The sequence below is a fragment of the Dyadobacter tibetensis Y620-1 genome (assembly GCF_000566685.1).
Lineage (GTDB): Bacteria > Bacteroidota > Bacteroidia > Cytophagales > Spirosomataceae > Dyadobacter > Dyadobacter tibetensis.
In genome coordinates this window covers 634385-692055 of the sequence record NZ_AZQN01000003.1, presented here as the reverse complement: position 1 = coordinate 692055, position 57671 = coordinate 634385, and the positions used below count along the sequence as shown (strand labels likewise).

Sequence of the window (57671 nt, the reverse complement as noted above, 5' to 3'; positions counted from 1 at the left end):
ATGGGTATTCACGCTGAAAACCATAGCATCGCGACGCTGGTCATAATAGCTACCCACGCTATCGATGGGAGGCGTATTGACTGCCTTTACATATTCAGACTGATAATGCTTGCCCGCGAGGGTATAAATATCCAGGCGGTACCTATCGTTAAGATTAAAATTAGTCGCTGGCAGTTGGTATACCCCAAAACTGGGCTCGGTAAAAACATAATTCTCACCTTGCTCACTGCTCACTACAATCTGAGCTCCAGTTTCGAAGGAAGGCTGATTGGGGCTATTAACATTCTGCGAATGCCGCAGAATAATCTGGCTGGGCGAATTGCTCAGGTTAAGAAACCCATCCATGACCAGATAGCCCTGATCGGAATTGACTTCAGGAGGGGAAAACGGTTCAATACACGCCTGAATGCCGGCCATGCCTAGCAAGAGGGTAAACAGGCCGAGTATGGACTTTCTGTTGAAGGTCATATTATTATTAAATATTCTGTACCACATCATATTATCTCGGGCAAGGAGCCCGCCGTTTAAAATCTGAAATTATAGGTAACTGTAGGAATGGGCTGTCCAAAAATAGATAGCTGGTAACCATTCACCCTTCCCTGATTAGTCTGAAAATAGACTGAAGTTGGATTTTTTCGTCCCAGCACATTATAAACCGAGAAGGACCAGGAGCTATGGGCCAGTTTACGAACCTTATGATTCCCTTCAATATTCATGGAAATATCGGCCCGATAATAGTCGGGAATACGAAATTCGTTACGATTAGCATAATAGACCCGTTGTGATCCATCGACAATATATTTGCCCACTGGAGGGGTGTAGGGTCTACCGGTACTATAGGTGAAGTTAAGTGAGAGACTAAATCTATGCGAGAATCTGTAGTTGGTAATAGCGGTAAAATCGTGAGGTTTATCGTAATTGCTAGGATAATAATTTCCTTCATTAGGCGCATCTGGCGATTCCCTATCGATCGCCCGCAGGAGCGTACGTGAATAGGTATAGCTTAACCAACCGTTAAATTTGCCTGATGGTTTTTTGATTAAAAACTCCACTCCATAAGCTTTGGCTCTTGTGTTGATGACGGCCGCTTCAATATTATGATTCATGATTAGGGAATCTCCCCCTTTATAGTCCAGGAAGTTATTTATGTTCTTATAATATCCTTCCAGAGATACCTCTATTTTATTGCCACTTAAATTGCGATACAGACCTACCGATAACTGATCGCCAATCTGGGGTTTGATATATGTATCACTTAATTTCCAAATGTCAGTAGGCGACACGGTCATGGTATTGGTAAGTAAATGGATATACTGCCTTAAGGTATTATAGCTAACTTTCAGGGAAAGATTATCCAGCAGGCTATACCGGGCTGATAGCCGTATTTCCGGCCCTGAATAGGTCTTTATATTTTTACCTTTAGCATAGTCAATAACCCCATCCTGATAGAGGTAATCGATGGGAAGCCCAGGCACATAGGTATTAACCGACCTGGGGCCCAGATAATTAAACATGGAAAAGCGCAGACCCGCCGTAATGGCTAGCTTGGGACTAACCTCAAATTTGTCTTCTATATAAAGTGCACTTTCCAGGGCTTGTTCGGCCTGAAGTTCGTCGGGAATAATAAGCGATTCAGTCCCTACCGGTTGAAATGAGCCGGGATGTAACTGGTAATAAATGCTGGAAACTCCCGCATCGATGGTATGCTTGGGAGATAATTGGTAGCTAAAATCTGCTTTAAAATTGGATTGGTTGATGTCAAACTTAAGATTGAAGGAATTCAAAGGGAGTCCTGCAGCCCTCATTTGGTACTGATATTTGCTATGAGAGGCTGTGAATTCGCTGTATAGCTTTGGACTGAAGGTATGCTTCCATTTTAATGCGGCGAGTTGATTTTGATAAGAATATGTGGTGTCGCCATATAGCCGGAAACGATCACTACTCTGGTAAGCTGTTAAGATAAGGGCATTTTTCTCGTTAACCTCATGTGTAACCTGAAGGTTCACGTCATAAAAATTGGCGGAACTCTGGTTGTAAGCTGGGTTATCCAGAGCCCTGATGACCCAATTAGAATACGTAGACCGCCCCCCCAGGATAAATGAGGTCTTTTCCTTTATAATGGGCCCTTCAAGTGTGAGGCGCCCCGTCACTAGTCCGATTCCCCCAGATGCAACGAATTTCTTTTTGTTACCATCTCGCCCGTTGACATCCAATACCGAGGATAACCGCCCGCCAAACTTGGAAGGTATCGTACTTTTAAACAGTTCTACATCCCGGACTACATCAGGATTAAAGGCAGAAAAAAAGCCGAAAAGGTGGGAAGGATTGTATATAACAGCTTCGTTAAATTGAATTAGATTTTGGTCGGTGGAGCCTCCCCTCACGTTGAGTCCTGTGCTATTTTCTCCAACGGACTTGATTCCGGGAAGAGTCAAAACAGACCGTAATAAGTCCGACTCTCCGAAAACCGTCGGGATTTGCTTCAGGTCTTTGATCGTCAGCTTTACCTGCCCCATCTGCGTCCCCACGACGTTTTTGTCCACCCCAGCCTTCACTTTCACCTCTTTGAGGGCTATTACACTCTCACGCATTTCAATATCGAGCTTCCCATCGGTATACAGCATAACCTGACGCTGCGTTTCGCGCATTCCAAAGCTTTTGACCTTCAACACATGTCTTCCCCGAGGAATGGTAAGGTTGTAGAAACCCAGAGCATCGGTACTTACTCCAATTGAAGGCTTCTCTATAAATACTGCTGCCCCAATGACGGGCTCTCCATTAACGGCATTGCGCACATAACCTGAAATACTGGACTGGCCTGGCGTAATCTTATATTTCTTCACCCCAATTTCATGCAGCTTACTCTCGGCTGTTGATAGCAATTTTTCCTTAGCATCTTGCTCCGGAGATTCATAAACCTCCATATTCTGACGAGAAGTAAGGCTGGGATCAAATATCCCCGTTTGTAATTGAGTAATAATTCTAGTGCCTTGCGTAATAAATATACGTTTCTGACTGTCAATAGCGTAAGAAAACTCCGAGCCTTTGAACACTTGTTCCATTACTTCCGGAACGGTAACATCCTTGATATGCAAATCTATGGTAAGCCCATCAAAGGCCTGCTCATCATAATAAATAATATAGTCGGACTGCGCTTCAACCAGCTTTACAAACGCGCTAAAGCGGACGGAATCGAGCTCCATAGTAACGCTCCTTTCACCAGTCTGCTGGCTCCAAGCGGGAAGAAAGGCGCCAATTAACAATAAGGTCAAGAGTAGATGTTTTTTGCTCATAGTGCCACTTGCTCGGAATGTTGAACCATCAATAATATAGCAGCCTCCCGATTTTGGCGGAAGGGAATTTGTGCTTCTCTCAAAGCCTTCCTCAGAATTCTTTCCTGTCCGGGAAAAAGGGAACGCACCGATTTCTTGGAACGTACCTCTCTATAAATCCCATCTATTAGGAGGTAATATCTATCTTTCACAGGATAAAAGCTAACCACCTTCTTGTCTACAATTTTCTCCTGCCGATCCTTCTTTCTCAGGACTAAAAATGAAGTTTTCCCTATAAAAACCTGGTCATAGAAGCTGGAGATCATTCCGGCCGGAAGGCCACCCTCCTTGGTTAAATACTGGAAGCGATGGTCGTCAATAGAAAACCAACTAATCTTGGGTGTCTGGAGAATCATATGATCTCCATTTAAATGCCGGATCAATAACTGGTCCTTAAATACATCATATTTAAGTGGTATACTGTCATGTTGCTGCCCATCATAAAAAACTTGCCCCATATGCCACTCCGAATCTTTATAGAACTGGTGCTCTTCGGACCGGTAATCATACCAGTAATAGATACGTCCGTTGTATAAATTTTGAGAGAAGGCGGTAGCCGCTTTATACGACTTAACCGGCGAGGATAAGGCACCAGACCCCGACACAGGGTTCTGCACTATTTGACCAAATCCGGAAAATTCAGCCCAAAATGCAAATAAAAAAACGAGGGTAGTAATCCGCATGAAATAGAATTTTATTTCAAATACTAGGTAAAGTGATTTATTGTGGCAAGTAACGAAATAAACCTGTAAATATAAGTTACTTAAGAGGCAATTTTTCCGGTAAGTTACCAGCTTATTGCGTAATAACTCCCCCGGAGATAGTGGCTTCTAGGTGATTAGAATTCAACAACTTCCAGCCATTCTAATCAAATATCGGCCAGACCAGGCTGGCTCAGCTTCAGGGTTACCACTTACAGCAGATGAACATCTTGCAAATCGGCTATTTGAATGCTGTCAACTTATGAGGTGACACTGTTTACGCCTCTTTAGTTGGAGGAGGTAGTCATAAAGTTTTCAGGCTCTGTTCTACGGGTTTAATGGCGGAGTGATACGGGATACCCTTCCATCATTTTTTGCAGGTGGGCAAGCTGCCCAAGAATTTTATGTCTGAATATAAACCGGCTATAAATATAAGACCTTAACTTTGTTAGTGCATTTTGCATTAAACACAGAAAGAGCCGAACATGAAAATTTTAATTACAGGAGGGGCGGGTTTTGTAGGATCCGCATTAGCCATCTCATTGAAGCATAATTATCCCCATTACGAGGTTTTCGCATTGGATAACCTTAAGAGAAGAGGATCCGAATTAAACTTAAGTCGTTTGAAGGCTGCCGGAGTGGTGTTTGTTCACGGAGACATCCGCAACAAAGAAGACTTTGATGCCTTCCCAGCCGTAGATGCCGTTATCGAAGCCTCTGCAGAACCCTCCGTTCTGGCCGGTCTGGATGGAACTCCCGACTACCTGATCAACACCAATCTGGTAGGCACAGTCAATTGCCTTAACTATGCCCTAAAGCATAAAGCAGATTTTATCTTTCTCTCTACCAGTAGAGTGTATCCCATTAAAACGATTGAGGGGCTGAATTTCACAGAAGAGGAAACAAGATTTGGATTAAGTGATGAGCAGCCTGTTCCTGGTGTTTCTTCTAAAGGAATTGCAGAAGATTTTCCATTAAATGGAGCGCGCAGCCTGTACGGAACCACCAAGTTAGCCTCGGAACTTATCATTCAAGAATATAATGAGTTTTATAATCTTCGCACGGTGATCAACCGTTGCGGTGTTATTACCGGCCCCTGGCAAATGGGCAAGGTAGATCAGGGCGTCATGGTGCTCTGGATTGCCAAGCATTATTTCCAGCAACAACTAGGCTATTTCGGCTATGGAGGTACGGGCAAACAATTGCGTGACATGTTACACGTAGCTGATTTATACCGTCTCATCGATTGGCAGCTACATAACCTGGATAAGGTAAATGGAGAAATTCTTAATGCTGGAGGTGGAATGGAAAGTAGCGCCTCCCTTCAGGAGCTTACCAAAATTTGCCAGGAAGTTACCGGCAAGACCATTCCGATTAAAATAGTACCTGAAAATCGGACCGCCGACATACGTTTGTACATAACCGATAACAGTAAGGTTACTGCTCTTACGGGCTGGAAGCCCCAGATAGGAATCCGACAGATCGTCGAGGAAATAACGGCTTGGCTGGCTGAAAATGAAGAAGACCTTGCCCCAATTTTAAAATAATAAACACTCGAAATGGTGTTATCCAGGCCGTCGTAAGGGCGGCCTGGATAAATAACGGCAGATTCCAATAAATAAAGTATTCCATGGTGCATCATTTATCCGGGAGCTCGCTGCCATTTTTTCACCAGAATTGACTTATCTTAATTCCATACAACATGGGACTTCACCCGAGAATCAGCCTGTTAATTGGCATCCTGTGCATTAGCATTTTCCCCGTTTTGGTGAAGTGGACTCCCGTTTCTGGCGTAAGCGCAGCCTATTATAGGATGTTGATCGGATTGCTCGGTCTGCTGCCCTATGCCCTGTGGAGCAGACAGCTTAGCCTTCCACCTAAACACCTCTGGCTCCCCATCGCTATTTGTGGTATCCTTTTCGCCACCGATATTTCCATATGGAATCTCTCTATTCAATATTCCAATGCAACGCAAGCGACCTTGCTAACCAACCTTTCTCCGATTTGGGTGGGTGTAGGTGCATTTTTATTTATGCCCAATAAACCTAAAATATATTTCTGGATCGGAACGGCCGTGGCTCTTCTGGGCATGGTCGTGCTGATCGGATTGGATACTTTTACAGAAATGCGCTTTGACCGGGGTTTTAGCCTTGCCATACTCTCCGGCATACTCTATGCGGCTTATATGCTAGTTAGCAAAAGGGTATTAAATCATATTTCTATTGTGCCTTTTATGACTTATTGCATGGCCGTTTCAAGCCTTTATCTACTGCTGACTTGTCTTTATTTTGACTTGCCTATCAGTGGATTTAGCAGTTCCATATGGACCGCATTTACTATTCAGGGATTGATTTGCCAGTTACTGGGCTGGCTCACCATCAATTTTGCCATTCAACGAATGGATGCGCAGCGTGTCTCTCTGGCCTTGTTAAGTCAGTCGATCTTTACCGCCCTTATCGCCTACTCCTTTATCAATGAGCCCATCACCTGGTCCATGGCTCTTGGGGGATTTATTATTCTGATCGGAATTGGCATCACTTTCCGGAATGCGCGCAACAAAGTCTGAATAAGCTTCAAAAAGAATCCGAATGGTCTTCTCCGCCCACCGGCCGGCATGATAAGATTCCCCCTCTCTCTCTCTTAAACGCCCAGTATAAACCGATACAGTTTACGATCAGTAACTGTTTTTGAAATATTTCCTGTCAGAAGTGCTACCGAGTAAGATATTTATTAGGCAAGAATGCTCAATCTTCCTTAAATTTGAAAGTAACCGGATAGAAACTGCATGACGCTCACCATTGAAAATATCGTATTAATAGGCTCCATTTTGTTATTTATTAGCATTCTGGCAGGTAAAACTTCCTATCGATTCGGGGTTCCTACTCTTATCTTATTTTTATTAATAGGGATATTGGCAGGTTCGGAAGGAATCGGCCGAATCCGCTTCGATGACCCAGAGCTAGCCCAGTTTATTGGCATCATAGCCTTGAATTTCATCCTTTTCTCGGGAGGGCTGGACACCAGCTGGCCTGCAGTACGCCCCATTCTCACAGAAGGAATCACTCTATCTACGGCAGGGGTACTTCTAACAGCCTTATTCTTAGGAACATTCGCTTGGTATATAACCGATTTCACCATTTATGAAGGGCTACTACTCGGCGCCATCGTATCATCGACAGATGCCGCCGCCGTGTTTTCCATACTTAGAGCCAAGAGCCTGGCCCTCAAATCCAACCTTCGTCCCACTTTGGAGCTTGAAAGTGGAAGTAACGACCCCATGGCCTATGTGCTCACCATCGCTTTTCTGTCGTTGGTAGTTAACCAAGACCTAGGATTGGCATCGATGATTCCCTTGTTCTTTAAGCAAATGCTTATGGGTGGTTTAGGTGGTTTCTTCTTCGGAAAAATCAGCAAATTTGTAATTAATAAAATACGTTTAGATTTTGAGGGGCTATATCCCGTATTGGTGATCGCCCTGATGTTTATTACTTTCTCTGCTACCGATTTAGTTGGAGGGAATGGATTTCTGGCCATTTATATTTGCGCCGTATACCTGGGCAATCAAGATCTGATTCATAAAAAAACCATCTTGAAAATGTTTGATGGGCTGGCCTGGCTGATGCAGATCATTCTATTTCTTACGCTGGGCTTACTCGTTTTCCCGAGCCGTATCGTCCCAGTAATCAGTATCGGACTCGTAATTTCATTGTTTTTAATTTTTGTAGCGCGGCCCCTCAGCGTTTTTATTAGCCTGATGGCCTTCAAAATGCAAAATAGAAGGAAATTATATATTTCCTGGGTAGGGCTCCGAGGTGCCGTCCCCATCGTTTTTGCTACCTATCCCCTGTTGGCCGGAATAGAAAAGGCAGATATGATCTTCAATATCGTCTTTTTTATTTCCATTACTTCCGTATTAATTCAAGGAACAACTTTATCCCTGGTAGCACGTTGGCTCAAAGTGGCCCTTCCTGAAACAGCCAAACCTATTGACCCTACTGATGCCTTCCTTGCCGAACATCCTAAAACAGCCATGAAAGAAATTTATATTGGCCAACATGACTTTCCGGTAGACAAAAAAATAGTAGACCTCGGCTTCCCTAAAACAGCGATTATTGCCATGATTAAAAGAGACAATCAGTATATTACCCCGAATGGATCCTCTATCATCGCTGCAAATGACACCTTGATCGTTCTCTCCGATTCTCAGGAAGGAATTAATAATGTATATCGTGCCCTACATTTAAAAAAGGAGTCTTCTGACTCATAACACATACCCAAACTACAGTAAAAAGCAACTTAAACTAGAATTAGCTTTTAAATTACTTTAGAAAAAGTTTTATAACTATTTGATTTTCCATTGAAATCAGTTGAGGAATCTATAACTTAGCCTACAATTGCCTCTTTGGTAATTATAAAAATCAGTAGGAACTACAATACATTTTGTTTCTAATATAAAAAAGCTGCCACGTTTAACATGGGAAGGAATGGATCGCGATAGCTTCTGGGAGTCGACAGTAGAGTTTTTACCCTCCAGCCTATTTTCAAATATAGAGTACCTTTTATCGAATAACTTTCAGGGATTACCCGTACAGATCGCTCTTCATAAGGGTGGATCTAATTTTCGATTTTTCACCTCTCACTGGCCTGAGATGGCGGCAGTTTTGTTCCAACAAATAAAGCAAGCCCCGAAGAAGCAGCACTTCCCGCATAAGACCGACCAGGAGCCAGTGGCCAGGTGCTCAGAAAAAGGCTTTGCGTATTGGGGACTTTTTGACGAGGATGATTATTTACTCGGGTTGATTTACGTCAAGCTTCCTGATGATAATTCATTTACTGATGCTCAAACACAAAATATCCTTCCGTTGCTTCGCTTAACTTCTCAGTTGCTTCAGCAGCAAAAAAGTTTGCATATCGGGCAAATAGAGGGCAGGCAAGCACAGCAACGGTCTATTCAGCTATTCAACATCATAGAAGCCTCCAATATGGGAACTTGGGAGTGGAATGTTGTTACAGGAGAGCTTGTCATAAACGAGCAATGGGCCAATATGCTGGGTTATTCAGCCGAAGAATTAAAACCTTTCACCTTAGACACCTGGTATAACGTATTACACCCTGAGGACCGTGCGTACTCGGACGAGAAACTCTTTGCCTGCGCTCACGACGAAATTGATTTTTACGATATAGAATGCCGGATGATTCATAAGGATGGATCAATTATATGGATTAATGACCGGGGGAGTGTGGTCAGCCGAAGCACTGAGGGTGCTCCTGTATGGCTCGCAGGCACACATACCGACATCACCGAGAAACATGAGGCCAACCTTCGGGAACGGGCTTTGATCAATGAGCTAGCCGATCGGAATGAAATGATTGAAAGAATTCTAAACCAATTGCCGATTGGAATAGCGGTTTACGATAATTGCCAATTTCGAAGTAGCATGGTGAATGATCGATACAGTCAGTACTTCGGCTGGCCCAGAGAGGAGATTAATGATATGGCCACGTTTTTAGAAAAACTATATCCCGATCCCAGTTATCGTCAAAAGGTATTGGACATGGTTCGTAAATCTATTGACAGTGGCGATCCAGGTCAGATGCACTGGGAGAACCTAGAGATCACTACCCGCTCGGGAGCTCGACGTTTCATCAACACCAGCAATATCCCCTTACCCGGTTCTAATCTTACGATCAATACGGTTCTGGACGTCACTCAACAATATTTGCAGGAAATAGAAATCCGAAGGGTGAAATCTAACCAGGAGGCTTTGATCAACGCCTCGGATGATTTGATATGGTCGTTAGACCTGACGGGGAGAATTCAGGCTTGTAATAAAGCCTTTACCAGGACCATTGAGTCCTTAACTAATTTAAAAATTTTGGAGGGTGATTCCGTTTACATGCCCGGAATAGCTCCTGAGATTTTTCATAAATGGAGAGAATATTACCGTCGTTGTGCGAGTGGACAATCATTTAAGGTGGTGGAGCAAACCTTAGACCCAATAAGGAATTTAACACTTTATTACAGTGTTTCCTTCCAACCCATTTTCGAGGTTAGCGGAAAAGTGCGCGCCATGGCCTGCTATGCCAAGGACATTACCAGTGAGCGCAAGCATCAAGAGCAGATCATCAGAACCAGAGATGAGCTGGATAAGATCATGCACATGTCCTTAGACATCATTTGCACCATTGATATCCGGGGACATTTCACCAAAGTGAGTGCCGCTAGCGAAAAAACCTGGGGTTACCATCCCTCCGAACTGGTAGGACGTAGATATCTGGATTTTATATTGGAAGCGGATGTGGAAAAGACAGTGGCTATAGAAAAAATTCTGCTCAGGGGAGAGCCTATAACTTACTTTGAAAACCGGTTTAAGAAAAAAGATGGACGTATCTGTCTGTTGGCATGGTCGGTGGTATGGAACGCTCAGGACGAACTTAATTATTGTGTAGCCCGTGACATCACCGAAAGGAAATACGCAGAGGATAAACTAAAACATAGTGAGCAGTACTTTAAAGCCCTGGTACAAGACGGCAGCGACCTTATAGCCATTCTGGAACCTAATGCTGATTATCGCTATGTGAGTCCGAGTGCTATTCGTGTCTTAGGAATCGAGCCGGAATTCTTTATCAATAAAAATGCTTTGGAGTTCATCCATCCCGAAGACCAGGCTATAGTAAGTCAAAGCCTTGCACAGGTAGCCACCTCCCGGACTGTTTCCATTGCAGCCTTCCGATTCAAAACTTTTCCTAATGAATGGAGGTGGATAGAAACAGTTCTCACCAATTTGCTGGATGACCCAGCCGTAGAAGGACTTGTGGCCAACTCAAGGGATGTTACCGAACGGATTGAGGCAGAAAAGGCCCTCCAAGAAAGCATTGAGCGCTTCGAGAAAGTAGCACAGGCAACCAATGACGCAATCTGGGATTGGGATATCGAGCATGATTCCATGTATTGGGGAGGCGGGTTTAAGCATCTGTTTGGCTATGATGGTCAGCAACACCCTAAAACTATTGAAGGTTGCCACCGGCAGATCCATTCCGAAGACAAAAAAGGAATGACACAGGCCTTCTACACGGCCATTCAGGATAAGAAACAAAATAAATTCCAATACGAGTACCGGTTTCAGAAATCGGATGGTAGTTACGCTTTGGTTATTGACCGTGGGGTCATCATCAGGGATGAGAATAGGCAGGCAAAACGAATGGTAGGTGCCATTACAGATATTAGCTACCGAAAAGAATTCGAAGAAGCCCTGCAGCGCCTCAATTCTAATCTCAGACAGTATACCAAAGAACTGGAACGGTCGAATGCCGAGCTGGAACAATTTGCCTATGTTGCATCACACGACTTGCAGGAGCCCTTACGTATGGTCACAAGCTTTCTTTCACTTTTGCAAAAAAAATATGAGGGTAAGCTCGATGAAAGAGCTCAGCAGTATATACATTTCGCTGTAGATGGGGCCACGCGCATGCGACAAATTATTTTAGACCTTCTGGAATACTCCCGCGCAGGAAGAAAAGATACAGAGCCGGAATGGGTGGATTTGAACGAAATTCTCGAAGATTACCGTATGCTAAGAGGCAAAAGCTTAAGGGAAAAATCGGGTACTGTCTGTTCGGATGACCTCCCCCGAATCATGACCTTCAAAGGGCCCCTCAAACAAATTCTTTATAATTTGATTGATAATGGATTGAAATATAGTAAAATAGACCAGCCTCCCATCGTAAATGTCACCTTTCATGAAGATGATACGTTTTGGAAATTCTCGGTCAATGATAATGGAATTGGCATTCCTGAAGAGTACTTTAGTAGAATATTCGAGCTATTTCAAAGGCTCCATCCCAATAGCGAATACAATGGCACGGGGATAGGACTTGCCATAGTTAAGAAAATTATTGATAACTTAAATGGTAAAATTTGGATAGAATCTCTGGTAAATCACGGAAGTACCTTTTATTTTACCATCCCAAAGTCTTGATGCCTCTTATGAAAAACTTTAAACTATTACTGGTGGAGGATAATGAAGGAGATATCATGCTCATTTCAGAAGCCCTCCACGATCATGACTTGGTCGACGATCTGACCATTTTACGAAATGGCCAGGAGGCTTTGGAATTCGTTTACCAAAAAGGGGCTTACCAACAGGCCTCCCGTCCCGACCTGATTCTTCTGGATATTAATTTACCTAAGCTGAACGGGCATCAGGTCCTTAAAACCATCAAAGAGGATAAGGATCTCAAAGCCATCCCTGTGATACTACTATCGACATCATCAGCAGAAAGGGATATCAGTCAAGCCTACCAGAATGGTGCAAATTGCTTCATTACTAAACCCATGGAAATGGATCTTTTCAAAAGTGCATTTGAAAGTGTGGCCGAACTATGGTCCAACGTTGTAAAACTCCCCCAAAAAGAGATCTGATGAGATTGGACAAAACCAAATACCGCATTTTGGTCATAGAGGACAATCCTGGCGACTATTTACTTATAGATGAGTACCTGCATGAGTACATTTCAGAACCCGAACTACGGCATGTCCAAACCTATAGCCAGGCGGAAACCCTCCTGGGGCAAACCCAGGACTTATTTGACCTTATCCTCCTTGATCTCTCACTTCCCGATATAGGAAAAGATCAACTGTTACATGTCGCTCAACAAGTAAGCCAAACGGTGCCCGTCATCATATTGACCGGCTATCCAGATATGGATTTTGCATCCAACTCTCTGTCTATGGGTGTTTCCGATTATCTGGTCAAGGATAAAATCACTGCGCTGATTCTCTATAAGAGTATCATTTATGCCCTTCAAAGAGATAAATTTTTACATTCGTTACGGGCCTCTCAGAAAAGATATATGGAGCTCTTTCACTTGAGCCCCGCTCCGATGTGGGTTTATAATTTGGAAACCCTCGACTTTCTGGACGTCAATGATGCTGCCATCCACCATTACGGATATTCGGAAGCTGAATTTTTAAGTATGAGCTTACGAAATATACGGCCTGCAGAAGATATGGTTTTTCTGGAGCAGGCCATGACCAAAATGAAAGAAACTTCAAATCAACGATATAAAAACATCTACAGGCATATCAAAAAGGATGGTTCCATTATTAAAGTAGAAATCATCGGCAATAAAATTGATTTTAATGGTGTTCCGGCAGAAATTGTCATGGCTACTGATATTACAGAAAAGCTGGTGCAGCTACAAGCCATAGAGAACCAAAACAAAAATTTGAAAGAAATAGCTTGGATGCAGTCTCATGTGCTCAGAGCCCCTGTAGCCAGAATTATGGGGATCATACAACTTATGCAGGATGACGAAATGGATCACCTGGAAAAGGAATCACTCCTGAAAGAAGTATACCAATCGGCCACAGAAATAGACTCGGTCATAAAAAATATTGTAGATAAATCTCAAGCCATACGTTGCTAAATAATATTAATATGTTGAAACTTCCTGTACTAGTCGTAGAAGACGACACAATTTTTACCATGCTGCTAAAAAAGCTCATACACAAAAGTCAACTAGCAGAAAACACTTCGACTTTTACAGATCCTGTTGAAGCGCGCAACCATGTTTGTCAAGGAATTGACCAGCAGATTCCGGTTGTCATATTCCTGGATATTAATATGCCCATTCTGAGTGGATGGCAATTCTTGGAGGAGATTAAAGCTTACCGAAATCCTTCTAATACCTGGGTTTATATCACCTCTTCTTCCATCGATCATAGCGACCAGAGCCAGGCGTCCAATAACCCCTTCGTAATCGACTATTTGGAAAAACCCATCAGCTTAGAGTCTATTCTTACTTTAAAAATTAACCTCCAAAAAAAGCTCAAAGAGCTGAGTAGCTAAGAAATAATAACATTTTACACTATCACTTAGTTGATGCAAATCAGGGGCATCAAACAGAGTATTAATTATTGACCATAATATCAGCATATATTTCGTCAGTCCATTGTTATGAATGCTACACTCCGCCCCTTACGGGATCTGCTTGCCACAGCAATACCGGAATTATCCCCCCAAGCCTGGGAGGATTTTCAGGAAATCTGGGCTCCTGTTTCAGTAAGAAGGAAGACCGTGCTTAGCAGCCCAGGATACCAGGAAAAATTCCTGTACTTTGTTTTAGAGGGAGTTCAAAGGGTATACTTTTTTGATCAGAATAGTAGGGAAGCAACTTTGGTATTCACCTACCCTTACAGCTTTGCCGGGGTTTTGGACGCATTTTTACTTCAATGTCCCTCCAAATACTATTTTGAGACTATTTCAGATTCACAGCTTTTGCGAACCCGATACGATCAGTTTCACAGGATTCAACAGCAGCATCCCTGTTTAAGGGAATTTGTAGATAAAACCCTTCATACAGTAATTGCTGGTTTATTACAGCGGATGGTAGAGCTCCAATGTTTTACTTCTGAAGAGAAATTCACGCAGCTGCTCAAACGCAGTCCGCACTTACTCCAGGTGGTACCTCAGAAATACTTGGCAAATTACATAGGTGTGGATCCTACAAACTTCAGCAAGCTTATCAATAAGGTCCGAATGTAATGTTGGTATTTACCAATATTTCAAATTACGCTCGAGCCTATTTTTGCCATGAACTTAAAACAACATGATTCATGACAACAAATAACTTATGGAAGAGGTTACATATGCTATACTTCTTCGTTTCCATTTTAGGACTGGCCTCTGTCAGTATCATTTCTATTCTGGACCCACAGCAGACCATGGATTTGGTTCAGGTAAAATTAGAAAATACAGATGCAATAAGTTCAATTCGGGGAATATATGGAGGGGTAGGATGTACCATTATTGTCGGGCTCATTTACCTCCAACGCCAGCTACCATTCCTTGCCCTGGCATTCTTAACGATGTTCTGGTCGTCTTACGCCTTGAGTCGTTATCTAACCATGGCCATCGATGGCCCTCTTCAGGATTTCGGAAATCAATGGGTATTAATAGAAACCATTCTAGCAGTATTAGGGCTGGGGTTGGTTATGGCCCAATCGAAAAATCGGCTGACGACCTCAGCCAGAAATTGACGAGGAGGCAGAATATCCTTTTTGCATGGAGGACTTTAGTTCAGCAATAATTCGCAAATAAGGATCCATACCACTGGTCGCTATCAGCGCTTTTGTTTATATTGCTGATACCATGCAGGAGACATGCTGCATGGAAGGTACGAGCTAAATAAAGCAGCTATGAAAATAATAGAATGTCCTAGAGATGCCTGGCAAGGACACGGCCCTTTTATCCCTACAAGCGATAAAATTGCCTATCTAAACCAGCTATTACAGGTAGGCTTTGACACCATCGATTTCGGCAGTTTTGTTTCCCCCAAGGCAATGCCCCAGGTAAGTGATACGGCAGAGGTGATTGCTGGCTTGGATTTATCACAATCCAATACCCAATTATTAGCTATCGTTGCCAATGCCGGTGGTGCTCAACAGGCCTGTAGTTTCTCCCAGATTACATATGTAGGGTACCCTTTTTCTATTTCTGAAACCTTCCAAAAAAGAAATACGAATGCTGGGATGGAAGAATCGTTGGAGCGGGTAACCGCAATCAGCAAACTCTGCGAGGATAAGGGCAAAAAGCTGGTAATCTATATTTCCATGGGCTTCGGCAATCCGTATGATGATGCCTGGAACCCTAGTATCGTCCAGGAATGGGTGGATATCCTCGCCCAGATTGGTGTACGCACTTTTTCTTTGTCAGATACCGTTGGGCTGGCTCGTCCAGATGATATAGAGACGGTCTTTTCCCAGTTGATTACAGGATATGCCGACCTAGAATTCGGGGCACATTTTCATACACGGCCAGAGGCATGGAGGGAAAAGCTGGAAGCCGCCTACCAGGCAGGCTGCAGACGTTTCGATGGGGCCTTGCTGGGGTATGGGGGCTGCCCTATGGCCCAGGACGACCTGGTAGGCAATATGCCCACCGAGCATATAATAGCTTTTGGAAACGAAAAAAAGGAATTACAAAATCTGGATATTGACTTAATGCAGGCACTTACCTATCAATTTAAAGCACTATTATAGGGGTCAGGGTGCGACTCCACTCTCGGTCTCCTTGCGTTGGAGCCTGTAACCGATGCTCAGATGGTGTGACCAGCCTAGGTGATTATGGCTATGAACGGCATAATCGAACCAAAAAGGCTGGGCCTGCACCCCCAAGCCGAAGTGATGCGTCATAGGGCCGGCAGAAATGCCTGTACGAATGATTAGAAAGGGGAGAGGTTTGTAACTAAGCCCACCACGAACTACGGTGGGGAGGTTGGTATGTTTGTATAATTCAGCAGCAAGGTATACTGCCGGAACCGGCTCATATTGCAACCCTATTTTTAATATCGTAGGCACCTTCGCTCCACCTTCTCCCGAGAACGAGGATTGGAATAAATTGTAGGCATGAGCCCCCATCCGAAGCCGATTTCCCAGCATAATCTGTCCCCCCATATCCATTACAAGGGACCGACGGCTTAAAATAAGCGAGGGGATATTAAAGGCCTGTTGAAGATAATTGAAGCGAAGGCCCAAACTGACTTTTTCTATACGATGGGCCAATCCGATACTCGCCTGCAAATCGTGGTATTGCTCATCTCCAAAACGCAGTACGGCCACCGAAGTCACGAATTGAGAGGGCAATGGTACCACTGCCGACGCGGCAAAGACCCCAATACCTGGGAGGTTATAATGGGTATCATAGGCCGCCAGAATATGCGTTACCTCCGCTGCTGCGATCCCGGCTATATTGGCCCCGGGACTGGAAGGATCTGAGTCTGCCACGGTAGCATTTCCAAGGCCCCAGGCTCGCGCCCCCAGTACTAAAGGCTCTCCCTGTGCCAGGACAGGGCAGGGCTGTATAATGGAATAGCAAAGCCCCACTCCCACTAGTTTTAATAAAATGCCGGTCGATAACTTCATAGCCCATATCGTTACTGGCAAAAAAATAGTGCAGGTCTACCAAAATATTAACGGGAGCCTGCACTATAAATATACGATAAATTACGGGCATTGAATGCTGGAAAACCAGGCACTTATCTCCTTATGAACGCCTTATTGGAATTTTCTCTTTACAATAGCCAGCAAGGCACCCACGGCTTCTCCATTGACATCCCAAGCATATTTGGAAGCATAACGATGCCAGATCAGATCTTTGGCTTCTTCAAAACTCTTGACCGTATCGAGCTCATAGATAGCCTTATCGAAATGCTCACTATTTTTGTTGAATAACTGATTGACAAACATAAAGCGCTGTCCTAGGGGAATGGAGCCAGCAATGGTTTCGACCCGTACGGGGACAGAGCCATAGGAGTTTTCCTGAGAAGGCTTGGGCAAATCAACCTTAAAACGGTTGTTGAGGGACTCTCTTTCGACCTGAGTTGACTTAGAAACTATCTCGGATAGCACGGCTACACTTCGCTCGGCCTTTACGGGTTGAGGGAATCCGTTGCTCGTCTCTATGTCATTCAGAGCAGAGTCGAAAAAAGAACCGGCCTTCTGGGCGGAAGGCGAGGGCTCCTCCATAGGAGCCTGAATAGCTGCAGATGGGTGGGCTCCTAATAGTTCATCAATCCGTAAGGGTCTTATTTCGTTAAACTGAGAAATATATCCGTCCAGTGTCTCCTGTTCATCTGATTCTGGAAGAGCCTCATCAAGCCAATTAAGGGCCTCAGCGATTCGCACATTGCTCTTTCCAGAATCCAACAAGTTGGTTTTCAACTTCTCGGCTATTCCTTTATGGATATGCGTATATTTATAGAGCTGTTCCGCCGCACCGGCATCGAACCCATCTTCTCCACAGACGGAGATTTTTTCTTTGAAATACTTGGCCGGATATAGCAGGAGTTCCACGGCCTCTATTGTAGAAGCCTTCAGTAAGGGTTCCAGATCGGCTCTCTTCACGGCAATGTGTTGAGAAACAGTATTCATAAAAGTGCTCAATGCTGCCTGAACTTCCTCATTTTCAAAGTCGAAATAAGGACTTCGAAAGGCCATTGCATTGCCTTTCCAGGTTTCGAAAAGCCTGTTAAGTATTCCTAAATTAACTTGTCTTACAGGGGTTATTTTTAACAAATCGGCCCCAGAAATTATATTTTTGCCTCCATATGCCTCGGTGAGTACCAAGGTGGTAAAACCAGAAGCATATTGCTCGATCGCATTTATATTCAAACCATTCGACATAACGAATCAGAAATTTTTACGGTATTGTTAAAAAAAATTGTGTTTGATTTGTAAAGATATTAAAAATTGCTCGCCACAAGGCCCGCTTACCCTTAAGATGTTTATAGAACCTTCACATAAAAAACAAAATCCCAAAACGGGGTGGATCGAAGTTATCTGTGGCTCGATGTTCTCAGGTAAAACAGAAGAACTGATCCGTCGGCTTAACCGAGCAAAAATAGCCCGGCAAAAGATTATGATATTCAAACCAATGATGGATAAACGATATCATCATGAGAACATTGTTTCACATAATGATAATTCCATTGCTTCTATTCCTGTAGAGCGTGCTCAGGACATTCTTCGACTTTCAGCAGATTCGGAGGTAGTAGGTCTGGACGAAGCACAATTTTTTGATGGTTCCGTGGTAGACGTATGTAATCAGTTAGCCAATGAAGGGAAAAGAGTAATTATTGCGGGTCTGGACATGGACTATTTAGGCCAGCCCTTCGGAAGCATGCCCCAGCTGATGGCGCTGGCCGAATATGTCACCAAAGTCCATGCCATCTGTATGGTTTGTGGTGAAGTTGCCTCCCACTCCTACCGGCTTTCTCCCTCCGTCGACCATATATTGCTGGGAGAAACAGAGGCTTACCAAGCCCGGTGTAGACGCTGTTTCAACCTAGGCGACCAGGCAGGAAAGCACTGAATTCCTACATTCCTTTAGCTTTTCAAAAACACTCCGCAAGCATCCCTTTTCAGACATTAAGGAATATTTGCGGAGTGCACCTGACCTGGGAGCTTCGGGTTATCTATTTTAATTCTTCTTTCAAAAAGAACCCGGTATGGCTTCCTTTGGCTTTAGCGACTTTCTCCGGTGTGCCATAGGCTACCACCGTGCCGCCCTGAGAGCCTCCTTCGGGGCCCATATCCAACACAAAATCGGCCACCTTAATCACGTCCATATTATGCTCGATTACCAGAACCGTATTGCCCTTTTCTACCAGCTTGTTCAAAACATTCAGTAAATGCTGAATATCCTGAAAATGTAACCCAGTGGTTGGCTCATCCAGGATATACATCGTCTGTCCCGTATCTCGCTTAGAAAGTTCTTCAGCAAGTTTTACCCGCTGTGCTTCCCCACCCGACAGGGTAGTAGCATGCTGTCCGAGTGTAATATAACCTAAGCCAACATCGAAAAGCGTTTGCACCCTTCGTAAAATACGAGGTTGATTTTCGAAAAACTCCAATGCGGTCTCTACGGTCATATCCAGTATATCGGCTACCGATTTCCCTTTGAAACGTACCTCAAGAGTTTCCCTGTTAAACCTCTTTCCTTTACAGGTTTCGCAGTCGATATGTACATCGGGAAGAAAATCCATTTCAATACGTTTACGACCGGCACCTTCGCAATCTTCACAGCGCCCGCCTTTTACATTAAAGGAGAACCTCCCTGGCTTATAGCCTCGAATCTTCGACTCGGGCAGCTCGGCAAATAACGACCTTATGTCGGTAAACATATTGGTATAAGTCGCCGGGTTAGACCGGGGCGTACGACCTATAGGCGACTGGTCGACCTCAATTACCTTGTCGATATGTTCCAAGCCATCAATACTCTTGTAGGGTAAGGGTTCGCGACGTGACTTATAAAAATGCTGGTTGAGCAAAGGAAACAGGGTCTCGTGAATTAAGGATGATTTCCCGCTCCCGCTGACCCCCGACACACAAATCATCGTTCCAAGAGGAAAAGACACTTGTACGTTCTTAAGATTATGCCCGGTACACCCTTTTAAAACCAGACTTTTCCCATTTCCCTTTCTTCTTTTTGCTGGAACTTTTACGGTAAGTCGACCACTTAAAAAATCTGCAGTCAGCGAGCCATTTTCTAGGAATGCAGCTGGTGAGCCAGCCCCCACCACATGCCCGCCATGTCGCCCTGCGCCTGGCCCTATATCTACAATATAATCTGCCGCCAGCATCATATCCTTGTCATGCTCGACCACCAAAACTGTGTTACCCAGGTCTCTCAAACTCTTCAAAGAATTAATCAGGCGCACATTATCACGCTGATGCAGCCCTATACTGGGCTCATCCATAATATACAGCACTCCGGTAAGCTGGGTACCGATCTGGGTAGCCAGGCGAATTCGCTGCGCTTCACCTCCTGAAAGAGTACGTAGCGAGCGGGTAAGCGTAAGGTAATCCAGGCCTACATCTAGCAGGAAGCCTACCCTTTTGCGAATTTCCTTTAGCACTTCGCCCGCGATGAGCTGTTGCCTTTCTTCCAGACGATCTTCTAAGCCCACCAGCCACTTTGAAAGGTCCAGCACATCCATTTCAGAGAGTTCAGAAATGTCTTTACCATCTATTCGGAAGTGAAGAGATTCTTTCCGAAGACGTTTCCCCTCACACTCAGGACAGGTTTTAATCATCATAAAATCCTTAAGCCAGTCCTGAATTTTGTCGTTGCCCGTTTCCTGTTGTTTCTTCAAAAAATTGACTATCCCTTCAAATTTAGTATCCCATTCCGTTCCTGGATATTTTTTAGAGGGAACTGGCACGGGCTCATCACTTCCATACAGCACGAGACGTATCGCATCTTCGGGGAATTTATCCAGGGGGGTGCTAAGGGTTACCTTGAACTTTTTAAGAAGCACCTCGAGCTGTTTAAATATCCAGGCCTCCCGGTATTCTCCCATGGGTGCTATCCCCCCTTTTTTAATAGAAAGACTTTTGTCGGGCATCACCGACTCTTCCGTGATATCGTCTACTACACCCAGACCCTGGCAAGTAGGGCACCAACCGTAGGGCGAATTAAAGGAAAACGCATTAGGAGCCGGGTCGTCATAACTAATCCCCGATTCGGGATCCATAAGATTTTGAGAAAAATAGTAGGTCTCCCCTTTTTCATCCAATATCATGAGGGCGCCTTTCCCTTGCTTAATAGCGGTGGCCACAGATTGACTTACCCGGTAGCGCGATTGCGGGTCTTCCTTTTCACTACGCGGAATCAGCCTATCGATCACTATTTCTATATCATGAACCTTATATCGGTCCAGCTGCATTTTGGGGCGAATATCCTGCAGCTCCCCATCTACCCGTACTTTATTATAACCTAAGCGGGCTATTTGTACAAATAACTCCCGGTAATGACCTTTACGACCTTTTACTGCGGGGGCTAAAATTGTGGTTTTCTGATTGATAAACTGGGTCATAAGCTGATTAACAATCTGATCTTGAGACTGCTTCACCATTTTACGACCTGTCACATAAGAGTAGGCCTCCCCCGCTCTTGCGTACAGCAGGCGCAGAAAATCATAAATTTCGGTAACAGTGCCTACTGTCGAGCGAGGATTGCGGGAGGTTGTTTTCTGTTCTATGCTGATTACCGGAGAAAGCCCGCTTATTTTGTCGACATCCGGACGTTCCATCTCTCCTATAAAGCCACGCGCATAAGCCGAAAAGCTCTCCATATATCTCCGCTGACCTTCGGCATAAATCGTATCGAAAGCCAGGGACGACTTCCCGCTTCCACTGATTCCCGTAACGACCACCAACTTATTGCGGGGGATGGCCAAATCTATATTTTTAAGATTATGCTCCCGTGCGCCCTGAACCTCAATAAGGTCCCGACTGTCCACTTCCAAACCATTCAATGAATTCAAAATATATTATGCGTTTATATTAATTCAGGATATCCCCATGTAGCCCTATTAGAACGACAAAAATAAGGCTTGGGTTTCATACGATGGCTACTTATTAATGCTTTTCCACAGAGCCGTTGCCAAATACACCGATCCCCGAGGCACCCTATCGTTATACATTAAAAAAGGGTGCCGATGGAGCACCCTTAAACTTTATTTTGAAATCTGCCTTAATTTCGGCTATAGGTATCCGAAGTAGCCTGTGGGAAGGTACGAAGGATATCTGCCATGGTATTTTTTACCATAGACTCCCGGTCTTCCTTTTTGCTTGGAGCCTTCACCTTACCAGCTGCCCAGCCCTGCCAAATCATTCGGTCGCTAGTGTTCTGATAAATATTCAAGATGAAACGACTTTCCTGGTAGTTATAGGTGGAGATATTATTACCTCCTCCATACCACCACATATACGGAGAGTACATATTATTGGATCTTACCTGCTGACGGTCCTTTACGTCCGTGGTAAAACGTACAATAAGTTCCGGGTTATTTTTGTCCAGTTTATATCCCTTCCCCTCCATCACTTCCACTACCGCATCCTGCAGTCGGCGGCGATTAAGCTCACTACCCAGTAAGGGGTCCTGTTCCAGATTCGTCTCAGGCTCCACATTAAAGGTTTTGAACTGTTTTAAGTTTACCGATGAATCGTAGTCATAACTGACCTGCAAGGCCTGGCTACATCCCACTAAGAGCATTCCTAAGAGCCCTGTATACAATAAATATTTCATTCTAAATTTTAAGTTTTTCATGTCTAATCAGTTTTTGGTTTATTGAGGATTCTAATGTTAATTCTCAGCCAAAGCTGCTTTATATATACACATTTTTGGGCAAAAATGTTGCAGAAAAGCATTTTTAAGAGGGATATTTTCCGCTTTTAACATTTTTTAGCTTTAATCAGAATTCTAGAATTCTGTCCGGCTGCCATCACCACCCATTCACAACGAAAAACGCAACAATAACCATAGGTATTGCTGCGTCTATAATATCTTTTCTTTAGAGTCAAATGGTCCGGAAATCAGGATGTTCGTAACCTTCCCGATACACTCTGCTCAGCAGGGCCGTTGCTTCTTTATCACCTGTTACTTCTTTGTTAACGGGATCATAGGAGAGAGGACGGCCTAATTGCATGGCCAGATTTGCCAGGATACAGCTAGCAGTAGAAATATGTCCCTCTTCAATATCGGCGATGGGTCGGCTGCTCCTCTCTATAGCGCTTAAAAAATCGAGCATATGCAATCGGGTGGCGGGAGCTGCATTGAGTTCTATGCGATCCTCTTTGAGGTCTTCCGGGTATTTTTCTCGCTCATAAACCACATCTTTATGAATCTTCTCGCCTTTTCCCTGGGGGATGAAATCATAAGACATGGTGCTTCCCCATAAGGTTCCCTTTTCACCATATAAGGTAAACGACCAGGGGTAATCGGGATTATTAGGGGTTCCCCATGTTCTGTGTTGCCAGATGCAATTTAAATTGTCGTATTCAAAAACGGCGTGCTGGGTATCCGATATATTCGATTTTGCCTCAGTATTGGTATAAATCCCTCCAGAAGAACTTATCTTATTGGGCCATCCAAGGTTCAGCATCCACCGAACTGTATCCAGCATATGCACACACATATCTCCGGTAATACCATTTCCATACTCCATAAAGGCTCTCCACCACCGAATATGAGGTAGTCCGTCATAGGGTCTCATGGGGGCTGGGCCCGTCCACTTTTCATAATCCAAATGAGTAGGAACAGGCTCCAGAGGCGGGTTGGCTCCATTGCGCATATGGAAGTAACAGCACATCTCTACATGGGAAATCTTTCCAAGCAGTCCTGCATCCACAATATTCTTTTTTGCATCAATCAGGTGCGGGGTGCTCTTCCTCTGAGTCCCTACCTGGACCACCTTTTTGTATTTGCGGGCAGCCGCAACCATAGCCTCACCCTCCATTACATCTACACTTATAGGTTTTTGGACATATACATGCGCCCCCGCCTTTACCGCATCGATCATCTGCAGGGCATGCCAGTGGTCAGGGGTCCCTATCAACACGATATCGAGCTGGTTCTCCTTCAACATTTTCTGATAATCACCATACAAAAGAGGCACTTTTCCCGACTTTTGCCTTTGGCTCACTAGCTTGCCCGCTTCATTCAGTAGATTCTGGTCGACGTCACAAAGGGCGATTACCTCAACGGGTGCTACTTGAATTAGCCGGAACAAATCGCTTTTCCCATACCACCCCGTTCCGATCAAACCTACCCGGTAGGTTTTGGCCGGATTTATCAATTCCATTCCTTGTGCTCCAAATGCAGTCAGAGCGAGGGCTGCCGTAGCACCTTGCAAAAAGCCTCGTCGATTTATATTGAACGTATGCATGGTTATATTAATCTATTTAAAGGTTATCGGCCCCGCTCAGGATTTGCAGCGGGGTGGCTCACTTTAAAAGAATGGGTAGCTCTGGGTTTACTAAGAATATTTGAAAATAAACATAAATTCTTACAGCATCGGGGAATCCGGATCCGGTACTCACCAGCCCAAAGGGTCAGTCGAGCATGTTGAGCCTTTTTAAGATTGTTTTGGTAATTTCTTTCCTGCAGCTCCCAAAGTTTGTATTCTTTATTGCTCTATCTTTAATAACCCTGGTAGCGAAGAAAAAGGCCTTTCCTTTCTTTTCTATATATCCAACCCACCAGCCGGTATCCACGCCCCCATAGCGGGTCCAGCCCGTTTTGGCACGGAGGGTGTATTCCTCCTGCTGCTCCTCTATCATCATATTTTTCAAAATAGAAAAGCTCTCTTTTTTAAACGGTAGGCTTTCATCATAAACACCCTTCAATATTTTTATCTGATTGACCGGCGAAATAGCGAAGTTACCTTGGTTCCAGAAATCTGGATCGTCAATGCTTAGATCTACATTCCCGTAGCGGCAGGCGTCTAAAAATTGCTTGTATCTCTCCTTTCCAATTTTCTTGGCAAGTTCCACATATACCCATCCTGCCGACAATTTAAAGGCTTCACGCAGCGACATGTCATGATATATATCTGGGCGATAACCATATTTGGTGGTATCGGTAGAACCAGGCCATTTTACAATTTCATTTTCATCGGCTATAACACCAGTTTCAAGAGCGATTAATGTATTAATGATTTTAAAAGTCGAAGCAGGCAGGGTTGGGGTATGACTATCATCAATGTCACTGGAAATCCAGGCAGCGGCGTCATTATCGTATATGGTAATGCTCCCCTTTAGTTGGCAATCGCGAAATGCTCGGCCCAGATCGTCTTGAGCCGTAGCTACTTTGTTCAGCAGCACACTACAGAACAGGCTCATCATCAATATATGCTTTTTTCTGCTCATTATAATTCAACGGGTTTAAATGATAAAGAGTCAAAAATACCCGTATTGGGAGAACGGCGAATAAATAAAGTATCTAAATGTGTAACTGGTTTTGGTAGGTCAATAACAAAAAGCCCGTGGACACTATTTCTAACAGCTCACTGGACTTATGCCCTTCGACAGGAACTTTTAGACTAAGACCCGAACAAAATCCGCCCCAAAAAGTTGACCCGGGTTTTACCTATCTGCTGAGTTATCGATCTGCATTCGGCTTGCCACCAGCTGACCTGAAAAGAGGAACTACTGGAAGCACTCCCAGGCGCTTGGCTTCAGGCAAGAAATCGACTAAATTATTGACCAGAATAAAATCGGCCCCCAGCCCCCATAAGGTTTCCAGCTCCTGAGCATTCTCGGCATAGAAATAGTTGATTTTTATGTTATTTGCCCTTAAGGCTATGAAAGAGGCTTTTCTATCCTCATCAGGTTCAGGGCGCAGCAGTTGCACAAAATCCGCAGCCCTTCGGATACTTTCCTGAGCATATATAGCCGTATTTTTTCGATAGCGTCCTTCAACATTACATATCTTAAGCTGGGGGACCAGGGCTTTCGCCGCATCGGCGGCCTCCTCGGAGCAGGTCAGAAAGGCTTGGTGAAGACGACCAGAAGAAGCTATGATATGGGCAGCCCTAGCCCCGGCAGCTGCACCACCTTTAAGGTGACAATTAAGCCAAACATTGGTTGGCATCATTGCCAAAGTCTCTTCAAATGTGGGCACCTTCGTTCCCTGGAACTCAACCGATTTCTTTATCCCCGCATCTAAGGAGCGGATTTGTGAAAATGTAAGTTCTTCCACCCGCCCCTTACCATTGGTAGTACGGTCGACCTCCTGATCATGCATGACCACCAGCATGCTATCCTTGGTAAACTGAATATCAAATTCGATCATCTGCGCCCCCAGGCGTATCGCCTCTTTAAAGGCAGGTAAGGTATTTTCCGGGTGGGTATCCATACATCCACGATGTGCACATAGCCCCCGTTCAGGCATTTTTATCGGGTCGATTTTGCCCTGCCCCATAACTCCTATACCTCCCCATGCCCACAGCATCAGGAGGTACCCTATTCCTTTTAAATTCATTTTCTGGTGATTTACAATGCTGCATACACTAGAACCTTGCGCTTTATGGTTCCATCGTGCTTCCATAATACTGTGGATGTACGTATAGAGGCTACTATTTTGGTAAGGACTCAGAGTACTGAAAGACCGCAGAAAGGTGTAGGTTGGAAGGGATTTTCTTGAGGAATACCCAATCCGACACCTCGAAATCGGGAAAAATCGTTTTTTAAATAACATTCATCAGTTGGGTTTATTCCTGGTGCCGGTCTGGTAGTTGTCCGGGCATACCGTAGCGACAAAACTACATTTTGCCTATTGGCCAGTAATGAACCCAACATGATGCTATTGTTACGATATTTATCGCCTGGAACACGGAAATTAGAGATCTGGCGCAGGACATAACAGAGATAAAAGCCCGGTTAAATAAACAGGAAACTTAGCCAGAACAACGTCTAAATCCCTACCGGGTAATGGTTAGTTTCACTATTTGGTCTATCTCGTTTGCCGGCAAATCTTTCGTATAGATAAATAGTCCTTCCTTCTGCTGTTTAAACTTAACTTTATTACCATTTTCAAATGAAACCGCTTGGCCAATGCTGTAATTAAAATTAGGCACGAAGATGAAATCTGTGTTCGTTGGTTTTAAGATATGCACAAATAATTCATTCTCTTTTCGGGTTATCACTCCCCAATCTTCAGGGGCAGCTACGGCACCTCTACTTCCGTAAATTGTTACTCCGTATTTTGCCAACCATTCTCCTGTCTTTTTAAGGGTTCCGATAAATTCAGGTTGAATTTCTCCATTGGGCATCGGCCCAACATTTAATAATAAATTTGCATTCCGGCCTGCCGCATTTACCAGATAATGGATTATCTGCTTGGGTGATTTATAAGCTCTATCCAGGATATTAAATCCCCAGGTTTTATTCATGGTTTCACAGGACTCCAAGGGCAACTGACTGACGGTAGATTCTGCTCCGAAACCGCCTTTATTCTCACCAGGCAGGTCTCTTTCGAACATTTGAAAGTCTTCTCCTGCAAGGGGGGTTAAATGATGATTATTCCCGATCAAGGTACCTGGACTTAATTGATGAATTAAGGCATATATCTCGTCATAATGCCAATTAGCAGTCTTACGCTGCCAGTGCCCGTCGAACCATATGGCTCCTATCTCTCCATAGTTTGTCAATAGCTCGGTCAGCTGGGCTTTCATAAATTGGATGTAACTGTCCCAATCCGTGTCTTGGGGAGCACCGTTCACAATTTTTTTTGTAAAGCCATAATCTTCCCGGGCCCAGTCTAACAGAGAATAATAAAAGTTAAGCTTGATGCCCTCTTTTTTACATTCTTCGGCCAATTCCTTTAAGGGATCTTTGCCATAAGGGGTTGCGTCGACAATGTTGTACGCTGAGGCGTTGGTCTTAAACATGCTAAAGCTATCATGGTGCCGGGTAGTAACAGTAATGTATTTCATCCCTGCTGCTTTAGCCACCTGAACCCATTCTTTGGCACTATAGGCCTGTGGATTGAAGAAGCTCGCCAGACGCTTATAGCTGTCGTATGGGATTTTTTGATTTAACATCACCCATTCTCCATCTCCTAAAATACTGTATACTCCCCAATGTATAAATAAACCAAATTTCATATCCTGAAACTCCTGTCGTCTGGCCAGATTCTCAGGAGATGGGGTGTATTCGGGCATGGGGTACGGATATTGCTGAGCGAAAGAAAACGCGGAAATGACACTGAATATACCTATTAAAATTACTCTTTTCATTCTTAGCAGATTAGCATTTAAAAATTTATATGGAGAAAATAAAAACTCAGTCATGACTGCTTTTCTCGGCATTTTTTACATTGACCCCTTTGAAATATTTTTCCAAAACATAAGGGGGTTGAAGATGATCTGGAATTTGCTTTAACAATTTGTAGTCGTATTCCAGAGGGAGAATCTTGGAGGGGTTTAGGGAGGAGGTATCATCCTGAGCCTGATGTGCATCCTTGAGTAGATTCATCATCTCTATTTTTTTATTATCATATGCAGTAATCGTGGCTAAGTTATTGATTTCCAAAGGGTCGGACTTCAAATTGAATAACTGTGAGAAATTACGTTCAGGATAGTAAATAAGCTTCCAGTCTTGATTTCGTATGGCTCTTGCCGTATTTCTGTAAACCGTATAAAGTGTTTCTCTTACCTCAGCAGCCTTACCATAAATAACGGGAGTTAAGCTTCTTCCATCCACACCCGATACCTTAGGTAGCTTACACAAATCGGCTAGGGTAGGAAATAAATCGTACAAATAAACCAAAGCCTCGCTTACCTTTTCCTTTGGAATATTGGGCCCGCTGATAATAAGCGGCACCTTGGTACTATGCTCGTACATGTCCTGCTTGCCTAATAAGCCATGACTTCCCATGGCCAGGCCGTTATCAGCGGCGTATACAATAATCGTATTATCGTAAAGTCCATTTTTTTTCAACGTATTAATGATATCACCAATCCTATTGTCCATATGTGTAATAAGGGCATAATAGTCTGCGAGGGACTCCTGGATTATTTCGGGTGTACGTGGCCAGGGTGCCAGGGTTTCATCCCTGATATTAAGGTTGTCAAATTCAAAGGGATGCAGCGCTTTAAAATTTCCGGGCAAGGGCAGCGATTCTGGTGCATACATCCCGATATGATCTTCACGGGGTGAGCGGGGATCGTGAGGGGCAGTGAAGGCTACATAGCAAAAAAAAGGTTTCTTCTTATCTGTAGCGGCATAATCATTGAGATATTCCATCGCTGATTCTGCAAAAATATCGGTAGAAAAACCTTTCATGGCAGGCTTTCCTAATTTGCCGTCGGGTCCCAAATCCCGACAAGGGACTTGATAGTGGCTACTCATTCCGGCTAACATAATATTTTTACCCTTCATAAAGGATGCTTCAAAAGACGAAGCCCCGTTATGCCATTTTCCCGTACCAAAGGTTTCGTAACCATATTTTGCAAAATGCATGGGCATGGTATATACCCCGTTCAATTTATCGTAAACATGAAAGAGGCTTTTCCCACTCATTAACATGGCTCTACTAGGAGCACATATGGCACCTTGGGTGCCACCCATAACATAAGCATTTTGGAACATTACACCCGAATGCGCTAACCGATCGATGGTTGGCGTCTGAATGTAAGTATTTCCGGCTGCCCCTATCGCATCGGCCCTTTGGTCATCGGCAAATATGAAAAGCACATTAGGCTTTTCATTAGGTTTGGCAGACTGAGCATCTGCGCCAATCGGGCATAGAAACAACACTAAAGAGCTTAAAATTAAGCACTTGGATAATTTACTAAAGGTATTAGGCAACATATAATTTAATTAATTGGTGATAACAGGATTTGGTCCCATTTCCATTTCTAAGGTCCCCCCAGCTGTAATTTCCTGGTGGCTGATCCAGAACCGGCCCAGAGGTTTACCGTTCAATTTGATTGTTTGGATGTAGATATTTTCGGGACTATTCTGACGGGCAATAATGGTAAACTTCTTTCCATTATAATATTTAGGATCTAAGCGAATTTCTACCTTGCTAAAAACCGGGCTCGTTATTTGATATTTATTATCGCCCGGACAAACAGGATGAATCCCCATGGCTGCCAACACATACCAGGCCGACATTTGACCTACATCTTCATTCCCGCAAAGGCCATATGGACCCACACCATAAGCAGCACTACATATCTTTCTGGTCCATTTTTGCGTAAGATGTGGTACCCCTGCAGTATTAAAAAGAAAGGGAACATGATGTACCGGCTCGTTAGCATGGTTATAGTAGTTATTCCATAAAAAATCGTCAGGGGTTTGTTCAAAAAAATGAGTTAATTCGGCCTTAAAGGCCTCTTCCCCACCCATCAATTTTTTCAAACCTTCAACATCATGAGGCACAAACCATCCCTGCTGGAATGGGTTGCTTTCAATACTGCCTTGCCCATGGACGGTCTTACCCTTCCATTCTGTCCAGTTCCCATTCTTGTCTCTGGCGTGAAACCAGTTGACATCCTTGTCCCAGATGGAGGCATAGGATTTGCTTTTTTTAAAATAGGATTTAGCGATATCGGGTTTATTTAATGACTGGGCAAAGGTTCCCAGACACCAATCGGTATAAGCATATTCCAAAGTTTTTGAAATCTGATTCGGAGTGAAGCCTGCAGAAGTATTGGCAAAAGTATCTACTGTGTTTTTTGAATAAGTAAAAGCCTTGTCGATATCATAATTCCGGATTCCCTTTTCATAAGCATCTACAATAACAGAAACCGCCGGATTTCCCAACATACAATTTGAATAGGAATTAAGCATTTCCCAACGTGGCAAGTAATTCTTCCCACTCAACTCCGCCATCTGAATCAGAGAATTGACTTCATCATTGACCAGAGAAGGATTGATAATGGTTTGAAGGGGGAATTGAGAACGAAATACGTCCCAGCCACTAAAGATGCTACGGTAGGTAAAACCCTGCGTTTTGTGCACCTTATTATCGGCCCCTATATAGTTTCCGTTGCTATCCGAGAAAGCGCGGGGATCAATCATCGTATGATAAAGCGCAGTATAAAATATGCTCTTTTCATCTTCAGTACCTCCCGAAACTGAGGTATTGTCAAGGGCTTTAGACCATAAATTACGGGCATTCCGATAGACTTCATCAAAATCCCAACCTCTGATATCCCATGCCAGATTTTCCTTGGCCCCCAGTACATTCACAAAGGATATACCGGTTTTGACCAATACTTCTTCCCCGTCCTGGGTGGAAAAGCTTGTGAAAAAACCCAAATGCTTCCCTTGAAATTCCTTTTTATCCTTATATATCTTTGCGTTGGCTACTGCCGCCTGATAAGGTTCAGTAGCAATATGTTTCATTTTCCTTGGTCCATCCGGGATATCTGCGCTCCATATACCATAATCTTTTAAGGGCTTACTGAACTGACAGTAGAAATACACCGTATAATTGGCGTTCCCTGCACCTGCTCCCCAGCCCCCACCTTCTGGAGGGCATTTCATCCAGCCCGAGATGGTATTTTCATTTTCGATTTTTATATACTGTTCTGTTGAAGTCCCTCCCACCCTGCGCGATAAGTCAATTTGTATTCTGGACGCTTGATTTTTGGGAAAGGTAAATCGGATGATACCGGCTCTGGCTGCGGCTGTAAGCTCCGCTTTAATCTTATAATCTTCGAGTATTACGCTGTAATAACCGGCTTTTGCCGTTTCTGTTTCATGCGAATATCGGGATCGGTAACCGCCTTCAGGATTTTCGGGAAGACCTCTGTTCGTACGTAGTGGTCCAGTAGCAGGGGTTATCAGGAAATTCCCCAAATCACCAAACCATCCCACTCCACTCATATGAGTAAAACTGAATCCCTCTAAGGTAGGATGCTCATAGGAATACCCAGAGCCATTATCTCCACCGGTATAGGTATCTGGGCTTAGCTGAACCAGGCCAAAGGGAGTCGCTGCTCCTGGAAAGGTTTTCCCAAACCCATGAGCATCCTTTGACTTTTTACCATAAGTCACCGCACCAATCATAGGATTGATATAGTCCACGGGGAGCTTTTGTGCGAATCCGCAGTGAGGTAAAACAGCTAAGGCGAAAAAAGTCAGAAGCGCTATTTTCTTAAGACCTGAAAGAAAGATATTAATAATGTCCCTACTCATTTTGAAATTATTCTGATTCACAATCCTATTCCTTATGACTCCCCATGGCACCATTCTTATAAACGTCAATTTCTACATCATTCTCCAGCTTTTTACCGGGAGTGCTTCGGCCATCTTTAATGATCTTCATCAGCTCATCTGTAAGTTTTGCTACCACTTTGGGATATTTCTTATAAAGATTAAACCGCTCTTGTTCATCAGTAAGAATATTATACAGCTGAACCTCGGGCATGTCATTTTTTCTAGCGATTTTGTCGGTGGGGTTGGTCCATCCTCCCGAGCCTGGGCATAGCTCCAGTTTCCACTTTCCCTCCCTAATGGAAAACATGCCATTGATGGAATGACTAACGATGGGATATTTCCTCTTCACTTTTTTCCCTAATAACAGGGGTAGCATGCTGAAGGAATCCTCCCCTGCCTCCACGGGGATCTTCAACCCGGTAATTTCGGCACAGGTAGCCATCAGATTAGTAGAACAAATGGTTTCCGTATTTAGGGTACCAGCTTCAATGGTGCCTGTCCACCGCACTATAAATGGAACCCGATGGCCTCCTTCCCATATATCTGACTTTGAGCCCCGAAACTGGGCGCTGGCATAATGCCCGAACTCACTTTCCAGTTTTTTGCCGTTGGCTGCCGGATAGGAACAACCATTGTCGCTGGTAAATATCACCAGCGTATTTTCATCCAATCCGTTGGCTGCTAAAGCACTCATAATCTGCCCCACAACGTCGTCGGTTTGCATGACAAAATCGCCGTAATCTCCTACCCCACTTTTCCCTTGCCACTGAGCCGAAGGAACAATAGGTGAATGCGGTGAATTTAATGCCAGATACAGGAAGAAGGGTTTCGTTTGTTTCGACTGCTCTGAAATATAATTGCACGCCCTTTTGCTGAGCAAGTCCAGCATATCGATAGGGGGCACCTCTCCGACTACCCGATCATTTTCTATGAGCGTAGACATGGAAGCAGCATGATGAAATCCATAATAATAATCGAACCCACGCGTAGTCGGCCCATCGGGTATCCTGGTGCCCACCGGTACTCCTGATGAATAATTTTTGTTTTTCACCGCTAGGCTATCCCCGTTTTCGTCCACAAAATGAAAGCCCAAATGCCATTTACCGATGGCAGCTGATCGGTAGTCTGCCTGAGATAGCAGCCTAGGTACAGTCAATCTATTTTTATCGATTAAAGGTTCGAATTCCCTTCCTCCTAGCAATACCCCTTCCTGAAGATGCGAACGCCAGGCATACCTTCCTGTTAAGACTCCATAGCGTGTAGGCGTACATACCGACGAACCAGAATGAGCATCGGTGAAAGTCATGGATTGCTGCGCCAACTTATCGAGATTTGGGGTAGGTATTTTCCCCCTCGATTTATTTAAATACTGTACATCACCATAGCCCAGGTCGTCGCATAGGATATAAATGATATTAGGAGTTTTCTGTCCATAAATTTTATCAGCACTGCCCAACCAGCAAAGAAGTATACCAAAGCATACAAGTTTATTTAAGCGCATATTTTTATTTCAATTTTAATTCTGTGAGTTTGCTACTAAGCAGATTACCGTCCTTATCGAACAATCCGGCCCTGACGGTCATACCCGGTTTTAAGGCCACCACCCCATCATATCTCATGGCGTTACTGGTCGGGATGGTACCGTCAACAGTATAATAAATAGTATATCCCTCTGCTTCGGTCAAAAGATAAAGCATGGCCTTCTGGTTTAACTTGTCCAGGGCATAAGAGCCGTAAATACTATAGAGGCTCCTGGAAAAATTAATATCGTCCCTTTTTAATCTCGCGAAATGGTCTTCCACAGTCGATTGAAATCGGGACCAGTTTTTAACTGCTGGATTGCTCCAGGCAACCTCGGCATTGGCTAAGGCTCTTGGGTAAAGCATATATTCGGTATGCTCTGGAGTAGGGGTAAACTCAGCCCATAAACATGCCTGCGTGCCTAAAACCAAATCAGCTTCTGCTTTTGTGAGCTCCTGAGGGATGGGTTCATGATTGTAAAGCTTAGACAGCGTCACGATGCCCTTAGGACCCTCCGCCTCCAGTTCATTGGGACCCTGGACCTGACTGATATAGGAATGTTGAAAAGAGGTCATAATGGTTGGGTACCCACTCCTAGGCGCATCGATCTCCGGGCTGTGCATTCCCCGGCGCCATGCCATAATGGTAGCTCCCTTCGCTCCTTTGCCACTCAATATTTCATCCCATCCGATCATCTTCTTCCCCTTACTAACCACGATGGCATTCATTCTTTGAATAAAATAGCTCTGCAATTCTTCGACATTCTGGAGCTGTTGATCCTTCACGGTTATCTGACAATGTGGACATTTGAGCCAATTTCTCTTGTCACACTCATCTCCGCCTATATGCAGATACGGAGAGGGGAATAATGCGGCTACTTCCGATATCACATGCTCCAAAAACTGGTAGGTGTTTTCTCTCCCTGCACACAAAGCATTATCCGGGGCTTTCCCCCCTACAGCCACTTCGAAATTCGATTTTTCGAAACAAAAAAGTTCGGGATAGGAAGCAATCAAAGCCTTGCTATGGGCAGGTACATCTATTTCAGGTATGACTTCTACATTTCTTATCCGGGCATATTCAATAATTTCCTTAACCTCTTCCTGAGTATAGAACCCACCCACAGGCTTCGGCTCTTCGGCCATGGCCGGACTCCGTTGCCACCAGGAGATGCCTTCCCTATCTGCACGCCAGGCACCTTTCTGAGTCAGCTTTGGATACTTTTTGATCTCTATTCTCCAGCCTTGGTCATCTGTGAGATGCCAATGAAATTTATTGATTTTATAGGCTGAAAATTGATCAATCTGTTTTAGGATAAATTCCTTGGATCTGAAATGTCGGGAAACATCCAGCATCATTCCTCTCCATGCAAAGCGAGGCTGATCATTAATCGCTAACACTGGAATATTGATTTCACCCGATGCTCCTACCGGTATCAACTGCCTTAAGGATTGGAATGCGTTAAACATTCCAGCGTAATCGCCGGCCTTAATCACTATTTTATCCGGGTCTACCCGTAGCTGATACGCTTCACTCGGAAGTGAAATATCTACCGATTTTTCAAAAAGGATATAATGATTAGACCCTGTTTTTCTTCCGGAATAGACTTGCAGATCCATTCCCAGATCGGTCTTTAGTTTCGAAGTTAAATAGGGTTTTAAATCGTCAGCATACTCTTTTGGAATGTATATTTTTGTTTTGGCAGAAAGCTTAAAAGCCCCAACCCCCATTTTCACCTCCTGTGGCTGCGGAATGATAGCTATGGATTTACCGGGATGAGAAATTCCTAGTAATATGAATAAGCACAGCAGAAGGAAACCTATCTTCCCTTCCTTTAAATAGTATTGATTCGATGAGGTATTTTTTATCATATTCGATATAATTCAATCCTTAAGACCTAAGGAGTTTTATTCTTTTATTTCCGCCTGTACCTGTGCCGCTAATGAGGTTTCTTTTTTTGCAGATTCTCCTCATACATTGCGCTCAGACCCTTCTATCTCATCATGTTGACTTCCGTTTTTCTTGTATAAAACCAGTCCCATTTTGTGTGATATTCCTTCAGGCCTACAATTTCTTTAATTCAGCATTGAAAATATATTTCTGTCCCTTTTCAGTGTCAAACGAGAGGTGATGACCTTTATACTTCAAGCTGCATTTATTTCCCGACTTCGACCAGACCTCAAGACGAGACAGCTCCCCGTTTTTCCATTGAAAAGACAGCTCAAACCCTCCTCTTGCGCATAATCCTCGAACCTCTCCCTGAGCCAGCGCATCGGGCAAAGCAGGCAAAAGATTTATATATTCCAAATGGCTTTGCATCAGCATTTCTATAACTCCTGAGGTGCCACCAAAATTACCATCAATCTGAAAAGGAGGATGTGCATCAAATAAGTTAGGATAAGTACCTCCACGTGCTGGTTTCCCAGGTACTTCGGCAGGGCTTAGCAATTTATGAAGTAACCGATAAGCCCGGTTACCGTCTAGAAATCTGGCCCAAAAATTAATTTTCCATGCCAGACTCCAGCCTGTGCCATTATCCCCTCGATACATTAGCGACTGTTTGGCTGCATCAAAAAATTCGGGGGTCTCCTCCGGATTGAGTTCATTGCCTGGATATACCGACCACAAATGGGATACATGACGATGATGCTCATCAGGGTTGTCTTTGTCTTGTAACCACTCCTGCAACTGACCATGTTTACCAATCTGGTAGGGTTGTATCTGAGGAATCAATTTTTTCAGATCATGAGCAAGGGCTTGATCTTGATTTAAAATTTCAGAGGCTTGTACGACCATTTTGAATAATGCTCTGATTATCTCATGGTCCATAGTAGGCCCTGCCACCAAGCCTCCAATTTCCGGGGAGGTAGAGGGGCTGCTGATTAGATAACCAGTCACCTTATCTTTGACCAAAAAATCGGTAAAAAATAGCGCGGCATCCCGCATGAGTGGATACTTCTCTTTTAAGAAAGTGAGGTCCTGCGTATACAAATAATATTCCCAAATATGGGTACTTAGCCAGGCGGCTCCTGTAACCCAAATGCCATGATTGGAATGGTTAACAGGGGCAGCTCCACGCCAGATATCCGTATTATGGTGGAGAACCCAACCTCTGGCATCATAATGTTCTTTCGCGACAATGCTTCCAGATTGTGCACATTCTTCTATCAACTTAAATAGGGGGTCATGGCATTCCGAAAGATTCGTACTTTCCACGGCCCAGTAGTTCATCTCAGTATTGATATTGGTTGTGTAGCTACTAAACCAGGGAGGTGTTAGCTTATCATTCCATATCCCTTGTAAAGTTGCCGGATTTGTACCCGGTCTGCTTGAGGCAATGGTGAGATAGCGGCTATACTGCATGTATAAGGCTATTAGTTGCGGGTCGTTGGGCTCCTTAGCAAAGGCAAAAAGCCTTTCGTTGGTAGCCAGGCCCGATTTCTCATTGGTTCCGAAGCTTATCTGAAAACGATTATAAAGTGATTGGTAATCGGCGATGTGATCGGCTTTAACCTGACTAAAAGACTTGCTTTTTATCTTAGCGATTTGGGCCCTAACCAACTCCATAGGATTAGCACTTACATCCTTAAAATTTTTATAATTTGTAGCGGCACATAGGTAGATAGACGCTTGGGAGGCTGCCCTAATCTGCAATTTGCCATCAACCACCTTTAAATTACCGTCGGTTTTTAGCGTTAAGGTAGCCACTCCGTTCAGCACCCCATCTTTAACTTTGACGGTTAAAGTCTGTGTACCATCCTTGGAAACGATCGTTTTTTCCTCATGGGGAGCATCCAGATAGAGTGCAAAATTTAATGACTTCGATTGGCTAGCACTCAGTTCGACAGCGATGGTCTGATCGGGATAGCTGGCCAGCACTTCTCTTTCATATTTCACTTTACCGACCGAATAAGAGGTTCTGCAAAGAGCATTGTCTAGGTCGAGCACCCGATTATAATTGCTATAATTCTCGTGCCCTTCAAAGTCAATATACAAATCTCCGAAAGGTTGATAGGCCTTTTGCTGTAAAGGGACACTCATAAACTTCTCACTTGCCAGCTTCTGAGCTTCAATTTGCTTCCCTTCAGCAAGTAGATTTCTAATTTCACTCAAATAGGTTTTGGCTCCTGGGTGCGCATAGTCATGAGGAGCTCCCTTCCAAAGGGTTTCTTGGTTAAATTGGATATGTTCCTGTGTAACGCCTGAAAACACCATCCCACCCAGACTTCCATTTCCTATTGGCAAGGCTTCTGTCCATTTTTCTGCAGGGGTATGATATACCAGGTGATGCTTTTCTTGAGCCATAATGACCGAGGACAGGCCCAAGAAAAGACAAACCGTATGGATTAATTTTTTCATTTTCTGATCTATTTCTATGCAGTATGATTAATCATTCCAGTGCTTGGCAATAATGGCAAGGATCTCATCATTACCTTCATCTGTATCCCCTAATAATTTTCGCTGGCGAATAATTTCCTTCTTCATTTGGGTGATAATAGACTGATATTTTTTATCCTTGTATCCGTTATGAACCTCTAATGGATCCTCCTGAAGGTCATGAAAATCCCAATATAGTGTAGGTTCTTCTCCTGGCTTATATCCATTCTCTTTTAATCCGTTCCCGTAGTAAAAAGCCAGCTTGTATCTGCTGCCGCGGATACCAAAATGCCCGGGTCTGTCTTTGGAGCTTTCCCAATAGCGGTAATAGCCATACTTACGCCAGTTTTTAGGGGTATTTCCTTTTAAGTTTTCCCGGAAGCTAACCCCCTGCATGGAAGTGGGATAAGGGATACCCGCATAGTCAGCGAAAAGTGCCGAGAAGTCTACATTTTCGATCAGATCCTTATTCCGTGTCTTGGCGGGAATTTCTTTAGGGTACCGAATTACGAAGGGCATCCGGATAGACTCCTCGTAGATCAATCTCTTGTCAAACCAGCCATGCTCGCCCAGGAAGTAGCCCTGATCGGAGGTGTAAATTACAATGGTATTCTCTGCCAAACCATTCTTGTCCAAATAGTCTAAGAGTCTGCCTATATTATCATCTATGGCTGCTGCACACCTCATATAATCCTTGATGAACTTTTGGTAGGTTTTCATCCTTGCTTCCTTCCAGGCCAACCCATCTACTGAGAAAGGCAGACCGGGGTACATCAGATGATGAACCCAATGAGAAGGATCCTCACTGGCATAGAGCATACGTCTCTGCAGTTCGTCAATAGATTGTCCTTTTAACGGGCGATTGGTTGTTTCGGGCCCGTTGTCCCAGAAAGTTGGTGGCACAGGAATGTCGATATCGTTATATAAATCTTTGAATCTTTCGGGATAGTCAAAAGGCTCATGCGTAGCTTTAAAGTGGGTCATCATCATAAAGGGCTTTGATTTGTCCCGATTTTCAATCCATTCGATGGACTTATCCGTAACAATATCAGAGCTGAAACCTTTGTGCACTTTTCCTCCTTTCTCATTGGGTTGCCAGTCTCCCTTACTAATCATAGTCGGGTCGAAGTAAACACCTTGACCCGGGAATACGCTGTAATAATCAAAACCAGAAGGCTCCTGCTTCAAATGCCACTTGCCGATCAAGGAGGTTTGATACCCTCCATTCTGAAGGTGTTTTTGTATATTATCGACTTCTGGGTTTAGCCCTCCACCCAGTGTCTTTATTCCATTGATATGGCTGTATTGTCCGGTAACAATAGAAGCTCGGCTCGGTACACAAATGGAATTGGAGACCAGGCAGTTATCCAGAACACAGCCCTCATTGGCTAGGCGGGTGATATTATCGACTTTGACATAGTCTTTTAAAAAACCTCCATATATCCCCCAGGATTGCGAGGTATGGTCATCGGCCATAATAAATAATATATTAGGCTTTTGAGGTTTTTTATCGTCTTTAAAACTACTGAAGAGACATAAACCTATGACAAGGATGGAATAGAATTTTAATTTCTTGAGCATGATATACTATTAAAGTTAAGGGCTTAGGAAGTGAATAGCGGGAAGTCCTGAAACTTATTATTTCGGGACTTCCCTACTCTCATTAGGTCAGTATAGTCTTATATATCGCTACCCATAGGTAGGCATTCATTTACCAGCCAGGGTTATTGGGTTTAAGATTAGGATTCACCGAAATTTCGTCCGTAGGGATAGGGTTTAAGTAGTCTCGTTCTGGCTTAAAACCGTATCCAGATGCTCCCACAGCTGTAAAATAGGGATCAAGATAGTTTTCACTATCGACCTTTAAATTGCCGGCAGCATTTTTCAAAAGTTGTTCATAGTAGGCACCGCGGGGTCTTTGCCCTACAAATAAGGCATGAGCTCTCCAGCGCATTAAATCGTCGAATCGGAAACCTTCGTTCATCAGCTCTACGGTACGCTCTCTTCTGATTTCCTGTAAAACAGGGGTTAAGGAATAGCCATAATCAGGCCAGTTAGGATCTGTCACGATGGAGGACATCACCAACTCGGGCATATTCACACTTTTTCTCTTCCGGAGCTGGTTAATCGAAAGGTCCATATCGGCCTGGGTAATTGTCCCCAGCTCAGCCTTGGCTTCTGCATATATGAGGAGGGCCTCCGCATAGCGCATAATTATTTTGGCTGTGTTTCTTGTAAAGTTACCCGTGGTTGCGTCAATTTGGGGAATGCGATATTTCTGGGATTCATAACCTCCCACTGCTGAATTGTTGGTCGTTAGCTTTGGCACGACAAAGGGGGTAACGGCTCCACTAAGGGCAATAGAAAGGGTATCACCAGGTACCATTACGGTGGCGGCCAATCGAGGATCCCGATTTGTTTCCAGCTTTGAGAGTTGCTGATCACCCTGATATAGGGGGCTAAGCGCATAAGGAAGTCCATCCTTACATAAATAGCTGCGTATTGCAAAGAGTGTATAGGAGCTACGGTTGGGCCATGAAATTTGCAAATCGTTCCCATAGGCATTGCCCAACGCAAAGTTATATTGCTTCCACAAGATAACTTCCGGGTTATTACTCAGGGAAGTTTGGTTAAATAAATTGGCATAACTCGTATGAAGACTAAGCGTTTTGTCATCGATAAGTCGTTTGGCTGCCGCTGCCGCTTGCTCCAGATACACTGTGCCTGTTGAGCCCTCCACTCCATAAGCAGTCCCCTTATGGTATTTTTCCCAGGTTCCTTCATAAAGCGCAATGGAAGCTTTCAATAACAATGCGGCTTCTTTGTTGATCCGGGGATTATTATTGGTTAAAGCGGCCTTGGTTTTCAAAAGAGCGATTGCCTGATCCAGATCTGCCAACATGAAATCGACTACCTTATTACGTGGGTCTCTGCCTTTATATAAATACTCTACATCGTTATTGCTGATATATTTATCTATAATAGGCAAATCACCATAGGACTTCAATAAAATAAAATAGTAATAAGCTCTAAAAAACAAACCCTCTCCCTTGTATTGATCGATGTCGGAGGTAGCCCCTGAAGCTTTATCTACATTGGCCAAAAAGTAATTGGCTTTCCTGACATTTCCCCAAAACCAAACCGAGTTGCTGGAAGTAGCCGGTATAGTGACATTCCCAAGCAACCTGTTGGACGGGTCCGTAGACGATAAGCTAAGATCGGTGCCATTATCGGGCATGGCCGAAAATCCATTTCCAACCCCGGCCCAGCCCGGTAAATTTTGATAAAATGAGTTGCTATACAACTCCAGGTCTCCGGTGGTTTTCCAAAATTCAGGCTCAGAAATTTCATCCAGAGGATTTCTGTCCAGAAAATCATTTTTACAAGAGTTCAGGGCAAGAAAACTAAATACTAAAATTAAATATCTTAACTTTTTCATGTTCTTCATAAATTATTAGAATGAAACATTTAGACCGGTCGATAGAACTTTTGCCAATGGGTAGGAATAGGCGCTACCAAAGTTCCCCGGCGTGGTTTCAGGATCATAAAACATATATTTGGTAGAGGTCAGCAAATTTTCACCAGACACAAAAACCCTTAACCTGTTGATCTTAAACCTCTTGGTAAAAGAGGGTGGAAGGGTATATCCGATCTGCAAATTCTTGAGCCGGATATACGATCCGTCCTGAATATATCGGTCAACTGCCGCATTATTAGGATAGTTGCGTATGTTCTTTCCTGGATTCTCGGCATAAGGCTTAGGAAAGTAGGCATCATAATTGGCTCCGAGAGGACTGGTATCGTCTCTCCAATAGTCTAAGTGTTCTGCCAATACGTTCGCATGAAATGGTCCCTGAGCCGGCCCTCTGAACCTTTGGTGGTTAGACACCAGTACATCTCGCTTACCCACCCCTTGGATAAACATACTCAGGTCCAAACCTCTCCAGCTTCCTCCAATGCTGAAAGAGTATTGATATCTCGGGGTCGTATTCGCTACGATAGTCAAATCTCCGGAATCACCCAGGGTATTGGTTCCTCTATCAATTTTACCATCATTATTAATATCTACATATTTCGTATCTCCGGGATTAAAGTTATTGGCTATAGCCGATTGATTGATGGGGTAGCTGCTGACATCATCTGGAGATTGGAACCAGCCGGCCCATCTAAATCCGTATACATCGCCCAAATCCTGACCTGCATAATAGTCAGATAATAAGTTCGTAGCATTAGGATAACTTACGATACTTCTTTTGTAATCGGAAAGTACGGCTTTAACATTATACTTAAATTCTCCTATGGCATCTTGCCAGCCGATCTCCGTTTCCCAACCTTGAACTCTTGATTTCCCCACGTTAGTTCTGGGTGCATCCGTACCTAATACGGCTGGTAAGGTCTGCCCGGGTGCCGCCATACCATCTATATCACTGCGATACCAGTCGAAATTAAAACTCAATCGATTTTTAAATGCTGATAAATCTAAACCAAAATCAGTGGTCTGAACGGTTTCCCAGGTCAAATTCACACTGGTCAAGGAAGGAGGGTTTACAAAAAAGCGGTAGGTCCCATTAAAGAGGTAAGTTCCCTGAGAAGGTGATAACCTCGGTACATATAAATAATTTTCTACGTTCTGATTGCCCAGAGTACCATAGGACCCACGCAGTTTGAAAGTCCCGATTTTATCCTTGAATGGCCAGAAATCTTCATTGGCCAAATCATAACCCGCCGAAAATGAAGGGAATCCCAGGGACCTTTCTCCAGGCTCAAACTTAGATGATCCGTCTCTTCTATAACTTACTTCGAAAAAGTATTTTTCCTTATAGTTATAATTTAATCTGCTGAATACACTCTCTGTGGCCCAATGCGTAATGCCATCATTGATAACTTTATTTCCTACTGCCGTAGATATTGACGGAACGCTTTCGGATAGCAAATTCAATGCAGAAGCATACAAATTATAAGATTCATAGAGTTCATTCTGGTATCCAAGGAGGATCTTAAAATGGTGATTTGCTATGGACTTGGTATAGGTTGTGAATAAATTCGGAGAGAAATATTCATTGGTATATAATCTGGGGTTCACCTGGGTTGAGGCCAGGTTGGGAGTCGTTATCTCGGTGCCATTGGCTAGTTTAGAAGTATAAGGCAAGGCCGTGAATACCTGTCTGTCATTATTACGTCGGTAATTATATTGCAGATTGATAAGCCAGTTTTTTACAGGCTCAATAGTCACCCTTGGCAAAATCGAAATCTGATTATCCAAATTTTTCTCTCGCTGAGTACTCCATAAAGGATATTGTGCTTCTATCAGAGGCTCTCCATAAGTAGGATCAACGGTGGGCAGGGTGGGCTTCAGCTTGGATATTACATCAAAAATTCTCCCCCGACCATTGGAAGGTCCTTGGGAATAATCCCATGGAAATTCGTCCTGGCTACGTAACATTTTAGTCATCAATTCGAAACTCAACCATTTTAGTGGCTTTGCTGCAATTTTGGCATCCATATTAAACCTTTGGAAGGATTCTCCTCCTACTTTCAACAATCCACCCTCATTATAATAGCCAGTAGACAAATAGTAATTGAGTTTCTCATTACCACCGGTCACACTTAAATTGTTTTTCTTCCGACTGGCCCATTTTTTAAACAAAAAATCTTTCCATTGGGTAGAACCACTTGCCCCCAGACCAAAATTGTTCTGGTCCCAGGCATTTCCCGCAGCAGTAGGCACCAAGGTAGGAGCACTACCTGGGTTGGCCATGTTTTGCTTGATATACTCTATTTGCTGATCATTATAATATGGTACTGAAGATCCCCCATTTTTTATGGCATCGTTCATAACATAGGCAAAGGTTAGGGCATCAACCTGGTCGGGCCATACGGTAGGTTGTGTGATGGCAAAATTGTTGGAATAAGAGATTTTCATACCTCCATTCATGCTCTTACCATTTTTGGTGGTCACCAGCAAGGCGCCACCAGCGGCCCGAGCCCCGTATACTGCCGCAGCGGCGGCATCTTTCAACACCGAAACCGTAGCAATGTCGTCCGGATCGATATCACCCAGGCTCATTTCTACCCCGTCGATCAGTACCAATGGATTGGCTTGCCCGATAGATCCTCCTGAACTGGTAATAAAACCCCTTACATTAATATTGGGCGTCGCTCCCGGTTCTCCACCAAAACTGGAATTAGAGATCTGTAAATTGGGCACAGCTCCCTGAAGGGCCTGAACGGCGTTGGATACGGGTCTGTTTTCGAAAACTTCCTGACCTACCTGCGAAACAGAGGCCGTAACATGCGCTTTCTTCTGTACGCCATAGCCTACAACCACTACCTCTCCTAAACCCTTAGGCTCCTCTTCTAATTGTATATTAAGCTGTACACTATTTCCGATGGTAACTTCCTGGGTCTTCATCCCAACAAAACTAAATGACAGCTTTTTCACCGTCTCCGGGATCGTCAATTTAAACTTACCATCCACGTCAGTGATCGTAGATTCCGTTGAGCCTATTGCCCTTATACCCACTCCTGGAAGCGAGATACCATCTTTATCCGTTACCGTACCCGTTATTTCTTTATTCACAGAAACTTCAAGGGTATTCGGCACTGGTTTGACGGTTGAGGTATTAGGTGCTTTTCCCGCACTAAGAATAATCTGTTTATCCTTCACCTCAAAACTTATATTGGTTTGACTGGAAACGCTAGTTAAGATCTGGCTCAGATCGGCATTATTGAAGTTCCCGCTTACCTTTTTTGCCTCTTTCAAGAGTTCATCCTGATATAAAAACAGGTAACCAGTTTTTGCCTCAATGGTATTTAATACTTCTTTTAAAGTTGCATTTTTAAAGCGAACTGTCAATTTAACCTGGGAAAAGCTATAACCATAGCTCACCACTAAAACAAAAATCAAAACTAATAAAGACTTAATCCCCTTCATGGATTCTCCTTTGAGAGAAACCGGGGGCAGAAATTCAAGTAATCTTTTTAACATAATTTTAAGGATTTAAGATAAACATACAGCATTATGGATTTTGGAAAATTTAGGGTAAGCGTTATTTTTTCTTATACAGGATATATTGGCCACCTTGCAGCGGTTCGACCTCCAGGGATGCCGTCTTGGCAACTATCCTTACTATTTCGTTGACATCCTCTTTCAATCGTAACTTTCCGGAGATTCTTATGGACTTAAATTGTTGCTCTTTTAACTGAAACCTGATATTATAATATCGCTCCAACTTAGCCAGTACCGTGCCCAGCTTTTCCGATTCAAATTTCATTATTCCACTCACCCATAATATTTGATCTGTAGCATTGACTACTAATAACTCGTCAATCTGGGTCTCTTTGTGATATGCGTACATTTGCCCGGGTACCAGATCCTTATACTTCTCAAATGGGCTAGCACTGGTTTTTTTGACCGCCACTTTACCCTCTATCAAAGTAGTTCGGATATTTTCATCATGATCATAAGCGCTTACATTAAATTTGGTCCCCAAATCTTTCACCAGCAGATCCTTTACCCGAACCAGAAATGGCTGGTCGGTATCATGCTCTACTTCAAAATAGGCCTCCCCTATCAAAAACACTTCTCTACTATCGCCCGAAAAGACAGTGGGGTAAGCCAAACGGCTTCCTGCATTTAGAAACACTTTTGTTCCATCTGATAAGGATAGTTCAGCCGTTTTACCAAAGGGAACCAATAATTGGTTTAGAGCCTTCTCAACTTTGCTCGGGGGAGCATTCTCAGATGCATCTTCATCTAAAATAAGCTCACCCTTATCCGAGTAAACAAGTTTCGAATGATCCTGCTTCAAAATGATCGTTTCTCCATCGACGCCTACCAGTTTGGACTCACTACCGAACTCAACCTCCTGAGCAGCAAATTCTTCAAAGTCGCCCCCCCCCTCCTTCGAGCGGGAAGTATATAAAATTCCTACTGAAAATATGATGAAGATTATGGCTGCATACTTCAAGCCTGTATACAACCAACGTAGATTGAAAGGCTTTTTAGAATGGTTGATTTCCGAAAGTATATTGGACAGCAATGCCTCTTTTTCATGGCTGCTAAGTGGAGTGCTTATACTGCCAAGTTTGGTGACCACCTTACGGGCTCCTTCTAAATTTTCCTTCTCTTCAGGATGGTTGAGTATAAAATCTTGCCAATACGCATTTAGCTCTGGATTAGGCTCAACAATCCATTTTATAAAATCATTATCATTTAAATATTTATCTATTCCGTTCATAATCGTTCCGTTATACCCTATTAAAGGCTTCCAGATTCCAGAACGTGGACAGTATTTTTAATTTTTTTTTAGAAAATTTAATACTTCCTTAATTATTTTATCATCTAGGTTTAGATTTTTCTTGGCATAAAGTCCCTCCTGGGGCTCGTTGGTCTTCCCAAAAAACAAAGCGTATATCTGAGCCAACTCGCTTGAATCTGCCACCTAGAATCCATGGACGGAATTGACAAAAAAGACTGCGTCTAGCTCAAATAATAAGATAACGTTTATGTATAAACGCATATTAATTTTTGGCTTGATAATAGTTTATAACCGCAATTCTACTTTCTCCGGACCTCCGGTGTGGATGGGATACCAGGGAGGCTAATATCCTTAAGATCAGGAATCAAATATTTCAAAAATTCCAATGGAAGGAATATTATATTCGCCAACTGACTGCCCATTCTTTTCCAGAATTCATAGGGATTTATATTCTGCTACCCCAAACCGGTTCTAAATCATCAGACAGGCAATCAGCCAAGGTCCTAGTTCTAGAACACCCAAATTCTCCCGGATGGCTTTAATCCCTCTATAAAATTGTTTTCTCACCGATTCGATGCTAATGTCCATGATGGTTGCAATTTCTGCGTAGTCTAGCGATTCATTACACCGTAAATAAATGGCCTCTTTCTGTTTGGCCGGTAAGGCATCTAATACGTCCTTTACTTTTTTGTTGATTTCCTCATTGGTTTCGCGCTCAATGAATTGATACTCTATACTAAATTCCATACCAGCAACGAGCTCGCCCTGGTCGTTCCAATCGTCGAAACGTCGGCGATATTTCATTTTTTTAATGAGGTTTCTTTTTAAGCTTAGGAATAGGTAAAATTTGAGGTGTTGGTATGAGCTTTTATTGTTTTCTCTGGTGAGATACAAGTCTACAAAGATTTCCTGAATGGCATCTTTGACAGTATCACTATCATTGCAGAATTTTAGGCCGTAATTGAACACACTGTCCACATGCAAATTGTATAGGGTAGTAAAGGCCTCCTGGTCACCCGCTTTGAAGCGTTTCCAGACATCTTCGTTATGCTCAGAGAATTGCCTACCCTTTTCCAATTTACTAAAATGCTATACTATGACTATTTACGCTAGACAGACTTTCTTCTAGTTACCAACTGCATATCCTAACGTGATCCAACAAGCTATTTTCTATCTGGATGCCACTACGATGAAACATACCCTCCAAATTTATTAATTAAACGTTATTATTATTCCTGCCAGACCTCTTGTTTGCTATAATTTTCAAGTTACCCGATTGTATCCTGAAAGCAACCATGGTCTAACCTTTCCTACAAAAGGCCGAATTCACGAATATAAGGGTGTGTTATCGCAATGAGTCTATAATCAAGGTCATAGAGCTGTGCGAAATTTGACATATTCCAATGCATTCAGGGCCGATTTATAAATGTACAGCCCCGCATACAATCATGAATATTTAACAAAATAATCAAATTTAATGAAACTTTCAAAAGAAATTCTGTGAATTGGAGCAAAGGTCTTCAGTTCCTCACCCCATATTGGCTTCCGCCAAATGTCCCATTACTGTCACGGATTCTAGTAATTTATTTCAGAGTTGGGACTTGAAAGCTAACTTTTATAAGAGAAGTCGGACATGTTCAGCAGGGCTTCACCCAGAAGCCCCGATAGATTTTTGTGCCTTAGAAATTGACTCTTCCAAGGCACAAAAAAATTAGCCCTATGAAAGATTAGGAGAGAAATGTTCAACGAAATTTTGTTGAGTCAAAGCAAGACTTTGAGTCCATAAATCGTTTTGAAAGCATTCATTATAGGAGTCTTTTGAACTCCTAACCACCTGTCCATTAGAGAAGTAGATTCCTTTCAGATGTTGGTATTTCTCTGAAATAGCTAAGACAGCCAGGTTTTTCCCCGCTTGTGAAGGTGTATGGACATTCTTTTTGAAAAGTGTCAATACGGGTAAAATATTCTTCCATAGAAATCTCATAAATATAGAGTATGACTTAGAAAGCCCAGTGCCGGGAGTCATACCCGGGTCATATGCATTTACCCTTATTTGAGTCCCTGCCAACTTTTTCTGTAAGGCATATACAGTCATAATATTGCATAGTTTTGAAGTTGAATATCGCCGGTGCCCTATGGTAATCATTTTTTCTGAAGATTCTTTAGGGTAGGCGATCTCCATTGCACTGGTATAAACAGGTGGTTCTATTGGCGTTTTTAGTGCGGGATCGTGGGTCTCACTCGATGTAAAGAGAATATGCCCATCAGATTTGAGAAAGGGGAGCAGCGCTATAGTTAATGCAAAAGCCCCCAAATGGTTCACCCCGAAGGTCTCCTCAAAACCATCGGAAGTGTAAGTGGTCTGGCCAATATTTTGTATTCCAGCGTTATTGATCAATATTGAAATCCGTCCCAATTTTTCCTTTTTGAAGGTTTCCACAAACTGATGAATGGAATCTAGGGAGCCAAGGTCCATGACCATGGCTTTCAAGTGTTGATGTCCTGTTCTAAGCTTAATCTTTTCGAGTATAGCTTCTGCCTTATAGAGATTTCTAGCGGGTATTATAATGCGATGGTCAGGAGCCCGACGGGCCAATTCTACGGCACATTGAAATCCTATTCCACTTGTAGCGCCTGTGATGATAATAGTTTCCATTTTAATTATGATTTAGTGATAACACAAAAATCATTTTTATCGTAACCATTTCATTTGTCATATGGCAAATAGCACCTTAAATATTCCGTCTTATCCTGCTCAATGAAGACTGTGTGATTCCCAAATAAGAAGCTAAGTATGAAAGTGGTATCCTATTGGCTAACCCTGGAAATTTTTCCAGAAAAGTAAGATATCTAGTTGAAGCATCTTCGGCTAACATTGGACTCAACTTGTTCAGCTTCTCAATCAAAGCCTTTTCAGTTATTTTATTGATGATACCTTCCCATGCTATAATGGTGTTAAAAAGCTCGTCAAAAGACTCCTTGCTAAATACTAATAAGGTACAATCTGTTACGGCTTGTACATATTCTGAAGATGGAATCTTCTGTGTATAGGAATTGATATCTACAGCAAAATTATTTTCCTCAATAAAATACTTGGTTATTTCATCTCCCTTACTGTTATAGTAACACACCCTTAAAATCCCGGTTTGGATAAATGCCACACGTTTGGGAATTTTTCCAGCTTCAGAAAAATAAGTCCCCTTCTCCAAAACGAGTGGGGAAGCCTTTCTTTTAATCAAATCTATTTGCTGCTGGTTAAGATGTCCAAATTCCAGCAAAAAGTCTATTAATTTTTCCATGCCCCTAAGGTTGATATTCTAAAAAAGTAATCATTTGTCATATGACAAAAAAGTATTTCTTAATAAAATAATGAGTGATAAGCGCAGTTATAGAATCGCTCTTCGGATTTAGCTATCGAACAAATGAGGCTAGGGCCTGGTTTTACAGGCGATATACCCCAGAACCAGGCCGTTGTAGCTTCCTGTTATGATTTTCATATGATATTGTTTTCCACCTTATATATGTATTAGAATTACCTTGTGAATTTAAATGGCCAGAGATCTTTTGTCCAATTATTATGGGGAGAAAATAGTGCGCTTCGCTAATCAACCAAAGGACTGTTAACTCGCTACCAAGGGCTGCGATTACGTTAAAGTGTTCGTGATAACTTAAGTTGCCAGGCAAAGAAACATTCCTACAAAAATGCCTTTGGATGGCTTAAAAAAATTAGGCAAGGACCAAATTAATTATAAAAATACAAACAGAAGAGTCTTACTTCAAGAACACGCTGGCCCATTCGAGATCTTCGGGAGTTGTTATTTTAATATTTTCGTAAGCTCCTGGAATTAGCTCTATACAATGGCCTGCTGCTTCCAGTACGCTGGCGCAGTCGGTATAATGCTGCTGATAGGGTTGAGCGAAAGCGTTGCGCATCCAGTCGAGGCGAAAGGTCTGCGGGGTTTGAATAAGTAGGAAGTTACTGCGATCTAGCGCTTGGTTGCCCCCTTCCGATTTCACCATCCGGATGGAGTCTTTAAGGGGGACGCTGGTAACGGCAGTACCGGCTCGCTCCGCCGTGATATAGCCCTGCGAAATGATTTCTGCAGAGATAACAGGGCGAACCCCATCGTGCACTGCCACCAGACCCTGGGAATCGTCTATCGCAGCCAAGCCATTTTTTACTGAATGAAAACGGGTCTCTCCACCGGCTACCAGCCGATGGCTTAGCAGGAAGCTATGTTGCACACATAGGGATTTCCAAAAATCCAGGTGCGCGGCAGGAAGCACGAGTATCAATGTTACCTGGGATGAATAGGAATGAAATGCCTGCAGGGTATGCATGAGAATAGGCAGCCTATTGACGGCAATAAACTGTTTGGGCAGCTCGCTTTTCATTCGGCTTCCGCTACCTCCGGCGACAATAATGGCAAACTTTTTCATGGTAGGAGCAAGAAAAAAGGGTCATACAGAAGGAACAGCGATTGCCATTCATTTTCCATATGACCCTTTTCACTAAAAAATTCTATTAAATGATCAACATGGCATCGCCGTAGGTAAAGAATTTATATTTTTCTTTAATCGCAATTTCATAGGCCTTCATCACCAGATCGTATCCACCGAAGGCACAAGCCGACATCAGCAGAATAGATTCGGGAAGTTGGAAGTTAGAGATCATGGCATTAGCGATTTTGAAATCGTAGGGAGGAAAAACAAACCTGTCGGTCCACCCTTCCACTTCTTTCAAATGTCCGCTCGCCGATACCGACGACTCTATTGCCTTTAAGGAGGTAGTACCAACGGCACATACTCGCTTTCCAGCATCTATTGCCTTATTAACGATGGCTGCACTTTCGGCAGAAATATGATAATTTTCCGAATCCGTTTTGTGCTTGGTAAGGTCTTCTACATCCACATTCCGAAAGGTACCCAGACCTACGTGTAGGGTAACGGGAGCGAATCCAACCCCTTTTATTTCCAGGCGTTTCATCATCGCTTTTGTGAAATGCATACCAGCAGTAGGTGCTGCTACAGCCCCTGTATGTTGAGCATAAATGGTTTGAAAACGCTCTCTGTCTGCATTTTCCACTTTTCTTCTGGTGATAATTTCTGGAGGAAGTGGGGTTTCACCTAATTCATCGACCAATTTCATAAAGGCGTCGTTGTCCCCATCATAAAGGAAGCGAATGGTACGGCCGCGGGAGGTAGTATTGTCAATTACCTCGGCCACAAGGTCGCTATCTCCAAAATAGAGTTTGTTTCCTACCCGTATTTTACGAGCTGGGTCTACCAATACGTCCCATAATCGCATTTCGCGATTTAATTCTCTTAATAAGAATACTTCAATTTTCGCACCTGTTTTCTCCTTCTGACCAAACAGACGGGCAGGGAAAACTCTGGTATCATTAATGGCCATGACGTCGCCGTCATCGAAATAATTAATAAGATCTGCGAATGTTTTATGCTCGATCTCCCCTGTTTTACGGTGTACTACCATCAGGCGCGACTCACCACGTTCGGCAGGATGCAAGGCAATAAGACTTTGTGGGAGATCAAATTTAAATTCAGATAGCTTCATAGCTGGTTATTCAGAGTGTATTGATTAATGCCGGCCTACCGCCGTTCGCATTCGCTTGTTTGATAAAAGTCCTCAGTATGATAAGCAATTTTCGGCCTTAGTTTACTGATGCTAAAGTGGTTTCAGAAACTTGGCCACTACCCTTCACTACTAAAATTAAGACCGCAAAAGTAGCTATTTTTTCCCTAAAATACTAGTATTTTTTATGGCATTAAAGATTCCGTCTTTTAGATCTCCATTTGGATGGTCCAGCCAGCTGAATCTCCTCCGCACCCGACTGAAAATCCACTTCCTTCTTTTGCTGCTCCCAAGCCATTAGGGCAGCCACAAGCCCCTCTTGCTGAGAGGTTTCCTTCCCGAGCTCCTGGGCCGAAAAATATTGAGCTACAAAATTTGTGTCAAAACTGCCATTTATAAACACAGGATGTTTCATTACAAAACGGCAAAAAGCAAGGGTTGTCTGCACGCCCTGAATAGCATATTCATCGATGGCCCGGATCATTTTGGCAATTGCCTCTTCCCTATCCGTTCCATAGGTGATCAATTTTGATATAAGTGGATCATAGTAAATGGGAATGGGCATTCCTTGTTCGAATCCATCGTCCACTCTTACGCCATTTCCCAGGGGAGGCCTATAAGTGTGCAAGGTACCCACATCGGGCAGAAAATTATTACTGGCATCTTCGGCGTACACTCTACTTTCAATGGCATGGCCCCGGATACTAATATCCGACTGCACGAAAGGCAAGGCCCGGCCTTCGGCAATATGGATCATCTGCTTCACCAAATCCACCCCTGTAATCAACTCAGTAACAGGATGTTCCACCTGTAGACGGGTATTCATCTCCAAAAAATAAAAATTCTGGTCGCTGTCCACAATAAACTCCACTGTGCCAGCACCATAGTACCCACAAGACCGGGCTACATCGATGGCACATCGCCCCATTTCGACCCGGGTGCTTGCGTCAATTGAAATAGAAGGAGCCTCTTCTATTACCTTCTGATGCCTTCTCTGTATGGAGCATTCCCGATCGTAAAGGTGAACAATATTACCGTGTTGATCGCCCAGAATCTGTATTTCTATATGTTTAGGCGCAGTGATATATTTTTCTATAAAAACGGAGCCATCGCCAAAGGAGGTTTCGGCCTCGCTTACGGCACGATCCATCTGGGCATCGAAGTCAGCCTCCTGCTCTACGATACGCATACCCTTGCCTCCTCCCCCGGCGCTTGCCTTGATCAGGATAGGATAGCCGATTTCTTGAGCAATCATTTTTGCTTGCACCCTGTCTGTAACAGCCTCAAGGGTGCCCGGCACCATAGGAATGGCATAGGCGGAGGCGGCTTCCTTTGCCGCCAATTTGCTACCCATGGTCCGTATGGCCTGCCAGCTTGGGCCTACAAAAGCGATACCTTCCTGCTCCACCCTACGGGCAAAGTCCGCATTCTCTGAAAGAAATCCATAGCCAGGATGAATGGCGTCAACGCCTAATTCTTTGCTGAACGAAAGAATTTTATCCTGGTTCAGATAAGAATCCTGTGAGGCAGCCATTCCCAGGCATACGGCCTGGTCGGCGAACCGTACATGGGGGGCGCTGCGGTCGGCTTCACTGAAGACAGCCACGGTAGCAATATTCATTTCACGGGCCGTTCGCAAGATCCGCATCGCTATTTCACCCCGATTTGCCACAAGAATTTTTTTTATTTCTTTCATGCGTTTTTCTCCTAAAAGTATGAATACATCCAAAAAATGACAGTATTGTAAATGTAACACTTTAATTAATTCCCTATCTTACAAGTTCCTGTTGTATAGCATACTATTATTCTTTATCATTTTTTTTTTAAATTTGCATTTATCTAACATAAGTAATATTTGATTACCCACATAAATAAGACGAGAGTGGATATTTTTGAGAAACTACACAACAACTCCGGACCGATCGGCACCCCGGCTAAAATGCTGAATAGTCACCATTATTTTTCTTTCCCGATGTTGGAAGGAGATTTGGGGCCGAAAATGAGGTTCATGGGTCGTGAGGTGCTCAACTGGAGCTTGAATAATTATCTGGGGCTGGCCAACCATCCCGAGATCAGAAAAGCAGACGCTGAGGCCGCTGCCAAATGGGGCCTGGCTTATCCTATGGGAGCCCGAATGATGTCGGGAAACTCTACCCTACATGAGCAATTTGAAAAGGAGTTGGCCACTTTTGTAGGCAAAAAGGACGCCTTCTTGCTTAACTATGGTTATCAGGGAGTAATGTCAGCCATCGAATGCATCTGCGATCATCGCGATGTAATTGTCTATGATGCTGAGTCGCATGCCTGCCTGATCGATGGAATACGACTTCACAAGGCTAAAATGGGAACGTATTATAAGTTCAACCATAACGACATGGAAAGCCTTGAAAAAAACCTAAAGCGTGCTACCAAGCAAGCCAACGAAAAAGGCGGAGGCGTATTGGTAATTACTGAGGGCGTATTTGGCATGTCTGGCAAGGTAGGAGACTTGAAGGCTATTGTTGAACTAAAAAAGAAATATGAATTCCGCCTATTGGTTGACGACGCCCACGGCTTCGGTACCATGGGAGAAACGGGTGCCGGGGTTCATGAATTATTGGGCGTGCAGAAAGAGGTGGACTTATACTTCTCTACTTTCGCTAAATCGATGGCTGCTATTGGTGCATTTATAGCTTCTGACGATCCCGAAATTATCATGTATCTAAAATATAACATGCGTTCACAGACGTATGCTAAAGCCCTACCGATGCCTTATGTAGAAGGAGGACTTAAGCGCCTGGAAATGATCAAAACCATGCCTGAGCTACGCACCAAGCTTTGGGAAAATGTTCGAGCCATGCAGGATGGACTACGTTCCCGGGGCTTCAACATCGGAGAAACTGAATCACCCGTAACGCCTGTTTTCCTACATAGTGAAGGAGGAGTACCTGAGGTTACCCGCATGGTCCGCGATCTGAGAGAGAACATGGGCGTATTTTGCTCGATAGTGGTTTACCCGGTCGTGCCTAAGGGTCAAATTATGCTCCGTATTATCCCTACTGCCGCCCATACGCTGGAAGAAGTTGAATACACCTTGAATGCTTTTACCACTCTTGCTGAGAAACTTAAGAACCGAGTTTACCAATTGGAAGAGGTAACAGAATAAGGACATCGAAAAAACTGCATATATATGCAAAAAAGGGCCTTTTTTATAATTAGGCCCTTTTTTATATATTTTTAAGTCACTTTTTAATACGAATCTAACTATTTCATTAACAACAAGTTAACCTTGACAATCTGGTTAGATAAGACTATTCAACGGTTTTTTTTTATTATTTGAGTTGCGTTAATGTTTAAAATTACTAAATTTCGGTCAAAACGTGCCTCTGTGCCGTGCAAAGGCATAATTTAACTATAAAACCAAAATAACATGACACGATTTGAGGAAGTAAAGAATTTGATAATGTCACTAGAAGGTGATTTCGATAAGTTCTACAGCAAAGAGAATCAGGCAGCAGGAACCCGCGTTCGTAAAGGTATGCAAGACCTTAAGACGCTCGCTCAAGAAATCCGCACAGAGGTTCAGAACAAAAAGAACGCTGCTGAGTAATTCCACCAAGCACACCGCCAAACTCGGCCCGGGATCCTGAAAGACCCGGGCTTTATTTTTGTCAGAATTTTTCTTTATTAATCATGGTCGCTACCCCACGGGTTACTACTTTTTTGGTAGTTGCATCCTTTATTTCGGTGGTAATCTCTGCTATATGTTTTTCCGCATGAAGCGCTTTAATGGTAAAGACCGCAATATAATCGGTCTCTACAAACATAGGCCTCAGAAAATCTAAAGTTTGATTCAGGTAAATGGATCCATGCCCCGGATATTCGGTACCGAGTACCTTGGTAAATACGGTAGCCCCTAACATTCCGTGAATAATAGGTCGCTTAAAAGGAGTAGTAGCCGCATATCCGGCATCCAGATGTAAGGGATTATCGTCTCCAGTCAGGATGGCAAATTGTACCACCTGCTCCTGGGTAAAACGGAAGGAATGCTCAAACGAGGCTCCTACAACGGCTTCAATCGTCATATTAATAAAAATGGGTTAAAATTATCCTGTTACATTATAAGATAGTGAAGATACGAAAAACTGTTTCGGGAGCAAGCGTTAAGAGGCAAAGCTGGTAGGCAATAAAAAAGCCGCCACAATGGACGGCCTTCTGAAAATTACTATAAAAGGTGCATTATTCTTCTTCTAATTCTTCCTCTACCACGGCCAAGGGTTCCGAGTCGGTGATCCCTGCCACGACTTTAGGTCCCCTCGCTTTGTTTCGCTTATCTTTAAATTTGATCACCTGCATTTTTAAGGTATCTATGGCTAAGTCAGTAGCTTCTTCGAAGGTCGTGCCTTGCTCTTTCACAAATACGGTTCCACCCGGCACATATAGCTTAACTTCCAGCAACTTCGTATGCGTTTTTGCGTTTTCACTTTTATCTAGTTTCAAAAATACCTCACCACTCGTTATCCGATCATAAAAAGTATCTAGTTTGTCCATTTTTTGTTGAATAAAATTGAACAACTTCGCATCGGCATCGAAGTGAATTGCTTGCATCTGCAGTCTCATAAGCACTTTGGTTTAAGGTAAAACATCACTTATCTACATCACGGGAAAACCACAGCATGGGGTGCAGGCTTAGGTTGCCACCCAGGTGGCCCTCCCTCCCATTCATCATCGATCAAGGCTCAATGAAATGGTTTAGTGAATAAGCAAAATTCAACGTTAAATGTCAAGCAAAACCGGTCTTATTTTTCGGGTACGGTATTTGGAACGGTTGGCCACTCAAGCTTCCTCCAGCAGGGTTCGGAAAGAAACGTAATGCCCGTTAAATTTTTGGTGATGTTTGTCGGCTAAAGCAGGCTGAAATTTGGTTTGATAGGCAAGAAAATCTTCCATGGAAAGGAAGCGAAACTGAGTGGTATAAGTGGCTCCTTCATTTTCTATTTCTGTAAGAAGGCGTAAAAGTTTACACTCCATGGCCAAGCCCGTCGCCTGAATTTCGGGGATGTAGCTACTTTTCATATATTCCACCCACTCATTTTCCATGGGGTGGTTCACATTGACCGTTATGTTGTAGATAATCATTTTTCTTTTAATTTTTAAAACACAAATATCCAACATAATCCTTAGCTGGCCTAATCCGGAATACCCAGAAGATACCTGTCCGATTATTTGGGAGAAGTGCAGGCGGAGATTACCTTTGTGACAAGATAGTTTTCACTTAAATCCTTTCGACTCTGATGAACATGCTTATTCACGCCCACTCGGGCCTACGTTATGTAGTGTTGGCATTGCTGATCGCCGCCATATTTGTGGCCTATTCCAAATGGAAAAGCAACGATCATGGTGATAGCAAACTGTATTTATTTGCGATGATAGCGGCTCATACGCAGCTTTTAATCGGCTTGATCCTTTTCAGTATGAGCCCCAAAGTGGATTTCAGCATGATGAGTGATGCCATGTACCGGTTCTTCAGCGTAGAACATACTACTATGATGCTTATTGCGTTGGTCTTGATTACCATGGGCCGGGTACGCAGTAAGAAATTGGAGGGGGCCCCCAAGCATAGAACGGTTTTGTATTTTTATACCTTAGGTCTTATACTTATTATAGTAGGTATTCCCTGGCCTTTCCGTAACCTAGGCGCAGGTTGGTTCTGATCTGGAATCGAAAATTGCATACCAAAAAGCGGGCTATTCCATACGGAGTTTAGCCCGTTTTTTGTTTTATCCAAATAGATCGCTGGACAAATAACGATCTCCCCGATCACAGATAATAGTAACGATTACCCCCGATTCTATCTGGGAAGCAAGTTGGACAGCAGCCCAGGCAGCA

The 57671-nt window shown here is 43.5% G+C and carries 44 protein-coding genes (2 of these 44 running past the window's edge); 14 read left to right on the top strand and 30 right to left on the bottom strand.

Translation table 11 applies throughout. The features are described 5' to 3' along the window. The 3 genes in view from X939_RS0109945 to X939_RS0109935 are tightly spaced (at most 26 nt apart) and all read right to left on the bottom strand, a layout consistent with a single transcriptional unit that may run on beyond the window. A protein-coding gene (locus X939_RS0109945) for a DUF4249 domain-containing protein (RefSeq protein WP_229236038.1) crosses the window boundary here: on the bottom strand, positions 1-498 show its 5' end (the start). Its footprint begins 663 nt before the window's first position; only the first 498 of its 1161 coding nucleotides appear in the window; it begins with the start codon at positions 496-498; its stop codon lies beyond the left edge, outside the window. 26 nt (positions 499-524) lie between these two features. Then, positions 525-3293, bottom strand: coding sequence for a TonB-dependent receptor (locus X939_RS0109940; protein ID WP_025763111.1), 2769 nt, complete (start codon positions 3291-3293; stop codon positions 525-527). Then, complete coding sequence (locus X939_RS0109935) at positions 3290-4015, bottom strand: hypothetical protein (protein ID WP_025763110.1); 726 nt, start codon at positions 4013-4015, stop codon at positions 3290-3292. The genes X939_RS0109940 and X939_RS0109935 overlap by 4 nt, the downstream gene beginning before the upstream one ends. A 503-nt stretch (positions 4016-4518) precedes the next feature. On the opposite strand from X939_RS0109935, the gene X939_RS0109930 reads away from it, so the two are divergent. From X939_RS0109930 to X939_RS0109885, 10 genes are all read left to right on the top strand, one after another. Next, positions 4519-5580 (top strand): NAD-dependent epimerase/dehydratase family protein, encoded by a 1062-nt coding sequence (locus tag X939_RS0109930; protein ID WP_025763109.1) that lies wholly within the window; start codon positions 4519-4521, stop codon positions 5578-5580. Between the two features lie 155 nt (positions 5581-5735). Further along, on the top strand, positions 5736-6599 hold the full coding sequence (locus X939_RS0109925) for a DMT family transporter (protein WP_025763108.1): 864 nt from the start codon (positions 5736-5738) through the stop codon (positions 6597-6599). A gap of 219 nt (positions 6600-6818) precedes the next feature. Next, positions 6819-8300: a potassium/proton antiporter gene (locus tag X939_RS0109920; RefSeq protein ID WP_025763107.1), complete on the top strand. Its 1482-nt coding sequence runs from the start codon at positions 6819-6821 to the stop codon at positions 8298-8300. A 217-nt stretch (positions 8301-8517) separates the two neighbouring features. Then, complete coding sequence (locus X939_RS22985) at positions 8518-12012, top strand: PAS domain S-box protein (RefSeq protein ID WP_025763106.1); 3495 nt, start codon at positions 8518-8520, stop codon at positions 12010-12012. A gap of 8 nt (positions 12013-12020) precedes the next feature. After that, complete coding sequence (locus X939_RS0109910; RefSeq protein ID WP_025763105.1) at positions 12021-12455, top strand: response regulator; 435 nt, start codon at positions 12021-12023, stop codon at positions 12453-12455. Continuing rightward, a complete protein-coding gene (locus X939_RS0109905; protein WP_025763104.1) occupies positions 12455-13462 on the top strand; it encodes a PAS domain S-box protein in 1008 nt (335 codons plus the stop codon). Before X939_RS0109910 ends, X939_RS0109905 begins: the two co-directional genes overlap by 1 nt. An 11-nt stretch (positions 13463-13473) precedes the next feature. Then, the gene (locus X939_RS0109900) at positions 13474-13884 is read left to right on the top strand and encodes a response regulator (protein WP_025763103.1); all 411 of its coding nucleotides are present in this window, start codon (positions 13474-13476) and stop codon (positions 13882-13884) included. Positions 13885-13992: 108 nt separating this feature from the next. After that, positions 13993-14580 (top strand): Crp/Fnr family transcriptional regulator, encoded by a 588-nt coding sequence (locus tag X939_RS0109895; protein ID WP_025763102.1) that lies wholly within the window; start codon positions 13993-13995, stop codon positions 14578-14580. A gap of 71 nt (positions 14581-14651) precedes the next feature. Then, complete coding sequence (locus X939_RS0109890) at positions 14652-15074, top strand: DUF4345 domain-containing protein (protein WP_025763101.1); 423 nt, start codon at positions 14652-14654, stop codon at positions 15072-15074. Between the two features lie 159 nt (positions 15075-15233). Continuing rightward, positions 15234-16076, top strand: coding sequence for a hydroxymethylglutaryl-CoA lyase (locus tag X939_RS0109885; RefSeq protein WP_025763100.1), 843 nt, complete (start codon positions 15234-15236; stop codon positions 16074-16076). Between the two features lie 3 nt (positions 16077-16079). Here X939_RS0109885 and X939_RS0109880 read toward each other — a convergent pair whose 3' ends face one another. Continuing rightward, positions 16080-16958: a hypothetical protein gene (locus X939_RS0109880; RefSeq protein ID WP_025763099.1), complete on the bottom strand. Its 879-nt coding sequence runs from the start codon at positions 16956-16958 to the stop codon at positions 16080-16082. 132 nt (positions 16959-17090) lie between these two features. Next, entirely contained in the window at positions 17091-18218 is a 1128-nt protein-coding gene (locus X939_RS0109875; RefSeq protein ID WP_025763098.1) for a DUF8457 domain-containing protein, read from the bottom strand. A gap of 97 nt (positions 18219-18315) precedes the next feature. Here X939_RS0109875 and X939_RS0109870 point away from each other — a divergent pair, with 97 nt between their 5' ends. Continuing rightward, entirely contained in the window at positions 18316-18906 is a 591-nt protein-coding gene (locus X939_RS0109870; RefSeq protein WP_025763097.1) for a thymidine kinase, read from the top strand. Positions 18907-19009: 103 nt separating this feature from the next. Here X939_RS0109870 and uvrA read toward each other — a convergent pair whose 3' ends face one another. From uvrA to X939_RS0109760, 21 genes are all read right to left on the bottom strand, one after another. After that, complete coding sequence (gene uvrA, locus X939_RS0109865) at positions 19010-21862, bottom strand: excinuclease ABC subunit UvrA (RefSeq protein WP_044198895.1); 2853 nt, start codon at positions 21860-21862, stop codon at positions 19010-19012. A 209-nt stretch (positions 21863-22071) separates the two neighbouring features. Beyond that, positions 22072-22647, bottom strand: a complete 576-nt coding sequence (locus X939_RS0109860) for a DUF4136 domain-containing protein (protein ID WP_025763095.1) — start codon at positions 22645-22647, stop codon at positions 22072-22074. Between the two features lie 250 nt (positions 22648-22897). Next, on the bottom strand, positions 22898-24265 hold the full coding sequence (locus tag X939_RS0109855) for a Gfo/Idh/MocA family protein (protein ID WP_025763094.1): 1368 nt from the start codon (positions 24263-24265) through the stop codon (positions 22898-22900). A gap of 166 nt (positions 24266-24431) precedes the next feature. Beyond that, positions 24432-25226 (bottom strand): penicillin-binding transpeptidase domain-containing protein, encoded by a 795-nt coding sequence (locus X939_RS0109850; RefSeq protein ID WP_374754299.1) that lies wholly within the window; start codon positions 25224-25226, stop codon positions 24432-24434. 253 nt (positions 25227-25479) lie between these two features. After that, positions 25480-26361 carry a glycerophosphodiester phosphodiesterase gene (locus X939_RS22980; protein WP_025763092.1) on the bottom strand — a complete coding sequence of 294 codons (882 nt, stop codon included), beginning with the start codon at positions 26359-26361 and terminating at the stop codon, positions 25480-25482. Positions 26362-26800: 439 nt separating this feature from the next. Then, complete coding sequence (locus X939_RS0109840; RefSeq protein ID WP_052353433.1) at positions 26801-28117, bottom strand: alpha-L-fucosidase; 1317 nt, start codon at positions 28115-28117, stop codon at positions 26801-26803. Between the two features lie 46 nt (positions 28118-28163). Beyond that, a complete protein-coding gene (locus X939_RS0109835; protein WP_044199106.1) occupies positions 28164-29639 on the bottom strand; it encodes a sulfatase family protein in 1476 nt (491 codons plus the stop codon). 63 nt (positions 29640-29702) lie between these two features. Further along, entirely contained in the window at positions 29703-32030 is a 2328-nt protein-coding gene (locus X939_RS0109830) for a GH92 family glycosyl hydrolase (RefSeq protein ID WP_052353451.1), read from the bottom strand. 25 nt (positions 32031-32055) lie between these two features. Next, on the bottom strand, positions 32056-33552 hold the full coding sequence (locus X939_RS0109825; RefSeq protein WP_025763088.1) for a sulfatase family protein: 1497 nt from the start codon (positions 33550-33552) through the stop codon (positions 32056-32058). 4 nt (positions 33553-33556) lie between these two features. After that, on the bottom strand, positions 33557-35443 hold the full coding sequence (locus X939_RS0109820) for a beta-N-acetylhexosaminidase (RefSeq protein ID WP_025763087.1): 1887 nt from the start codon (positions 35441-35443) through the stop codon (positions 33557-33559). A 193-nt stretch (positions 35444-35636) separates the two neighbouring features. Further along, the gene (locus tag X939_RS0109815) at positions 35637-37931 is read right to left on the bottom strand and encodes a glycoside hydrolase family 95 protein (RefSeq protein WP_025763086.1); all 2295 of its coding nucleotides are present in this window, start codon (positions 37929-37931) and stop codon (positions 35637-35639) included. Between the two features lie 27 nt (positions 37932-37958). Further along, positions 37959-39530, bottom strand: coding sequence for a sulfatase family protein (locus tag X939_RS0109810; protein ID WP_025763085.1), 1572 nt, complete (start codon positions 39528-39530; stop codon positions 37959-37961). A 130-nt stretch (positions 39531-39660) separates the two neighbouring features. Beyond that, positions 39661-41388: a RagB/SusD family nutrient uptake outer membrane protein gene (locus tag X939_RS0109805; RefSeq protein WP_025763083.1), complete on the bottom strand. Its 1728-nt coding sequence runs from the start codon at positions 41386-41388 to the stop codon at positions 39661-39663. Between the two features lie 15 nt (positions 41389-41403). Then, positions 41404-44937, bottom strand: coding sequence for a SusC/RagA family TonB-linked outer membrane protein (locus X939_RS0109800; protein WP_025763082.1), 3534 nt, complete (start codon positions 44935-44937; stop codon positions 41404-41406). Positions 44938-44998: 61 nt separating this feature from the next. Continuing rightward, complete coding sequence (locus X939_RS0109795; protein WP_025763081.1) at positions 44999-46189, bottom strand: FecR family protein; 1191 nt, start codon at positions 46187-46189, stop codon at positions 44999-45001. A 492-nt stretch (positions 46190-46681) separates the two neighbouring features. Beyond that, complete coding sequence (locus X939_RS0109785; protein ID WP_025763080.1) at positions 46682-47287, bottom strand: RNA polymerase sigma factor; 606 nt, start codon at positions 47285-47287, stop codon at positions 46682-46684. 640 nt (positions 47288-47927) lie between these two features. Continuing rightward, entirely contained in the window at positions 47928-48866 is a 939-nt protein-coding gene (locus X939_RS0109780; RefSeq protein WP_025763079.1) for an SDR family NAD(P)-dependent oxidoreductase, read from the bottom strand. A 76-nt stretch (positions 48867-48942) separates the two neighbouring features. Continuing rightward, on the bottom strand, positions 48943-49509 hold the full coding sequence (locus tag X939_RS0109775) for a Crp/Fnr family transcriptional regulator (RefSeq protein ID WP_025763078.1): 567 nt from the start codon (positions 49507-49509) through the stop codon (positions 48943-48945). A 472-nt stretch (positions 49510-49981) separates the two neighbouring features. Then, positions 49982-50650: a 2-C-methyl-D-erythritol 4-phosphate cytidylyltransferase gene (locus X939_RS0109770; protein ID WP_025763077.1), complete on the bottom strand. Its 669-nt coding sequence runs from the start codon at positions 50648-50650 to the stop codon at positions 49982-49984. A gap of 85 nt (positions 50651-50735) precedes the next feature. After that, complete coding sequence (gene queA / locus X939_RS0109765; RefSeq protein ID WP_025763076.1) at positions 50736-51785, bottom strand: tRNA preQ1(34) S-adenosylmethionine ribosyltransferase-isomerase QueA; 1050 nt, start codon at positions 51783-51785, stop codon at positions 50736-50738. 211 nt (positions 51786-51996) lie between these two features. Then, the gene (locus X939_RS0109760; protein WP_025763075.1) at positions 51997-53499 is read right to left on the bottom strand and encodes an acetyl-CoA carboxylase biotin carboxylase subunit; all 1503 of its coding nucleotides are present in this window, start codon (positions 53497-53499) and stop codon (positions 51997-51999) included. A gap of 186 nt (positions 53500-53685) precedes the next feature. Here X939_RS0109760 and X939_RS0109755 point away from each other — a divergent pair, with 186 nt between their 5' ends. After that, positions 53686-54948, top strand: coding sequence for an aminotransferase class I/II-fold pyridoxal phosphate-dependent enzyme (locus X939_RS0109755; protein ID WP_025763074.1), 1263 nt, complete (start codon positions 53686-53688; stop codon positions 54946-54948). A 264-nt stretch (positions 54949-55212) separates the two neighbouring features. After that, positions 55213-55392, top strand: a complete 180-nt coding sequence (locus X939_RS0109750) for a BF3379 family histone-like protein (protein ID WP_025763073.1) — start codon at positions 55213-55215, stop codon at positions 55390-55392. A gap of 61 nt (positions 55393-55453) precedes the next feature. On the opposite strand, the gene X939_RS0109745 is transcribed toward X939_RS0109750, so the two are convergent. From X939_RS0109745 to X939_RS0109735, 3 genes are all read right to left on the bottom strand, one after another. Next, positions 55454-55867: a MaoC family dehydratase gene (locus X939_RS0109745; protein ID WP_025763072.1), complete on the bottom strand. Its 414-nt coding sequence runs from the start codon at positions 55865-55867 to the stop codon at positions 55454-55456. Between the two features lie 154 nt (positions 55868-56021). After that, entirely contained in the window at positions 56022-56402 is a 381-nt protein-coding gene (locus tag X939_RS0109740) for an HPF/RaiA family ribosome-associated protein (RefSeq protein ID WP_025763071.1), read from the bottom strand. A 216-nt stretch (positions 56403-56618) separates the two neighbouring features. After that, entirely contained in the window at positions 56619-56921 is a 303-nt protein-coding gene (locus tag X939_RS0109735) for a DUF4286 family protein (RefSeq protein ID WP_025763070.1), read from the bottom strand. Positions 56922-57076: 155 nt separating this feature from the next. Here X939_RS0109735 and X939_RS0109730 point away from each other — a divergent pair, with 155 nt between their 5' ends. Continuing rightward, the gene (locus X939_RS0109730) at positions 57077-57496 is read left to right on the top strand and encodes a hypothetical protein (RefSeq protein WP_044198889.1); all 420 of its coding nucleotides are present in this window, start codon (positions 57077-57079) and stop codon (positions 57494-57496) included. Between the two features lie 66 nt (positions 57497-57562). Here the strand turns inward: X939_RS0109730 and cysM are convergent, their stop codons facing one another. Beyond that, positions 57563-57671, bottom strand: the 3' portion of a protein-coding gene (gene cysM, locus X939_RS0109725) for a cysteine synthase CysM (RefSeq protein ID WP_025763068.1). Its footprint extends 764 nt past the window's final position; only the last 109 of its 873 coding nucleotides appear in the window; the start codon falls outside the window, past its right edge; it ends in the stop codon at positions 57563-57565.

Bases quoted from the DNA above. Each gene is read 5' to 3' on its own strand.
- X939_RS0109830 (WP_052353451.1), bottom strand. From the start codon at position 32,030: ATGAGTAGGGACATTATTAATATCTTTCTTTCAGGTCTTAAGAAAATA.
- X939_RS0109840 (WP_052353433.1), bottom strand. From the start codon at position 28,117: ATGAAAAGAGTAATTTTAATAGGTATATTCAGTGTCATTTCCGCGTTT.
- X939_RS0109825 (WP_025763088.1), bottom strand. From the start codon at position 33,552: ATGCGCTTAAATAAACTTGTATGCTTTGGTATACTTCTTTGCTGGTTG.
- X939_RS0109740 (WP_025763071.1), bottom strand. From the start codon at position 56,402: ATGAGACTGCAGATGCAAGCAATTCACTTCGATGCCGATGCGAAGTTG.
- X939_RS0109800 (WP_025763082.1), bottom strand. From the start codon at position 44,937: ATGTTAAAAAGATTACTTGAATTTCTGCCCCCGGTTTCTCTCAAAGGA.
- X939_RS0109810 (WP_025763085.1), bottom strand. From the start codon at position 39,530: ATGCTCAAGAAATTAAAATTCTATTCCATCCTTGTCATAGGTTTATGT.
- X939_RS0109860 (WP_025763095.1), bottom strand. From the start codon at position 22,647: ATGAAAAACTTAAAATTTAGAATGAAATATTTATTGTATACAGGGCTC.
- X939_RS0109745 (WP_025763072.1), bottom strand. From the start codon at position 55,867: ATGACGATTGAAGCCGTTGTAGGAGCCTCGTTTGAGCATTCCTTCCGT.
- X939_RS0109885 (WP_025763100.1), top strand. From the start codon at position 15,234: ATGAAAATAATAGAATGTCCTAGAGATGCCTGGCAAGGACACGGCCCT.
- X939_RS0109805 (WP_025763083.1), bottom strand. From the start codon at position 41,388: ATGAAAAAGTTAAGATATTTAATTTTAGTATTTAGTTTTCTTGCCCTG.
- X939_RS0109910 (WP_025763105.1), top strand. From the start codon at position 12,021: ATGAAAAACTTTAAACTATTACTGGTGGAGGATAATGAAGGAGATATC.
- X939_RS0109855 (WP_025763094.1), bottom strand. From the start codon at position 24,265: ATGCATACGTTCAATATAAATCGACGAGGCTTTTTGCAAGGTGCTACG.
- X939_RS0109795 (WP_025763081.1), bottom strand. From the start codon at position 46,189: ATGAACGGAATAGATAAATATTTAAATGATAATGATTTTATAAAATGG.
- X939_RS0109925 (WP_025763108.1), top strand. From the start codon at position 5,736: ATGGGACTTCACCCGAGAATCAGCCTGTTAATTGGCATCCTGTGCATT.
- X939_RS0109895 (WP_025763102.1), top strand. From the start codon at position 13,993: ATGAATGCTACACTCCGCCCCTTACGGGATCTGCTTGCCACAGCAATA.
- X939_RS22985 (WP_025763106.1), top strand. From the start codon at position 8,518: ATGGATCGCGATAGCTTCTGGGAGTCGACAGTAGAGTTTTTACCCTCC.
- X939_RS0109815 (WP_025763086.1), bottom strand. From the start codon at position 37,931: ATGAAAAAATTAATCCATACGGTTTGTCTTTTCTTGGGCCTGTCCTCG.
- X939_RS0109750 (WP_025763073.1), top strand. From the start codon at position 55,213: ATGACACGATTTGAGGAAGTAAAGAATTTGATAATGTCACTAGAAGGT.
- X939_RS0109760 (WP_025763075.1), bottom strand. From the start codon at position 53,499: ATGAAAGAAATAAAAAAAATTCTTGTGGCAAATCGGGGTGAAATAGCG.
- X939_RS0109730 (WP_044198889.1), top strand. From the start codon at position 57,077: ATGAACATGCTTATTCACGCCCACTCGGGCCTACGTTATGTAGTGTTG.
- X939_RS0109930 (WP_025763109.1), top strand. From the start codon at position 4,519: ATGAAAATTTTAATTACAGGAGGGGCGGGTTTTGTAGGATCCGCATTA.
- X939_RS0109920 (WP_025763107.1), top strand. From the start codon at position 6,819: ATGACGCTCACCATTGAAAATATCGTATTAATAGGCTCCATTTTGTTA.
- X939_RS0109875 (WP_025763098.1), bottom strand. From the start codon at position 18,218: ATGTCGAATGGTTTGAATATAAATGCGATCGAGCAATATGCTTCTGGT.
- X939_RS0109770 (WP_025763077.1), bottom strand. From the start codon at position 50,650: ATGAAAAAGTTTGCCATTATTGTCGCCGGAGGTAGCGGAAGCCGAATG.
- X939_RS0109880 (WP_025763099.1), bottom strand. From the start codon at position 16,958: ATGAAGTTATCGACCGGCATTTTATTAAAACTAGTGGGAGTGGGGCTT.
- X939_RS0109870 (WP_025763097.1), top strand. From the start codon at position 18,316: ATGTTTATAGAACCTTCACATAAAAAACAAAATCCCAAAACGGGGTGG.
- X939_RS22980 (WP_025763092.1), bottom strand. From the start codon at position 26,361: ATGAATTTAAAAGGAATAGGGTACCTCCTGATGCTGTGGGCATGGGGA.
- X939_RS0109775 (WP_025763078.1), bottom strand. From the start codon at position 49,509: ATGGAAAAATTAATAGACTTTTTGCTGGAATTTGGACATCTTAACCAG.
- X939_RS0109900 (WP_025763103.1), top strand. From the start codon at position 13,474: ATGTTGAAACTTCCTGTACTAGTCGTAGAAGACGACACAATTTTTACC.
- X939_RS0109935 (WP_025763110.1), bottom strand. From the start codon at position 4,015: ATGCGGATTACTACCCTCGTTTTTTTATTTGCATTTTGGGCTGAATTT.
- X939_RS0109780 (WP_025763079.1), bottom strand. From the start codon at position 48,866: ATGGAAACTATTATCATCACAGGCGCTACAAGTGGAATAGGATTTCAA.
- X939_RS0109735 (WP_025763070.1), bottom strand. From the start codon at position 56,921: ATGATTATCTACAACATAACGGTCAATGTGAACCACCCCATGGAAAAT.
- X939_RS0109940 (WP_025763111.1), bottom strand. From the start codon at position 3,293: ATGAGCAAAAAACATCTACTCTTGACCTTATTGTTAATTGGCGCCTTT.
- X939_RS0109890 (WP_025763101.1), top strand. From the start codon at position 14,652: ATGACAACAAATAACTTATGGAAGAGGTTACATATGCTATACTTCTTC.
- X939_RS0109820 (WP_025763087.1), bottom strand. From the start codon at position 35,443: ATGATAAAAAATACCTCATCGAATCAATACTATTTAAAGGAAGGGAAG.
- X939_RS0109905 (WP_025763104.1), top strand. From the start codon at position 12,455: ATGAGATTGGACAAAACCAAATACCGCATTTTGGTCATAGAGGACAAT.
- queA (WP_025763076.1), bottom strand. From the start codon at position 51,785: ATGAAGCTATCTGAATTTAAATTTGATCTCCCACAAAGTCTTATTGCC.